50 protein-coding genes and 1 pseudogene (1 of these 51 running past the window's edge) are annotated in these 57,671 nt (G+C 37.6%); 12 read left to right on the top strand and 39 right to left on the bottom strand.

Translation table 11 applies throughout. The features are described 5' to 3' along the window. The 4 genes in view from yicI to IGJ95_RS00240 are tightly spaced (at most 47 nt apart) and all read right to left on the bottom strand, a layout consistent with a single transcriptional unit that may run on beyond the window. A protein-coding gene (yicI, locus tag IGJ95_RS00255; RefSeq protein ID WP_153829993.1) for an alpha-xylosidase crosses the window boundary here: on the bottom strand, nt 1-583 show its 5' end (the start). The gene continues 1,679 nt to the left of window position 1, outside the view; only the first 583 of its 2,262 coding nucleotides appear in the window; its start codon is at nt 581-583; its stop codon lies beyond the left edge, outside the window. Nucleotides 584-594: 11 nt separating this feature from the next. Then, complete coding sequence (locus tag IGJ95_RS00250) at nt 595-1,434, bottom strand: carbohydrate ABC transporter permease (RefSeq protein WP_019722785.1); 840 nt, start codon at nt 1,432-1,434, stop codon at nt 595-597. Further along, nucleotides 1,431-2,297, bottom strand: a complete 867-nt coding sequence (locus IGJ95_RS00245) for a carbohydrate ABC transporter permease (protein ID WP_153829995.1) — start codon at nt 2,295-2,297, stop codon at nt 1,431-1,433. The genes IGJ95_RS00250 and IGJ95_RS00245 overlap by 4 nt, the downstream gene beginning before the upstream one ends. A gap of 47 nt (nt 2,298-2,344) precedes the next feature. Further along, the gene (locus IGJ95_RS00240) at nt 2,345-3,625 is read right to left on the bottom strand and encodes an ABC transporter substrate-binding protein (RefSeq protein WP_096081296.1); all 1,281 of its coding nucleotides are present in this window, start codon (nt 3,623-3,625) and stop codon (nt 2,345-2,347) included. Between the two features lie 113 nt (nt 3,626-3,738). Between IGJ95_RS00240 and IGJ95_RS00235 the strand changes: the two genes are divergently transcribed. From IGJ95_RS00235 to IGJ95_RS00225, 3 genes are all read left to right on the top strand, one after another. After that, a complete protein-coding gene (locus IGJ95_RS00235; protein ID WP_023518881.1) occupies nt 3,739-4,677 on the top strand; it encodes an AraC family transcriptional regulator in 939 nt (312 codons plus the stop codon). 1,161 nt (nt 4,678-5,838) lie between these two features. After that, the gene (locus IGJ95_RS00230; protein WP_023518879.1) at nt 5,839-7,119 is read left to right on the top strand and encodes a GHKL domain-containing protein; all 1,281 of its coding nucleotides are present in this window, start codon (nt 5,839-5,841) and stop codon (nt 7,117-7,119) included. Between the two features lie 14 nt (nt 7,120-7,133). Next, nucleotides 7,134-7,862, top strand: coding sequence for a LytR/AlgR family response regulator transcription factor (locus IGJ95_RS00225; protein WP_023518878.1), 729 nt, complete (start codon nt 7,134-7,136; stop codon nt 7,860-7,862). Nucleotides 7,863-8,013: 151 nt separating this feature from the next. On the opposite strand, the gene IGJ95_RS00220 is transcribed toward IGJ95_RS00225, so the two are convergent. The 13 genes from IGJ95_RS00220 to IGJ95_RS00160 form a co-directional block, all read right to left on the bottom strand. Next, on the bottom strand, nt 8,014-8,484 hold the full coding sequence (locus IGJ95_RS00220) for a TspO/MBR family protein (RefSeq protein WP_010734518.1): 471 nt from the start codon (nt 8,482-8,484) through the stop codon (nt 8,014-8,016). Between the two features lie 402 nt (nt 8,485-8,886). After that, nucleotides 8,887-11,889: a WxL domain-containing protein gene (locus IGJ95_RS00215; RefSeq protein ID WP_438761212.1), complete on the bottom strand. Its 3,003-nt coding sequence runs from the start codon at nt 11,887-11,889 to the stop codon at nt 8,887-8,889. A gap of 1 nt (nt 11,890) precedes the next feature. Continuing rightward, nucleotides 11,891-12,946 carry a DUF916 and DUF3324 domain-containing protein gene (locus IGJ95_RS00210; protein WP_153829999.1) on the bottom strand — a complete coding sequence of 352 codons (1,056 nt, stop codon included), beginning with the start codon at nt 12,944-12,946 and terminating at the stop codon, nt 11,891-11,893. A gap of 101 nt (nt 12,947-13,047) precedes the next feature. Then, nucleotides 13,048-13,839, bottom strand: a complete 792-nt coding sequence (locus tag IGJ95_RS00205) for a WxL domain-containing protein (protein ID WP_153830000.1) — start codon at nt 13,837-13,839, stop codon at nt 13,048-13,050. Nucleotides 13,840-13,850: 11 nt separating this feature from the next. Beyond that, the gene (locus IGJ95_RS00200) at nt 13,851-14,213 is read right to left on the bottom strand and encodes an LPXTG cell wall anchor domain-containing protein (RefSeq protein ID WP_023518874.1); all 363 of its coding nucleotides are present in this window, start codon (nt 14,211-14,213) and stop codon (nt 13,851-13,853) included. Between the two features lie 290 nt (nt 14,214-14,503). Further along, complete coding sequence (locus IGJ95_RS00195; protein ID WP_010734523.1) at nt 14,504-15,082, bottom strand: recombinase family protein; 579 nt, start codon at nt 15,080-15,082, stop codon at nt 14,504-14,506. A 565-nt stretch (nt 15,083-15,647) separates the two neighbouring features. Further along, complete coding sequence (locus IGJ95_RS00190; protein ID WP_153830001.1) at nt 15,648-15,821, bottom strand: hypothetical protein; 174 nt, start codon at nt 15,819-15,821, stop codon at nt 15,648-15,650. Nucleotides 15,822-16,377: 556 nt separating this feature from the next. Then, a complete protein-coding gene (locus IGJ95_RS00185; RefSeq protein ID WP_153830002.1) occupies nt 16,378-17,544 on the bottom strand; it encodes a carbohydrate binding domain-containing protein in 1,167 nt (388 codons plus the stop codon). A 356-nt stretch (nt 17,545-17,900) separates the two neighbouring features. Beyond that, complete coding sequence (locus tag IGJ95_RS00180; RefSeq protein WP_010734525.1) at nt 17,901-18,716, bottom strand: MetQ/NlpA family ABC transporter substrate-binding protein; 816 nt, start codon at nt 18,714-18,716, stop codon at nt 17,901-17,903. A gap of 10 nt (nt 18,717-18,726) precedes the next feature. Continuing rightward, nucleotides 18,727-19,398: a methionine ABC transporter permease gene (locus tag IGJ95_RS00175; protein WP_023518871.1), complete on the bottom strand. Its 672-nt coding sequence runs from the start codon at nt 19,396-19,398 to the stop codon at nt 18,727-18,729. Then, a complete protein-coding gene (locus IGJ95_RS00170; RefSeq protein ID WP_010734527.1) occupies nt 19,373-20,116 on the bottom strand; it encodes an ATP-binding cassette domain-containing protein in 744 nt (247 codons plus the stop codon). The genes IGJ95_RS00175 and IGJ95_RS00170 overlap by 26 nt, the downstream gene beginning before the upstream one ends. 695 nt (nt 20,117-20,811) lie before the next feature. Continuing rightward, complete coding sequence (locus tag IGJ95_RS00165; RefSeq protein WP_010734528.1) at nt 20,812-21,075, bottom strand: hypothetical protein; 264 nt, start codon at nt 21,073-21,075, stop codon at nt 20,812-20,814. A 17-nt stretch (nt 21,076-21,092) separates the two neighbouring features. Further along, nucleotides 21,093-22,163 (bottom strand): radical SAM/SPASM domain-containing protein, encoded by a 1,071-nt coding sequence (locus IGJ95_RS00160; RefSeq protein WP_010734529.1) that lies wholly within the window; start codon nt 22,161-22,163, stop codon nt 21,093-21,095. A gap of 648 nt (nt 22,164-22,811) precedes the next feature. On the opposite strand from IGJ95_RS00160, the gene IGJ95_RS00155 reads away from it, so the two are divergent. Continuing rightward, on the top strand, nt 22,812-24,407 hold the full coding sequence (locus IGJ95_RS00155) for an ATP-binding cassette domain-containing protein (RefSeq protein WP_010734530.1): 1,596 nt from the start codon (nt 22,812-22,814) through the stop codon (nt 24,405-24,407). Nucleotides 24,408-24,528: 121 nt separating this feature from the next. Here the strand turns inward: IGJ95_RS00155 and IGJ95_RS00150 are convergent, their stop codons facing one another. Beyond that, a complete protein-coding gene (locus IGJ95_RS00150) occupies nt 24,529-25,356 on the bottom strand; it encodes a class I SAM-dependent methyltransferase (protein ID WP_096081292.1) in 828 nt (275 codons plus the stop codon). A 448-nt stretch (nt 25,357-25,804) separates the two neighbouring features. Then, nucleotides 25,805-26,367, bottom strand: a pseudogene (locus IGJ95_RS00145) (TIGR00730 family Rossman fold protein). Nucleotides 26,368-26,435: 68 nt separating this feature from the next. On the opposite strand from IGJ95_RS00145, the gene IGJ95_RS00140 reads away from it, so the two are divergent. From IGJ95_RS00140 to IGJ95_RS00125, 4 genes are all read left to right on the top strand, one after another. After that, nucleotides 26,436-26,753 carry a MazG nucleotide pyrophosphohydrolase domain-containing protein gene (locus tag IGJ95_RS00140; protein ID WP_153830003.1) on the top strand — a complete coding sequence of 106 codons (318 nt, stop codon included), beginning with the start codon at nt 26,436-26,438 and terminating at the stop codon, nt 26,751-26,753. An 87-nt stretch (nt 26,754-26,840) separates the two neighbouring features. Then, nucleotides 26,841-27,587 (top strand): MurR/RpiR family transcriptional regulator, encoded by a 747-nt coding sequence (locus tag IGJ95_RS00135; protein ID WP_438761209.1) that lies wholly within the window; start codon nt 26,841-26,843, stop codon nt 27,585-27,587. 145 nt (nt 27,588-27,732) lie between these two features. Next, nucleotides 27,733-29,043 carry a PTS sugar transporter subunit IIC gene (locus IGJ95_RS00130; RefSeq protein WP_019722676.1) on the top strand — a complete coding sequence of 437 codons (1,311 nt, stop codon included), beginning with the start codon at nt 27,733-27,735 and terminating at the stop codon, nt 29,041-29,043. A gap of 33 nt (nt 29,044-29,076) precedes the next feature. Next, nucleotides 29,077-30,516: a 6-phospho-beta-glucosidase gene (locus tag IGJ95_RS00125; RefSeq protein WP_010734539.1), complete on the top strand. Its 1,440-nt coding sequence runs from the start codon at nt 29,077-29,079 to the stop codon at nt 30,514-30,516. A gap of 52 nt (nt 30,517-30,568) precedes the next feature. Here the strand turns inward: IGJ95_RS00125 and IGJ95_RS00120 are convergent, their stop codons facing one another. Beyond that, nucleotides 30,569-31,597, bottom strand: coding sequence for an FUSC family protein (locus tag IGJ95_RS00120; RefSeq protein WP_153830004.1), 1,029 nt, complete (start codon nt 31,595-31,597; stop codon nt 30,569-30,571). 470 nt (nt 31,598-32,067) lie between these two features. On the opposite strand from IGJ95_RS00120, the gene IGJ95_RS00115 reads away from it, so the two are divergent. Further along, entirely contained in the window at nt 32,068-32,517 is a 450-nt protein-coding gene (locus IGJ95_RS00115) for a hypothetical protein (protein WP_153830005.1), read from the top strand. 311 nt (nt 32,518-32,828) lie between these two features. On the opposite strand, the gene IGJ95_RS00110 is transcribed toward IGJ95_RS00115, so the two are convergent. After that, nucleotides 32,829-32,969, bottom strand: coding sequence for a hypothetical protein (locus IGJ95_RS00110; protein WP_153830006.1), 141 nt, complete (start codon nt 32,967-32,969; stop codon nt 32,829-32,831). 187 nt (nt 32,970-33,156) lie between these two features. Continuing rightward, on the bottom strand, nt 33,157-33,735 hold the full coding sequence (locus IGJ95_RS00105; RefSeq protein WP_438761206.1) for a TMEM175 family protein: 579 nt from the start codon (nt 33,733-33,735) through the stop codon (nt 33,157-33,159). Nucleotides 33,736-33,929: 194 nt separating this feature from the next. Here IGJ95_RS00105 and IGJ95_RS00100 point away from each other — a divergent pair, with 194 nt between their 5' ends. Further along, the gene (locus IGJ95_RS00100) at nt 33,930-34,127 is read left to right on the top strand and encodes a hypothetical protein (RefSeq protein ID WP_010734544.1); all 198 of its coding nucleotides are present in this window, start codon (nt 33,930-33,932) and stop codon (nt 34,125-34,127) included. Nucleotides 34,128-34,206: 79 nt separating this feature from the next. On the opposite strand, the gene IGJ95_RS00095 is transcribed toward IGJ95_RS00100, so the two are convergent. After that, nucleotides 34,207-35,025 carry a ZIP family metal transporter gene (locus IGJ95_RS00095; RefSeq protein WP_019722681.1) on the bottom strand — a complete coding sequence of 273 codons (819 nt, stop codon included), beginning with the start codon at nt 35,023-35,025 and terminating at the stop codon, nt 34,207-34,209. Nucleotides 35,026-35,122: 97 nt separating this feature from the next. Further along, nucleotides 35,123-36,100 carry a Gfo/Idh/MocA family protein gene (locus tag IGJ95_RS00090; protein ID WP_062805926.1) on the bottom strand — a complete coding sequence of 326 codons (978 nt, stop codon included), beginning with the start codon at nt 36,098-36,100 and terminating at the stop codon, nt 35,123-35,125. Nucleotides 36,101-36,259: 159 nt separating this feature from the next. On the opposite strand from IGJ95_RS00090, the gene spxB reads away from it, so the two are divergent. After that, nucleotides 36,260-38,002: a pyruvate oxidase gene (spxB, locus tag IGJ95_RS00085; protein WP_010734547.1), complete on the top strand. Its 1,743-nt coding sequence runs from the start codon at nt 36,260-36,262 to the stop codon at nt 38,000-38,002. A gap of 100 nt (nt 38,003-38,102) precedes the next feature. Here spxB and IGJ95_RS00080 read toward each other — a convergent pair whose 3' ends face one another. Further along, entirely contained in the window at nt 38,103-38,624 is a 522-nt protein-coding gene (locus tag IGJ95_RS00080) for an HdeD family acid-resistance protein (protein ID WP_010734548.1), read from the bottom strand. A gap of 234 nt (nt 38,625-38,858) precedes the next feature. On the opposite strand from IGJ95_RS00080, the gene IGJ95_RS00075 reads away from it, so the two are divergent. Beyond that, nucleotides 38,859-40,481, top strand: coding sequence for an ABC-F family ATP-binding cassette domain-containing protein (locus IGJ95_RS00075; RefSeq protein WP_010734549.1), 1,623 nt, complete (start codon nt 38,859-38,861; stop codon nt 40,479-40,481). A 72-nt stretch (nt 40,482-40,553) separates the two neighbouring features. Here the strand turns inward: IGJ95_RS00075 and IGJ95_RS00070 are convergent, their stop codons facing one another. The 14 genes from IGJ95_RS00070 to dnaA form a co-directional block, all read right to left on the bottom strand. Next, complete coding sequence (locus IGJ95_RS00070) at nt 40,554-41,417, bottom strand: DegV family protein (protein WP_010734550.1); 864 nt, start codon at nt 41,415-41,417, stop codon at nt 40,554-40,556. 379 nt (nt 41,418-41,796) lie between these two features. Beyond that, nucleotides 41,797-43,089 carry an adenylosuccinate synthase gene (locus IGJ95_RS00065; RefSeq protein ID WP_010734551.1) on the bottom strand — a complete coding sequence of 431 codons (1,293 nt, stop codon included), beginning with the start codon at nt 43,087-43,089 and terminating at the stop codon, nt 41,797-41,799. 375 nt (nt 43,090-43,464) lie between these two features. Further along, on the bottom strand, nt 43,465-44,832 hold the full coding sequence (dnaB, locus tag IGJ95_RS00060; protein WP_010734552.1) for a replicative DNA helicase: 1,368 nt from the start codon (nt 44,830-44,832) through the stop codon (nt 43,465-43,467). 189 nt (nt 44,833-45,021) lie between these two features. Further along, on the bottom strand, nt 45,022-45,474 hold the full coding sequence (gene rplI, locus IGJ95_RS00055; protein ID WP_010734553.1) for a 50S ribosomal protein L9: 453 nt from the start codon (nt 45,472-45,474) through the stop codon (nt 45,022-45,024). Nucleotides 45,475-45,479: 5 nt separating this feature from the next. Beyond that, nucleotides 45,480-47,453, bottom strand: a complete 1,974-nt coding sequence (locus tag IGJ95_RS00050) for a DHH family phosphoesterase (RefSeq protein WP_010734554.1) — start codon at nt 47,451-47,453, stop codon at nt 45,480-45,482. 166 nt (nt 47,454-47,619) lie between these two features. Further along, the gene (gene rpsR, locus IGJ95_RS00045; RefSeq protein WP_010734555.1) at nt 47,620-47,856 is read right to left on the bottom strand and encodes a 30S ribosomal protein S18; all 237 of its coding nucleotides are present in this window, start codon (nt 47,854-47,856) and stop codon (nt 47,620-47,622) included. 25 nt (nt 47,857-47,881) lie between these two features. After that, nucleotides 47,882-48,403 (bottom strand): single-stranded DNA-binding protein, encoded by a 522-nt coding sequence (gene ssb / locus IGJ95_RS00040; RefSeq protein ID WP_010734556.1) that lies wholly within the window; start codon nt 48,401-48,403, stop codon nt 47,882-47,884. 47 nt (nt 48,404-48,450) lie between these two features. Further along, the gene (rpsF, locus tag IGJ95_RS00035) at nt 48,451-48,750 is read right to left on the bottom strand and encodes a 30S ribosomal protein S6 (protein WP_010734557.1); all 300 of its coding nucleotides are present in this window, start codon (nt 48,748-48,750) and stop codon (nt 48,451-48,453) included. Between the two features lie 238 nt (nt 48,751-48,988). Continuing rightward, a complete protein-coding gene (gene gyrA / locus IGJ95_RS00030) occupies nt 48,989-51,484 on the bottom strand; it encodes a DNA gyrase subunit A (protein ID WP_023518859.1) in 2,496 nt (831 codons plus the stop codon). 19 nt (nt 51,485-51,503) lie between these two features. Then, nucleotides 51,504-53,450: a DNA topoisomerase (ATP-hydrolyzing) subunit B gene (gene gyrB / locus IGJ95_RS00025; protein ID WP_010734559.1), complete on the bottom strand. Its 1,947-nt coding sequence runs from the start codon at nt 53,448-53,450 to the stop codon at nt 51,504-51,506. Nucleotides 53,451-53,456: 6 nt separating this feature from the next. Next, nucleotides 53,457-54,572, bottom strand: a complete 1,116-nt coding sequence (recF, locus tag IGJ95_RS00020) for a DNA replication/repair protein RecF (protein WP_438761204.1) — start codon at nt 54,570-54,572, stop codon at nt 53,457-53,459. Next, on the bottom strand, nt 54,559-54,801 hold the full coding sequence (gene yaaA / locus IGJ95_RS00015; RefSeq protein WP_019723041.1) for a S4 domain-containing protein YaaA: 243 nt from the start codon (nt 54,799-54,801) through the stop codon (nt 54,559-54,561). Before yaaA ends, recF begins: the two co-directional genes overlap by 14 nt. Nucleotides 54,802-55,008: 207 nt before the next feature. Then, a complete protein-coding gene (dnaN, locus tag IGJ95_RS00010) occupies nt 55,009-56,139 on the bottom strand; it encodes a DNA polymerase III subunit beta (RefSeq protein WP_153830008.1) in 1,131 nt (376 codons plus the stop codon). 197 nt (nt 56,140-56,336) lie between these two features. Beyond that, a partial coding sequence (gene dnaA, locus IGJ95_RS00005) for a chromosomal replication initiator protein DnaA (RefSeq protein ID WP_023518857.1) occupies nt 56,337-57,671 on the bottom strand: 1,335 nt, incomplete at its 5' end.

Raw genomic sequence — 57,671 nt, 5'->3', positions numbered from 1 at the left:
TATTTTTATACGCTTGTTCACTACCAGTACCGCCATCTTGATTCCAACAGTCAATGATTTGCCCATTTTTGATGAATGGGGTGAATCGTTCACCTAAGCCATAGACATATTCATACGGATCTAATGACAACTGTTCCCGCATATAATGGATACCGTCACTACTTTGAATCGTGGCTTGTGCTTTTGGCATAGAAGACGTCAAAAGCTTCCCTTCCGCGAGAAAATCAATTTGGAATGTGGCGTTTTTCGGCACTCGTGCGACTAATTTTCCTGATTGAAACGTATAAAATTCTTCATTTTCTATATCGATCATGACAGAAGATGACTGTCTGTTTAGTTGAAAATGAGGGCCGATTTGTGCTTTGTCATGATGCACCAGTTGTACTTTGATAATATCTTCTCTTGGTGATTCAAAAGACAAGGTCGTCATCCCTAGGTTCAAGGTATCTCCTCTTGTCTGGATCGGTTTATAAGGCAAGAAAAGAGTTAAGTTATCCTCCTTCACTTGAGCTTTATAGACATGATTCGGGTGTTCAAGATGAAATCCTTCTTTTGCCAACCAATAGCCGTTTGTAAACTTCATTTATTTTCCTCCTACTTCACTGCGCCATCTGAAATGCCTTTTACGACATGTTTTTGCAAGACAACAAATAAAATAATAATCGGTAAGACGACGATCACTAGCGCAGCCAGTGCTAAGTGCCACTGCTTATTGAATTCGCCGAAGAAATAAAACATCTGTAAAGGAATTGTATACATCCCTGCTTTGTTGATGCTTAATGAAGGTAACAGATAATCATTCCAAAACCATAAGGCGTTCAACACGATCACTGTCACTGTCGTAGGCTTCAGCAAAGGAAAAATGACTTGCCAATAGATTTGGAAGGTATTTGCCCCATCGATCAATGCCGCTTCATCTAATGATTTCGGAATCCCTCGTAAAGCACCGTAATATAAAAAGGTCGACATACTTGTTGCTAATCCTAGATACATCACCATCAAGCCTGGTTGATTCAGCATACTGACTTGCCCAAAAAGTGAAATCAAGGGAATCATGATTCCCTGAAAAGGAATCAATAAGCCAATTGCGACAATAAAATAAAGAAATGAACTTAAGCGACTCGTGTTTCTCGATAACGCATAGGCCGCCATTGAAGAAACGAACACGATCAACACTAGTGATCCGATCGTTATCAGTAACGAATTAGCTGCACTTTTGAAAAAATCCAATCGCTCGAACGACTCGATATAGTTATCAAGTGTTAGCCCAGTTGGTAAAGTGAGTGTGTTTTGGAATATCTCTGCTTTAGTTTTGAATGAATTGATCACCACTAAGAAAAATGGATAAAACCACAGACTAGCAAGTAACAATCCGCTAAAAATCAGTAGAGACTTCTTAACCTGTCGTGGATGTTTCACTTTTGATTGCTTCATGCGCTGACCTCCTTTTTCCGTGTCAGTGAGATTTGAACCACTGAGATAATCACGATAATGACCAGAAAAATCATCGCTTTCGCCTGTGCATACCCCATTTTTCGCATTCCAAATGCTTCATTGTAGATATTCATCGCCACCATTTGGGTGGAATTGAACGGACCACCTTGTGTCAGGGCTAAGTTTTGATCATAGATTTTAAATGCGTTGGACAACGTCAAGAACAAAGTGACGGTGAAAGCTGGCATCAACATGGGTAATTTGATACGGAAAAAGACTTGCAAAGGATTTGCCCCATCCATATCTGCCGCTTCCAGAATCTCTTCTGGAATATTGTTGAGAAATGAGATATAGATCAGCATCATATAGCCACTCATTTGCCAAACAAATAAAATAATGAGCCCCCAAAACCCCGTTTCTGGCGTGTTCAGCCAACCGGCGAAAAAATTGATACCCGTCATAGTTGCTAGACTTTCAAATGCTTTATTGAAAATAAACTGCCAAATAAATCCTAGGATGATCCCTCCAATCAGATTTGGCATGAAAAAGATCGTTCGGAAAAAAGTCGTCCATCTACCTAATTTTTGTGTCACGAACATCGCTAGACCTAAAGCCACGATGTTGATCAAAATCACACTGAAAAATGAGAATTTTGCGGTAAACAGTAAACTGTCGATAAATCCTTGATCATTAAATGCCCGAAGATAGTTTTCAAATCCAACGAATTCACCTACTGTATTGCCATTCCAGTTTGTGAGTGAGTAATACCCCCCTGTCATTAATGGAATGAACAAAACGATCGCTAACGCCAATAACGCTGGTGCAAGTAATAACCAAAAAGTTTTTGTGCGATTTGTTAACATGAGAACCCTCCTTGTATCTCGCTAGATAAAAATCAACCGATCACCGCTTACTTCCTTTCTTGTGTCCAACTGGTCTGCAAGGTATCAATAAATTCCTCCCAAGAGATTCGATCGGCTGCATACGCTTGGATCTGGACACCAAATATATTTTGTCCAAATCCATCTGGATAGGAATTATGGACCCATGGAACGGTTTTACCTTCGCTTAAATACGTATAGATTTCCTTGGATAACGGATCATTGATCGCTTCGCTCGAAAAGTTGGTATACGCCGGAATAAATTGAAACTCATCAACGATTGCTGTCATCGCCTGCTCATCCGTATACATCCACGTTAAAAATTCGATCGACGCATCAATGACTGCTTGATCTTTATCCTTATTGACCCCCCAATACCAAGCTGGCCCCGCCACGATGTTGCTTTCTCCCGATGCTTCGATTTGCATAGGAAGAATCCCTAGTTTTTCTTTCGTGAACGTCTCATCTAAGCTATCTAATGTTGGTACGATCCAATTTCCTTGATGGATGATAGCCACCTTTTCACTGGCAAATAATTCTTCAACAGATGTACTATAATCCATTGCCTCCATTGGTTGTGCATTGTACTTAATGACCAAGTCGGTGTAGTTTTTCATTTGCTCGGCATAATCTACGCTTAATTCAGACGCTTGATAAGTCTTTTCTAAGCTGTTCTCAAACTCCGGAGCAAGAAAATTCGAACTATATTGACTGGATACCCACGTTTCTGCCCCACTAAAACCAAATACGCCTTGTAGCCCAAGTTCGTCTTTTTTACTATCCAATAATTGAACGGCTTCTTCAAATGCCTCAAATGAGTTGATCGATCCACTATCGATGCCAGCTTGTTTAAAAATATCCTGGTTGATCAACCAGCCATATCCTTCGATATTCATTGGTACCCCATAGACCGTCTCGTCGAGTGTAGCCCCCTCTAATGTCCCCTCAATTGCTTGTTTTGCTAATGTCGTTTCCCCAAGATCATAGAGTTTATGTTGCCAAATCTGCGTATCTGCTAAGCCACCCAACATAAAGATATCCGGTTCATCTCCTGAGGAAAACTTTGATTGTAACGCTGCCGTCGCATCAGTTCCTCCGCCAACCGTCGTCAAGTTGATCTTGATTTGCGGATGGTCTTTCTCGAAATCCTCCACTAAGGCATCCATTTGCTCGGCTGTTTCTGTCTTGATATTGAAAATCTCTAATGTTACACTACCATCATCTGAAGACCCGCTTTGTGCCGTCCCGCAGCCAGTAATTCCAAACACCATGATAAAAGCAAGTATTAAAAATCCTCGTTGTTTCTTCATGATTATTCCTCCTCCTCTTATTAACAAATTGATTATATTGATATTTACAACGGCATGTAATCGCTATCTTAATCAAAATACCTTGTAATATTGATCAAAATGGAGGAAATGTGATGTTTAGACCAAACGATATTTTTACCCCCAATCCTAGTCAACAAGATATTGATACCACGCTAAAGGAAATGACCGAACATGGGGATAGTTTGTTTCCAATTGCCGTTCACTATACGAATCACCCAACCCATCAGGAAAATATGATCCACCCCCATTGGCATCGAGAACTAGAGATTCTTTATGTCTATCAAGGACTCATGGAAGTCAAAATAGAAGGAGTAACTTACGTTGTTCACGAAGGAGAGGTTATGTTTATTCCTGCGAATCAATTACATGAAGCACTCAATCATCAAATGAATGCCTGTGCATTTTTTGCCATCGTATTTGATGCTTCATTCATTGAAAGTCGCGTTTCTGATCATATTCAGCAAACTTATCTTGATCCATTGCTCCATTCACCAGAACAAGTAGCGATCCATTTTACAAATGATTGCTCAGATATTTTGGAGATCCAACAACTTGTTATCACGATCATTGATACATTTGCCTTGAAAGAATCTCGCTTTGAACTGACGATCAAAGCACAATTATTCTTACTGCTCAAACATTTTTCGCGCTGCAGTACTCAGGTAAATCCTACAAAATTAGTTGCTAGTAAAAACAAACTCAACACCTATCGCTGTAAAAAAATCATTCTATACCTTGAAGAAAATTACCAAAACACCATCACTCTTGAAGCAATCAGTCGTCATATTGGCTATAGCAAAGAGCATTTCTGTCGTTTCTTTAAAAAACATTTCCGTATGACTTTTTTTACGTATCTAAATCAAATGCGCATCAAAAAAGCCGAATACCTGTTACTGCATACTGAGTTGAAAATCATCGATATTGCCTTGGAAGCTGGTTTTGAAGACGCGAATTATTTCAGTAGCCTTTTTAAACGTGAAACCCAAATGACTCCGTCAAATTATCGAAAAAAAAACGCAAAAAATCATTGATTTTGCGCTTGATTCGTTAGTTGAACAATGGTTACGAGAAAAGATCTATTCTAAAACAGCAACATCTTGTATAGACGATATCTTTGATTTATTTGTCAACTCTTCTTACTTTCACTGTCAATAGAAACTAATTCATCTTGTTTCGCTAATTTGAAATATTTTCTTATCGTATCAGCTATATTCCACTCACGGAATAAGCGACTTTGTATTTCACTTACTTTGCGAACTGAGCTGAAAACAATAATGTAAAGGAAAATTTATCTTTCTATATAATTAGACATAAGAGACAATACAGTTGATTTAATATCAACAAGCGTATATACGGTATATACAAAGAGAAAAGGGGAGGGTGAAGAATATGGCAATTGAAGAAAGAAAATTTGGATAATTAAGTAGTATGAACAATTTCAAAGGCGTTTCTCAAAGAAAACGGGTTACATCCTGAAGATATAATTTTTTAGATTTTTAGATAAGGAAAAACTTCAAGCAGCAATTCAAAAAAACAAAGCTTAACTGATGAGATGGATGTATTAATATCTCAAGCATCAACAGAGTACGATCCTGCCTTTCAATATCTTGTTGGTAAATGATTATTCATTTTTTCATCAAAGTGGTAATGATAATTCGTCCATTATCTACTAATTGTATTTTTTAGTAGATATGGTATAGTTGTTTTAACGAAAAGGTAATTCATGATACACCAAAAACCACTAGCTGGCGGGCTAGTGGTTTTCTTTTACGTTCTATTCAGATTAAAGGTAGGCTTACTGTCTTTTTTGGCAATAATTTTGCAATCAAGCCATTTACAGATGTAATGCGCGGTTACTTCTGCTACGATTGCAAAAAACATATCGAAAAGGTAATTCATAATACAACCTCCTCCCCTTGCCAGAATAGGCCAGGATAGCAGACAGCATAAATATCATACCCTAACTGAAAATCTCATTTTAGTACATTTCTATATATATTGATAAACCATCACAATAAAACATACCCTGACTAAAAGAAAAACTCTTATTAAACTTAATATAACTTGTAAAATATCCAACTGTATAGAAAACGTAATTTTCTATACAATTAAAAAGGTTAAATTAATTACTAAAAAATTATATTATAAGCTTTATGTTATAATTTTAGAAAACACATTAGGAGATGTATTCTATGTTTTTATGGCCTATAGCCTTACAATATTTCATATATACAATTTGTATATTACTCATCGATTATCAAATAGTACATAAATCTCTTTTTCTAATTGTTACTTGTTTAAATGCTATCTTATTAAGTGTCTTGTACCCACTATTTGGGATTTTTTCTACACTAATAGCAATTTTTATGTTAGCTATGATATTCCATTGTTTATCTTCATCACATCGACCCTTAGTATATGCTTTAACTTTGGGATTATTATCTTCCCTACTAGGAGATCATCTAGCAAGTATAGGAGATTTTATAGTATTTGGTTCTCCAGTGATCGAACCCGGAGACAGCTCGCAATACTTTCATATTGCGCTTTCAGCTCTTTTGTCTTTTATCCTTGCTTATAGTTTTAGAAAATCTCTTGATAATTGGTCTTATGTAATTGATTACCAAATAATCGGTACAATCGGTGTATTTATTCTTTCAACTTATTATATTATTATCTTATATACTCGTTTTTCGGGAGGAAATCCGGAAGTTCTTGCATTAAATACTACTTTTTTTATTCTATATCTATGTATTGGTTTAATTATTTTTATTTATTATTGGAAAATTTCAAATGCAAAAATGGAAGAACAATTATTAGAACAACGAATCCAGCTACAACAAGATTATATAAGAGATATTGAGAAAAATTATCAAGAACTTAGGGAATTCAAGCATGACTATCAGAATCTATTATTTTCGATGAATAGTTATATTATTGAAGAGGATCTGGAAGGACTACAAAAATATTACGATCAAAATATACTTCCTACACGTGAGATAATGAATCTTACCCCAGTAAATCTTAGTTTATTAGATAAAATAAATGTACCGGAAATAAGAAGTTTATTGTCATTAAAATTGATGATGGCAATAGAGAAAAGTATCTCTCTACAGATAACCATACCTGAAGAAGTAAAAATTGATTCCAAGCATACGGTTAATTTAGTTCGTATACTTGGTATTGTCTTAGATAACGCAACAGAAGGAGCTGCTGTGACAAAAAAGAAAAAAATCGAATTGTTAATTTTAAAGAAGAAAAATTCGTTAGTTATTCGAGTAGTTAATACAACTATCAATACACTACCACTTAACCAATTAAAACAAAAGGGTTTTTCTACGAAGAGCAATCCTAAAAATGAAGGACTGGGTCTGCATATCCTGGATAATTTGGCAAAAACGAACCCTTATCTATTGATTGAAACTTCAATTGAAAATCAGCGTTTTTCTCAAACAATTTATATACAAACACATTAAAAGGAGCTTTTTTAATGATTCCAATATATATATGTGAAGATGATCCGAAACAACTGGAGATGATAACTACTGTCATAAAGAATCGAATCATGATTGAAAATTTAGGCTACTATATCCATTTCGTTACTTCAAATCCCCAAGATTTACTCACAAGTGTTCAAATAAATACATCTCCTTTTGGTATTTATTTTTTAGATATCGAATTGAAGGACAGTGAATTGAATGGGATTGAACTCGGTAAAAAAATTCGTGATCTTGATCCATCTGGTAAAATAATTTATGTCACTTCTTATACTGATCTTTCGTTGATTATTTTGAAAAATAATATTGAACCCACTGATTATATTATCAAGGAAGATATTTTACATTTGAAAGATAATATCGAACGTATTTTAAGTAAGCTATTTAAAGATCTTCAAATAGCTCCTTTAGAAAAAGAGATGTTTAAAATCGAATTCAACGATGAAATCAAATTTTTACCTGTTAAAGATATCCAATACTTTTCTACTTCTCCTGGTGTACCTCATAAATTAGAGGTACATCTCCCTTATAGTCAATTCCAGTTCTATGGCAACATAAAAGAGATTGAAGATAGAAACCATCACTTTATTCGTTGCCATAAATCATTTGTAGTAAATACCCAGAATATTCAAATGATTAATAAAAAAATACGGGAAGTTACTTTAGAAAACGGGGACATTATTCCAGTATCCATACGTGGTCTGAAAAAACTAATTACTTGAAAATTAAATTCAATTGACTATTTATATAAAATACCACACAAACTGAAGTGATCGTTCAGTCTGTGTGGTATTAGTAATTTCAACAAAAGATACTTTATTCAATAAAAAATTTTATTATTTAGAGACTAATATTGATATATTTCCACGTGAATTAATTCAAAAAATAAATTGAATAATTTAATATAGTAGCAAATATTACCCATAGATAATAGGGAATCATCAATAGCATAGCTTTCCGACTATTCATCCACAATTGATAGAGTAAAATCGTTAAGAAAACTAAAAGTAAGCTGATATCAATAGCTGCAATAAAGCTATTCTTCAAATTAAAGAATAATATCGTCCATAAAAAATTACAAATAAACTGAATCGCAAATAGGATTAATAATCTGCCCTTCATTTTTGTAGAAGGTAGATTGATTATTAAATACAACGCGCCTCCCATCATAATATATAGAAGGGTCCACATCGGTCCGAATATCCAGCTAGGCGGTGCAAATGGCGGTAACTGTAAAGAATAATAATAGTCTCCTGGGTTGCCACTAAAAATACTTGATAAAAATCCTAACCCAACGATTCCTACAAGACATAACCATAAACGATAATCTTTTAAATAATTCATGTTTGAGAAAATTCCTTTCTATTATTTAATCACTTTCTATCAACTTTTTTTCATCATCTTATCTTTATTGAGTAGAAACTTCAGCGGTTAAATGATATATATTTCTTTTAACTTATTCACAATATTTACTTTATTCTCTTCATATCCTTCATTCCTTTCTTTAAGAAAATTATAATATGAATATAAAAGGATAAGTTATTTTTTTCATAAAGTGTTCTTTTTAGAGCATAATCGTATTTTACTCAAAATTTTATTCATTAAATATGAATTATCCTACTAAGGATAAATTATATATATTGATGATTTATGTAAGTTCAAACTTGAACCTTCTAAACAAACTAAAACGAGTTTCCCTGAATTTACTCCTATACAAAGAAAGGAAAGAGAACGATTCTCTTTCCTTTAATTACCAGGAACTGCACTTAATTCCCATGTCAGCTTGGTCGAATAACTAGTTGCTTCTGGATTTGTCCCTCCAGGGACATAGAGACTGACACTTTTATCTGCCGTTTGTTGATCCCCAAAACGATAGATCCACGTTCCTGTACCAGATTCTCCGTTTGCTTGTATGAGTACTTTCCTTGTATTTGGTACGATTCTTTGTACAGGTTCTTCCTGTAGTTCAGGTTTAGTCCCGCCTTGTGCAGTCACTAGTTCTTGATTGAATAACTGGATTTCAGACCCAATCAATTCATGTCCGCTTTCATTACGGAATTGTCCGTTCTGAGTAACCGATATTTGCCATCCATTGCGCTCATTGGCGGCACGACGGTCACTGATCTGCACATAGTTTGGACGTTCTTCCGTCTCGTTAACCGTTCCATCTTCATTTAATAACCGTTGTGGTTGGGCGTAATACGTTTTATCACTAACAGATATTTTTTGTGTCTCAAAGTTAAATCGGGACACAAAATCTAGACTCAAACGTCCTTGATCTTCTGGAATTTCTGGTTTATTCTCCGGTTCAACTTCCGTTTCAGGATCTAATGGATCCACAGGTGCCACCACAATTTTTTCCTCTACCATTGTACTAGCGGTATCATTTTTCCCATTCAAAAAAGCATAGGCTGTCACGGTATTTCCAGCAGTGAATCGTCGATCTTCCGGTAATTCATAGCGATAATCCCCATTTTCATCCGCCGTTGTATGATACTTTTCACTTTCAGAAATATCAGGCGAAGGAATAGAGCCTGCAGGAATCGCCGGATCTCCTGAGAAGCGGATCACACTATTAGGATTCGCCTTTCCAGTAATCGTATGAGAATTCACTTCCTTCGGATCTTCTGTTAACGGATCAATCGTGACTTCGACATCTGGAATTTTTTCAAATAAAACCCGTTGGACATTTTGCGTAGTGAAATATTGTTTAAAACTATCCGCTGTTTCTTGTGGAATAGAAGAAATATCATCGTTAATCCTAGGTACAATTCCTGTATAGCGTAGATTCAAATTGAAGATAGGTGTCCATGAATGATCAGGTATCTCTTCAAAATTTCCTCTTGCCCATTGTTTCACTGATTGGACATCGATATCTAATAGACCGGTACTTCCTGCGATATTAATCAATCCGTTGGCGGTCGACGTTCCGGCAATCGTTCCAGTTCGTTCCAAATTGACTTCTTGAGCATCAGAAAATTCAAAAGTTGACCCAGCAGAAGCGAAGTACATCAAATTTTGATCATTTGAGGTGCTGTCACTTTTTATATTCAAGGTGGCATCTTTGCCGATGGATACCGTGGCATTCCCATTAACATGTAAAAGATTCGATGGTGAGGCAGCCATTTCAGTAGCAAAAATATTCAGTGTACTCCCGCTTTCTACTAGTAGATTACTTCCTGCCGCCATCCAAATAATATTATATAGGGCACCATTAGCATTCGCCTTTGTTCCTTGAGAATCGATGGTAAGGACGCCTTTTTCTTTTATTCTGAGCGATGAGTTCGCAGTACGTAAAGAAATTGCTGATCTTAGATTTTGTGGTACTAAGTTCAGCTTTGCACCCTCATCTATTTCAACACTGCCTCTTCGAACGAGTAAACTTGTTCCATCAGCTTCGCCAGCATTTCCTTTTGATACAGCATTTAAAGATGAATTTTTTTCCATTCTAAAGTTGTTATTGGGGTGTACTACTCCTCCTAAATCTAAATTACCTGCGCTAATTGTTTCTAATTCAACCTCAGCACCTTCAACTATCGTTAAATTTGAAGCATAGATATTCGTTTGATCTAGTGCATTGATGCGCCACGTACCAAAAGAGGAAGTATACTCTGATACTTGTTTACTACTTGATTTACCTGAGATTTTAATACTACTGTAAGGTGAATGAATCAGTTGATTTCCGTAGTTCGTAATATTATGGTAAGTGATCTGACTAGCAGTTTGATTCGTCACGTTCAAATCATTGAAAGTCAACGGTCCATAATAGTTTCCGTGGTATATCTCTAAATCTTTTAACGCGATATTCCAAGGAGTTGAAGAATTAGCCGTAATATTGTTAAAACATAAAGTGATTGCGCGAAAATCAATTTGATGGCCATTTCCTTCGACCGTTAGATTTCTAGAGATATTAGCTACATTAAGATAAACAAATGCTGTCCCACCATTAGGATTATTCGTTCCACCTGTTGTAATATCCGTTAGATTGAGTCGAGGATTATCTGGTGTTTGAAAATCAGAAACAACATTAATCGTTGTTATTGACGGATCTACAAATGCACGGATAAACTCTTCCCAATTCGCCACATCTTGAACACTCGCTTCTTTTGTTGACCGAGCGCTTTCTGTTACTTGTTCTGGATCATTTTGCGAAGTATCTGTGGTTGATGATTTTTCATCACTTGATACACTCGCTTCTTCTTCGACTGTTGATTCTTCGGTCTTCGCTGTTTCTTTTTCTTCCGAGGAAGTGACTTCTTGTTCACTGGGTTGTTGACTCTCCTCTGATTGAATGTTAAGCGTCATTTTTGATTCTCCGACAGCTATCTCATAGGCTCCTGCTTTTTCTACAACTAGTGGAATGGAAAAGATCATTTGTGGAGAATTCGTCCGTACTTGCCACTGGCCTCCTTCTATATTAGTGAACTTACTATCAGCAGATTTGTCTTCTACGATACTGACTCCCTCTGGGAGATTCAACACAAACTCGGAAACATCTTGACTGGAACGTACGACTAATTGAAACTGTTTATTTGCTATAGATGGCTCTTGATTTTCTTCGAATGAAAAAATGGGCGCTTTTGTTTCTGTTGTATTGGTCAGTGGATCCATCAATTCTGATTCTCTCGATAGTTCCACAGAATTCTCAATGGCAAACACAGGCATACTCGTTGAAATCACTGAGAAAAAGAGCAAAGGGAAACAAAGAAGACTAACACTTGCCACGACCAAGACTTTTTTAATTTTCATCTCACTGGTCCTCCTTATTTTTAGCTCTTTGCTTCTTAATAAGTAACCAAACAATAATCAACAATAAGAAAAGAATCAGGATGACCGCGGCAACGAGCCACCAATTAATACTCGTATCAATTGTGACATCTTGCTGATTCAATGCTCGGGCTGTATCTGCTTCAATGGTAAATTTCCGTTCCCATTGCCATTCCTCTTCTCCTGAACGTGCCGTCATTTTCAACACGTAGTCGCCACTTCGAAAGCGATCCCCTTCTAAAGAGATGGGGAAGTTGAAATTAGAATTAGGTGCCATTTGCATCTGTTCTTGCTTAGCTCGATAGAGAATATCGTTCTCCCCTTCTTTTTGTACCGTTGCTTCTACTTCTAAATGATTGACAAAGGTAGGTGTAAAGTTCTGTAAGTTCGCACTGATAACATTGCGATAGTTGAGTTGATCGGCAAAGACATCCAATAAATCTAAATCAGGTTTTACGGCAGAGCGATCATTACTCACCACTACACCTATGACATAGGCAAATTCATTTTTGATCGCCACTCCTTCTCCACTTGTTTCTGTTTCCTGTGGCTTTTCTTTCACCTCTGCAATTCTTAAGCCTCCCGCTAAAAACCCTGAAAAAGCTTCTTTAGGCATGTTTAGCATTACTTTGACAGTCTTTGTTTCGTTTCCTGCAAGCTCAATAGGGACTGGGGGTTCAATTAAGTCTGCCAAAGAATAGGGTAAGGTTGGGTCTGCTTTTTCGGCATCTTTACCATATTCCACCACTCCTTGGACATTAGTAAATGCCGTATGAGCCGTGATTTCAATCGTCTTTGCTTGATCATTAGCATTTTGAATTTTCAGTGTCAATTCCTCTGTACTTCCAGGTTCACTGTTAAGGTCGAAGTAACGGCCACTTCCTTCTACTTGACTCTCTGGAAACTCTGGTGTGACATAAAAACTTAAATTTTCTTCTGCAGAAACAAGAATTGGAGAGAACAAAAACGCTAACATAATAAGTAATCGTCCACTCCATTGAATCCTCCTCTTTATTTGATATATCGTACTTTTTATCATCAAACACACTCCTTCGATGTTTCATTCAAAAAAGCAGCGCTACATATTATGTAACGCTACTTTAGTCATGACCCTAATCCATCATTAGATACACCAATCTATTAGGCTCCTACATCGCTACCTGGTGTAGTCGTTAATTCCCATGTCAATGTTGAGGTATAGGTGGTCGCGTCTTTGGCTGACGCGCCAGGTACAAATAATTGAATGGCATTGTTTGTCACAGTTGCACTTGGATCTGCCTCAAATTGGGCATCTAAGTCTGGTTGATTTCCCCAAACAACAGATGAACGCCCTGCTCCTTTACTTGACTCAGCGGTCATAACTGAAACTGCGCCACTATTAGGCTCCAATTCCAAAGTATTTGCATGTGCAGCTGGAGCTAACTCTTGATTGTTCCCCATGTATCGAATTTGTGGATCCTTTAAAGTGACTTTGGCTCCTCTCAAGATAGCGTTTTGCGTATTTCCCGCTTGAAAGTCACTTAGACTGACTTTCAAATCCCAGCCTGCATTGCTTCCTCTAGTATCAGAAACTTGTGCAAAACTGGCAAAAGGAACTTTATTTTCCTCACCAGTCGTCCCGGTCTTCTGTTGTCTTTCTGCAATCATATTGTACGTTTGATCTTGATTTGAAATCACTTGTGAACCAAAATTCATTGTCGCAGCCTTTACAATTGACAAAGGACCCGTGGTTCCGGGTACTTCTGGTTCAATCTCTACATCTGGTTCTTCTAATGGTGGAACAACGATTTCTGGTTCGTCTGTACTAGGTGTAAATTCGATATTTCCGTTGGTCGTCACTTGACGAGTCTCGTCGGCAAACGCAGAAATCGCTCCTCCGGCGAAAATAGTAGTTGATAATGTTGCAATGGTTGCTAATCTAACGAATTTCATATATTTAAATCCTACTTTCTTTGATTGTTTTTTTCTTTTTGTTTTTTCCAAAACCAAAAGCCAAGTATGACTACGATGATCAGAATGCCCAATATTTTCCAAGCACTCATCTGACTCTCGTTCGTTTGAGGTAATTTTTTATGTTCACTCTTTCGCACTTCTGATGGTGATTGAACAATTTCTTTGGGAAAGCTTGGTTTTACCTCAACTTCTGGTGCTGGCTCTGGTATTCCTGGTGTTTCATATACCCCAGTAAAACCAATTGTTCCTTCAGTTTCCACCGAGTGTACTTCTGTCCCATGAACAACTAGTGGTGCATAAACTTGAATCAATACTACACCTATACTTAATATGCATCTTTTTAAGTGTTTCATACCCCTCCTCCTATATTCTTAGATGTCTCAAAAATCTTCGTTTTAAGGACAGCACAAAAAAAAGACATCTGATACCATCAGATGTCTTGAAAAAGTGATTAGATTAGGTTCCCTATTTATAATGATAAATAACGAATTTAAATTACTAAAAACGAAGGTTTTTGAGAATTAAAAGTTAAGCCAATAACTATTATACATGACTTATACTTACATCATACTATACCAGAAATATTTTTCCAAATAAAGTGATATATTTCTTTGGTCACTTAAAAAATACTGGGCCATAAGAACTAACTCAATTCAGAAAGATTCCTCTCTAGTTTTAAATAGCGATAAAAAGTTGATTGTTTAATCCCAGTTTTTTTACAAACTTCTGAGACAGATAATCCTTTTGTAAGGTGTAATGAGAGTGATTCTTGAAGAACGTCTTGATCTACCTTTGGCCGGCCACCAACCTTACCTCTTGCACGTGCAGAGTTTAATCCTTCAAGGGTCCTTTCAACAATAATATCTCGTTCAAATTGACTAAAAGCTTGGAAAACAGTGATCATTAATTTTCCCTGAGGAGTTTGAGTATCAAAATTTTCTTTTATACTGATTATTTTAACTCCTTTTTTTTCAAAAAAATAAACAAGGTTAATTAAATCTTTTGTGCTACGTCCAAATCGTGAGAAGCTTTCAATGACTATTTGATCACCGGTCTTTACACGTTTTTTTAGTTTATTTAGTTCTGGACGACTTGCACGGACACCACTGATTTTTTCAGTATATATTTTTTCGCAATGATAAGTTTCTAATAAATCTAACTGTCGCGAAAGATCTTGTTGTTTAGTTGAAACTCGAGCATAGCCGTAAATTTTTCTAGTCATATAATTCCTCCAATAAGTTATCTAATAAAAAACTCATAATTATCAATAATATATTTATAGAATAGATATGAGTAGAGCCAATTATACAATGACTTAACTGTAAAAATGACTACTGTAATAAAAAAAGCATGCAACGAGTCGCTTATGGTTATCATAACTTTCTAAATTACCATGAATATTTTCCTTGATCTAGGGCTTAGTTTGCCAAAATCAATTCAGAACAAAAAATAATCAATCGAAGTTTACTTCTACTTCGATTGATTAACTTTAAATTAGCATCGATTCCTCGAATTCGACTTTAGCTTTTTTGAAATCAAAGTACTTTTCAGATATCAAATCTTCGTAATCGTTTTTTTCTACCTGTTAAAGCTTCCAAGCATCTCTAGCTCCTGAGGAAACTGGAATATCATTTGATAAGTCGTATAGTTGAAAAAAGACCTCATTTTGTACAATCGTCATAATCAGAAAAGATACAAAGGCCCAAAGGATTTAGTTTATTCAATAATAAAGTATTGGTATGAAGCATTAGTAAATTCTTGAGTAACTCAATATTTCTACCTCCAAATTAAAGTCCTCTGTGGCTTAATACTCGCTGTTCATGATTATTGATCAATCGATAGGCATCCCCTTTTTGTGGATCTGTCATCATATGACGAATTTTCCATTGTCGTCCTTCAATTGGATTAGCTAATGGTCTCGCTCCTACCAGTCTATCACTATTTTGATCACAACCGGACAAAGAATGTAAATTTCCATATTGAATCCCATTAACATTTACATAAGGTAGTTTACTTTGAACTATGTGGGTACCTGACGCATCATCATACTTCAAGATTCATTTTCGTCTATCATGTTCAGTATCCTTAGTCATTTTAACTTCATCCCAATTTGTCTCCCATATCCACGTGAGAGCATAAGAAGGATCATCTACACTTTTAATTTTTATTTCTCTGTTATCAAATAGTTCTCTATAGTCAATTCCACCATTAGCTGATACAGTACCTGCATCTACATCATTACCTCCGGAGAATAAGCCGAAACTTGCACATGCCGCTGCACCTAATAAAAATTTTACACTAATTTCATTTTTTCTTTCCCATCTCGTTTGTATTGATAAATACTATTTGTATACTATTGCAACATGTTTTTTCTTAAAAGAAAAAACATCAAAACCAAGATATTCTAGGGGATTTATCAGGCAATGGATTAGCTCCTTGAGACATAATACCGTTTATCGTATCAAAAAAAAAGATCAAAAACTTTTTAAGTTTTTGATCTTTTTTCTTATGATCGATTTATTCTACTTCATACGTTGCTAATACTTGCAACGAATTCGATGAACCACCAGGTGTTCCACTGCTTAATTCAACTGAGATTACATCGCCAGCTTTATAATCAATTGTTTTACTAACTTTTACTCTGTCCTCTGCTCTTTCACGTACCGATGCATAATAAACTTTGCCTTTATGGATTTCTGCGACATAGGCACCATTTTTACGAATGATCATTCGGTTGTTCCCTTCGAAACTTGCACGATCAAAATCAACGTCTAATCTGTTTCCTGATAATTGAATATTCTTCACCGCATGTTCTAATAAAGAAGTGTCCACTGCTAAATCTTCTTCTAATGTGATCGATTCTAACAAGCGCTTGCCTGTTGAGCTGTGACCAGGTGAATTTGGTGCGGTATAGACTTCGATTACTTGTCCTTTGACACCGGAAATGCTACGACGTACTTGAGTACCTTCATCGGTTTTGCTTGTAAATGAATAGTAAGCTTTACCTTTATAGGTTTCAAAATGATAACGACCATCCACATAGACCATCAATCGTTCTGAACTGTTGAAACGTTCTGCATCTAGATTTAAATACGCATAAGCTTCACGATCTTGTGTTCCTACAGTCAATAAACTCGTTTCTGTTTTTTCTGGTTCTACTTGAATATTGTCAAATTTCGCCCAGCCATTTCCTGTTGAAGAGAAACGAATAATGTATGTATTGTCTGTTTCAGGTGTAGTAAATGTAAATTCTCTACGTGTCCAGTTTTCATTGTTGTGTGATGTTTCTTCTAACGAAATAAAACCTTCATCATGATTCATCGTACCAAATTCAACTTTTGCTGGAAAATCAGCACTACCTGCTACATCATAGCCAAATGTATAGGTCGTGTTTGGTTTCAGTGCCAAATATTGATGAATGTTTTCTCCATAAGTAGCAACTGCATATTTATTCCCGCTTAACTCTTCGATTGTTGGATTCTGTGTACCTGGACTAGAAACGATCCAATGGTTCAAACCCTCATTGAAATCACCGTTTTTGATCGTCAACTGTTCTTCTACCTGATTACTGATATTCGCCGAATCACCTGTTGATTGACTTGCCGCAGATGTCACGACTGGTCCTCCTAACGAAAGAAGTAACATGCTTGTTGCTGCAATTTTTTTCAAGTTGTTTTTTTTCATCTCAAGCTCCTTATTGATAGCGGATAGTTCGTTATACAGTAAATCATAAAACATAATCTATCTCGCTCTTTAAAAAGAATAACTGATAAATATCTCAATAAGAAAACACTTTTTTCTGGAAAAATATTTTTATGGAAACATAACGATGAACAAAAAAAAAGTAATGGATAATAACCGCAAAAAATCAACAGTCCACTAAGTTTATCGAATGATTTCAATTATTCCTTTTCTTGGATAAAATAAAAAAATACAGCACATGGCTGTATTTTTTTATTTTATCCAAGAAAATCAATCTATCAAAACATAACACCTAAAGATATCACTCACAACATTTTTCGTTATGGTGAGCACGTTGTTTAAAAAGCTGGGATATTTGAGCCTTTTGAATTATTTTTGATGTAGTCAGCGACTTCTGGTGTAGTCATCGCTTCTTTCAACACCTTGATTTTCTCGCTATCTTTTTCTTCCTCTCGAGTAACTAATTGCAACGCATAATGTTTACTTGCTGCTTCGTCTTCAAGTAACAAGGCATCTTCTGTCGTCAAGTTTGCTGGTTCCAAATATGCTGGATAACAAAAGACCATCGCAATATCACTTTCATCATAAGCTTTTACTAGATTCAAAAGATCAATACTTTCAAAGGTAAGATTTTTAGGATTCTCTATAATATCTGCGACTGTACCATCAAAACCAACTCCATCTTTCAATTGAATGATCTCATTCTCATTCAAAATCGCTAGCGCACGACCTTCATTTGTTGGATCACTCGGAATACCGACTTTTGCATTTTCTGGCAAATCATTAACATCATCATATTCTTTTGAATAAAATCCGCCGGCAAAATAATAGATTGGTTGGACAGCTACTAAATCAGCGTCTTTTTCTTGATTGAATCGTTCCATAAAGGGTTCGTGTTGCGCAAAGTTTGCATCTGCTTCCTTATGTTGGACGGCATCATTATAAGCAACATTATCACTGACTTCCATGATATTGATCGTGTAGCCTGATTTTTCTACTTCTTTTTTGGCAATTTCTAGAATATCTTTTGAGGATTCCAATTGAACCGCTACAGTGATTTCTTTTTTACTTTCTGCGGTTTCATTGCTTCCACCACAAGCCGCTAAAACTAGAACTCCAACTAAAGCAAACGCAAATAAATAAAACTTTTTCATAACTTTTTTCCTACTTTCGTTTATCTAATGATTGTGCAACAAAATTTCCAAACATTTGTAAAAAGAAGACCAAAGCGATCATGATCACAATAGCAACATACATGACACCATACTCATACCGTTGATAGCCGACACGGACAGCAAAATCACCGATTCCGCCACCACCTACGACACCCATGACGGTGGAATAAGAGATCATACTAACTGTTGTCGTAGTATAAGCCAACACTAAGCCGCTTCGCGCTTCAACAAATAAGAAGTGCCAGATGTATTGAAATCTGGAAGCGCCTAAAGAATTCGATAAGGCATAGATCTCTTCAGGGACATCTAACAACACTTGCTCCACTAAACGAGCAAAAATCGCGACTGCTACAATACTAAGTGGTATAGATGAAGGAACAGGTCCAAAGGCCTTTCCTAAAATTGATCGCGTCACTGGGATCAACGCAATCACTAATAAAAGATAAGGAAACGAGCGAACGACTGTCACAATGAAGTTGAGTAACCAGTATAACCAAGGGTGTGTCCCTCTGACCTTGGGATTTGTCAAATATAGACCTAATCCTACTGGCAAACCTCCCAACACACAAACGAACATGGAAATCGCCATCATGATGCCCGTTTCTTTCAAACTATTGATTAGAGACGGCCAATATTCAATCAATGCTGTGGGCAAGTTCATCAGTCAAACTCCTTTTTATTTTTTCAAAATAAGTTAGTTCCTCTTCCTCGTACTGTTTTGGGTCATTCATCAATTCACCGATCAGATGCCCATTTTCCATGACTAAGATCCGTTTACATAAGCGTTTGACCGTTTCCAGTTCATGACTAACAAAAAAAATAGTCGGTTGAAACTCGGCATGTGTTTTATGTAATAAGCGAACCACACTTTCTGTATTTTCTTCATCTAAAGAACTCGTTGCTTCATCACAAAGTAACAAATGCGGATCTCTACTTAACGCTCTTGCAATAGAAACCCGTTGTCTTTCTCCGCCAGAAAGTTTGACTGGATAGCTTTCTGCTTTATGACTCATGCCAACAAAATCGAGTAGATCATTGATTTTTTTAGGCTCTTTTTTCCTTTGTAACTTCAATGGTAATGCAACATTTTCATAAACACGTAAATTTTCAAGTAGGTTATGATGTTGAAAAATCATGCCTATTTTTTGTTGTTGCTGCCGGCGCTCTTTTTTTGATAATGACTGAACATCTACACCATTTAGTTTGATTGTGCCTTCAGTAGGCGTTTCCATCAAATTCAATAAACGTAACAAGGTCGATTTCCCAGAACCACTTTTCCCAACGATCCCGATCACTTCCCCTTGTTTTACAGTAAAACTAATCTTATGCAACGACTTGGTCTTTTCATACTGCTTCGACACATTTACTAGCTCGATCACATTTTTCCTCCAGTCTATACATGCAATTAAAAGAATAACACAAAGAAAAAAACTGTATTAATTTTATTGCTAATAAAAGATTTATCTGAATTTTTAAAAGAGTAAATAAAGTACAAAAACATCTATTTTTATAATCCATTAAAAGAACGGAAAAAGCAACTTTTTTACTCACAGATAAATATACACTGTTTTGATTTCTGTACTAGTAGTTTTAGAAAAGATAGCTTGGTTATTCATTTTCGACCAGTCTATCTTGAGATTGAAATATATTTTTTTATGAGTGAACTCAATAATTTATCAAATCTAAAAACAAATTGATTTAGTATACTATTTTTTTAATATGAGAAAAAATAATAAATAGAGCGGAAGGAAAAAGATGTTATACTTTGGATAATGGATAGCTCAGTAATACAATATAGATTGGTTCGTTATCTTATATTGTATCAAAAATTAGATTATTGATAAACGAACGAAGGACTGCTATCCTGAATACAATTATTGTGGATGAAACAATCGGGACTAAAAATTGTTTGGGGAAGTAGTTTTTAGTACTTTTCGTCCATACGTGTCAATGGCGTGCTACTTTCAGCATCACTAAAAACGAGAGTAGAACAAATCGGTCTCCTCTCGAAAAAATAAGCAGCAACCCATCAAATTTGATCGGTTGCTGCTTATTTTGCTAGATTCAACGATCTTCAAGATCCAATCATAATTCCATTAATTTTAAGTACGGTCAAAAATTCCTCTACATAACTATCTTTTTCATCATCTGTAAATTCTTGATCTAAACGATACTTGTCTCGCACAAAGGCTTTTATGTTTTCTTTCGTCGATTCAGCCTTTAACAAATTAAATATATCAATTGCTACGTCATTGTCTAAAACATAACGTTCATCCTCGACCATGATGTATAAGTCATTACCCATTTTTTCATAAGTGATGTGCTCATTGAGTTTCATGTCTTCCACTCTTTTCGTTATTCATTTGTACAGCTACGAACCATTTGATGCTTTAGGATTTCCTTGATCAAATTACACTCTGCTTCGTCTACACCTTGGGTATCATTGGTTGCATAATAATGATGTGCACGACATCCTCCACCGCATAAGTAACGGAATGAACAATCATTACATTTTGTTAAATGATTGATGCTTTGAGAGCGAATAAAAGCAATATTCTCTTCGCCAAAAACCTCGCTAAGTTGCTTTTCTCTAATATTTCCCAGTTTGTAGTCAGCAGTTTCTAACAGTTTACAGGCAAATATATCACCAACAGGATTGATTGCAAATTCTCCAACGCCAAGTCCACAGGATTCTTTGATGGTGAAAGGTTTTAAAAATGGTGAACGATTTTTGTTCTTTTGTTTTAACTCGATTTCCGTTCTCTCACTATCAGTTAAAGAAATCTCTGCCATTTTTGCACGTCCTAGTTCACTGAATCCGCCTAATTTATAATTGATGTTATTCTTCTTTAAAAATTCCACCGTTTCGTCAATATTATTGAAATTATTATTGGTAATGATCGTATTGACTGCAATATTTGGATAATTCGAGTCTAATAGATTTTGAATCCCTCTCATTGCTATGCGATAGCAGCCTTTCCCTCTATTTTTATCATTTGCAACTTGATCGATCGAATCTAAGCTGATGGTGATCGAAGCACATCTTTCAGCTAGAAACGCTGCATCTTTTGCATTCCGCACTAAAGTCCCATTCGTGATCAAACCAATAGTTAGACCAATTTTTTTGGCATAATCGATATATTTTAGCGCATCCTTACTTAACCCAACCTCACCGCCAGTAAAGATAATTTTCTTTACACCGCAATCCTTCAATTGATTGAGAACGTCGATCCATTCGACAAAATTTAAACTATCCTCATATTCCTTTTCAGGACTGGCTTCTGCATAGCAGTAAACACACTTCAAATTACATTGATGGGTCATAACCAAATAAGCTGTCTCTGGTATTCCATGCTCCGTTTTTTCTACTTCAATCGGGTCTTCTAAAAGGATTTGAAACAGATCCATCTTTTTCTGGGTTGCCATTGGTAGATGTTTGTAATCTTGCTTTTTTATTTTGTTTAATTCTTCTTGATCAACTAATATCCATGTACTACGTAGGACATTATGTACAATAAATTGTTCATTGAATCGATAGGCATGAAGATTCTCTTTGATTCGGATAAAATCACCTCATTTTTTAAACCACAAGTTCATTTTCGCAGGGTAAACCGAAGGGAGCGCCTACTTTCTGCACCAAAAATAAGTAGCAAACATTTGAAACCCCTTTCAAAAAACAAGCTGAAAGTCACAAAAATCGCATGAACAATTTCCGTAATCTTCAGCTTATTTCTTGAGGTAAGACATGTTGTCATCGTCTCATCTCTATTTACGATCCTTGACCAGCAATAATCCCACAGTTGCATGGAACTGCGTATGTACCTGTAATTCTTTTCAAGTCAGGTTTTTTGAACATTACTATTCCTCCTTTACGTTTTCAAACCATATCAAAAAATCAGCATGAGCATACGAAACAACATAAATTCTGTTAAGTAACTACCTAATTTTTCTGTCTTTACACACTCACAAATTTATGAAAAAAAGAGAAAAATAACCTTTCCATTTTTTCCTAATAAAAGTATAATATTCTTTATAATGATTTGTCAACCACGTACTTAAGGAGTGTAATGGAAAATGAATTTTTTTTCAAAGAAAGGCTACATATATCTATTTATATCTATGTTATTAGTTTTAGTAACCGTACTAACCACCTTGATTGCTCCCTTCATCCTTAATAGTATCAATAGTTATCAGTCAACCACTATTTTTCCTATTATCTTCCTAATAATTGGTGCCATGACACTCTCTTATCTTTTTCAGGTTTGTTTGATCATTTACCGAGAAAATTTTGCAAAAAAATTCAATTTGAACTCAATTTCCGATTTGTTAGCCAAAATATATACTTTGAAATTTGAGAAATATATCAATTTAGAATCTGGTAATCTAGTCACTCGAATTTTCAGAATTGTAGATACCTCCTATATGTTTATGACGACCAGCTTCTTTTTAGTACTGAAATCAGCCATCTCTATTCTTATCGTGTTAGGTATATTTTTAACCCTCGATGCAACTATTTTCCTGATTACGCTTCTTTTGATCCCTATTAACATCTTCTCTTATCTTTTTATCAATAAAACACTCAATCAAAGAATCAAAACGATGCAAGACGAAAATGCCAATGCTCAAAAAGATTTGATTTTGCTCTTGGGTAATCCAGAACAATTTAAAATGTTACCTAGCTTTGATACTGTCAAACAACTAACTTCAAAAACACTCAAAAAAATGTACACAAGTTTGGCAGCAACAAATAAATTTGCTCAAATCACTAGTTATACTGTCTCATTCATCAACCAACTTTCTCAAAATATTATTTTTATAACGATCAGCTACTTGGTGTATAACCAACAGCTCCAGTTAAATAATATGATGGTAGTTAGTATATTAATGCCCGTTTTCTTCACTTCCCTTTCTGACTTATCCAAAATCAATGTCGATTATCGAACAGTCGTGGCAAACCAACAATTTGTTCAAGAAAACTTAGAACTACATCAAGAAGATTTATCCGGCACACCAATTGATCCAATCACTAGCATCAAATTTACCGATCCGCAAATCACGATGGCATTAAATGCGAAAAGAATCCATTTGTCATTGACTGAAACACTGAATTTAGGAGATATTTGTTATATCGAAGGCCCTTCAGGTTCTGGAAAATCGACGCTGATAAAAGCCATCTTGAGCTTTTATGCAAGTAATGGTATCTATATCAACGACTTCCCTCTTGATCAGTTGAATGGGAAGCAAGTCAGAGAACAAATCACTTATCTTTCTCAAACAACTTTGCTCTTTTCAAATACACTTGAATACAATATCACTCTTGGTCAACCGATTTCAGAAGAAAAAAAAGAAGCGCTGAGAAATTCAACACTTCTTGCTCCGATTTTTAAAAACAAAGACTGGGATTCTTTAATCATTGATAATGGCGCAAACCTGTCGGGGGGCGAAAAACAACGCGTGTTCATTGCCCGTATGATACTCCAAGACAGTAGGATATGGATTCTAGATGAAAGTACGAGTAGTATCGACAAAGACTCTGCGGATGCCATCTTTGACACACTCATGAACGTAAGACAAAATAAAATCATTTTATTCACCTCTCATGACAAGGAAAATAAAAATTTTGCCAATAAGTTCATTCAAATCTCTTCTCGTGTAGAAACGATTGTATAGATCTATCCTCCGTCCTCTTCAAAAAACAAGTAAGAATCCACAAAAATCCGATGAACGACTTTTGTGGATTCCTGCTTTTATCTATGCTAGATATTTTCCTTTTGGACTAATAGTAAAATTGTTATTCTTTCTTTTCTAACACTACTGCTAGTGTCGGCGAGTTCTCATCATAAGGACTTCCTTTTACATCCCCGTAAAACCCACTAACAACAAAACCAGCAGCTTCCATTTCTTTTTGCAGAGTTTCTTTTGTGAAATACGTCATCCATAGATAATAATTTTTGTTTTCATGATCGGTAAGGATCGTCGTTTGTTCTAAAGTTACACGTTCGTTGTATTTTGTATTATATTGTAATGCTACATGAGGTTCATCTGTCCAGAATCCTCCGTCTGGACAAGTATCCCAAACTCGCTTTTCTTCAAATGACTGATAACTTGCCATCGAAAAAACATCCAATAAAACTTTCCCTGTCGGTTTTAGATGCTGATAAATCTTTTCTAATAATCTTTTTCTATCACTCGCTGATAACGCTCCAAAGTCACAATAGATCATTGTGATGCTATCGTATTGTTTATCTAGATCCATTGTCAGATAATCTGCATAATCGTACGTAATCGGTAACTGTTGGTCTTCCGCAGATTTTTTGGCATATGCTATCGAACGCTTAGAAAAATCAAGCCCCGTTACTTCATACCCTAATCGACTAAATTTTTCTGCATAGATTCCCGGACCACAGCCAATATCTAATAACGTTGGATAGGTTTTCGGCGGAATTACTGTATTGATCCAACGAATAGATTCATCAATAAACCCAGCTTTTCGACTTGCGCCTTCAAATTCAGGGTCAAGATGTGCTTGTAACATTTGTTTTGAGATGTGACGATCATCCCAAAATGCGCCTTTCGTTTGTTGATAAAGTGTTGGTTTGTTTAAAAGTGTTTCAATCATTGTTTTCCATCTCCTCATTTTTTTTTATAAATTTGAACAAAAGAAAAAAGCCGTAGATTTTACTCTACGGCTTCCCTGCATAAGGCGAAGATGCGAGTAAAATAAAATCAAATACATAGGTACGCTAAATAAAGCTGTGTCTCAGCTAAATTTTTTACCTATTGAATTGATTTTATTTACTCGCTTCCAGTCATACCCATGTTACTGATTATATAACATCTGATATGCCGGATTCATCACCTTTTTCTGTTAAATTTGTAGTTTCATTCTATAGGACATACCAGTAATTGTCAATTTTTCTCTGGTAAATATAAAACGATCGTAAAAGAAGCATACCTATAAAATAATGGGACATCAAAGTAATTTTTTCTAAACGGGAGAAATATTCCTTGATGGCGCAGCCAACTATTTTAGTCGTTGTGAAAGAGGAGCATTCATGTAATTGATTTTATTTATACTCCCTGATTTTAGGCGGGATATACTGATCTACAAAAGGTTGAATTTCTGTCAGCGCATCCGCAAACAAAATTTTATCGAAGTCTTCTCTTGTTAAAAAGCCTTGATTGACCATGGCTTGATACTGCTGCTTTAAAGGATCAAAAAATTCTTTGTAATTCATTAACACGCACGGATTGACATGTTGCCCGATCCTCCCCCAAGAGATTACTTCAGTAATTTCTTCGATGGTTCCTGGGCCACCTGGTAACGCAATATAGACATCTGATAATTCAATCATTTTTTGTTTCCGTTCGTGCATCTACGACACGATCATCAAAGAGGTGCCATCTTTTTTGCTAGTTCTCGTTTTGCCAAAAAGTCAGGCATGATACCTGTCACTTTCCCTCCAGATCCTAGTACTGAATCAGCAATAATCCCCTTCAAACCAGCGTTTCCACCACCATAAACCAACTGATACTCATTCTTCCCGATCCACTCACCTAAGCTTCTCGTTACTCGTTCAAATTCTGGAGAATTCCCTTTACTTGCTCCGCAATAGACTGCAATCTTCATTTCCGAAACCCCTTCCAATTTTTTTTCAGCTTATGCTATTATATAATTGAAAGGTGGTTAACCTCAACATGAACATAAAAGAATACAACGACTGGGTGGTTGATTTTTATAAAAAAAGAAAGTGGTACGACTACGATCCATTTATCCGTATCGGCTTTTTAACTGAAGAAGTTGGCGAAGTTTCAAGAGCGGTTCGAAGTCTCGAAATCGGTCGTGATCGTCCGGATGAATCTATACAAACAATTGATTTTTACAACGAAAATCTGATGGAGGAATTGGGTGATGTCTTAGATAATGTTCTGATTCTTGCTGATAAATATGACCTATCCTTCGAAGAAATCATTCATCACCACAAACAAAAACTAGAGAAGCGGTTCAATATGTAGTCTTCTCACGATGCCATTTCCAATTTTTTTAGAAAAACCCTTTCCATCGTGCTATACTCTAAAGAAAAAGAATCTTGAGGTAAACACATGGCTATCTTTGAAAGTCTTAACTTAAATAAATTGTCTGCCGTTGAACAAGAGATTTACCGCTTTATCGTTAATAACCTTGAGAAAATACCTTATATGCGGGTACGAGATATTGCGACGGATGCGCATGTTTCGTCAACTTCTGTCTTTCGTTTTATCCAAAAAGTCGGCTTTGATTCATTTCCGGAATTTCGTTTTTATATTAAAAATCATTTGGAAAAAGCCCATTATGAAACAGATGACAAGCAATTAATGTTAGAAGAACGAATCAATCAGTTGAACATGACGATTTTTCATCCCGATATTGAATATCAAATCAAAAAAATGGCAAAAACATTGCGTCAAGCTGATTTTATCCTATTTATGGGCATGGGGGCTTCGGGAGCATTAGCGCAATATGTGGCACGAAAATTAGCGAATATTGGTTACTTTTGTATTAGCTTAGATGAACTGACTTATCCGATTCGTAGCTTTTTGCGTCCAGATCAAAAAAATGCGTTAGTCTTTTTGAGTGTTTCAGGTGAAACAAAAGAACTGATCGAAGTAATTTCAGGTTTAGCTCATGCGGATAGCGTGCATAAGTATTGTATTACCGCTCATAAAGAAAGTTCATTGGCCCAATTGTGTGATTACTCAATTGGCTATGCCATTAAAGAAGAACGGAAAGACATCTTTCTTGATTTGACTAGTCAGCTACCTTCCATGGCGATCCTTGAAACACTGATCGGTTATTTAGAGGATGAATGATTCACCACTCAATTTGGAACACTATGTTCCTACCACGAAATAATTTTCATTGTTCCAAATTTTTATCCTAAATAAGAATGCGCTTACTTTTCTTTCACACCTTTCGCTATAATGAATCCATCATATAGCGAAAGGTGTTATTCTTATGCAAAAATTCAATGATTTATTAGATCGAAGTCTTGTTCCTATTGCAACACGGTTAAACAACCAACGACATATTGCAGCCGTTCGAGATGCATTCATGCTTATTTTTCCATTGACGATTTCTTCTTCATTAGTCATCCTAGTCAATAATATTTTATTTTCAAAAGACAGTTTTATCGTGCAATTATTTCAACTTTCACGTATTTTTCCAAATTTAGAAAGTGCACAACAAGTCCTTGCTTCTGTAGCAAATGGCACAATCAATATCATGAGTTTGTTTATTGCTTTTTTAGTCGCTCAGCTGTTGGCAAAACATTTCGAAGCTGATGCAACCTTAGTTGGGCTAACTAGTGTCGCTTGCTTTATGATTTTTTACCCTACTTCTTTCGCAGTCGATGAAATGAATGTCATCTCGACGCAATATTTGGGTGCTCAAGGTTTATTCGTTGCGATGATTGTCGCTTGCTTGGTTGGCGAATTCTTACCGAAATTATTCAAAGTCAAGAAATTACAAATCAAGATGCCTGAACTCGTTCCACCAGCTGTTTCTCGCTCTTTTTCTGGAATGATCCCAATCATTATCGTTGTTTCTATGTCAGCTTTGATCAACTTCTTCGTCTTGATGATCGCGCCTGAAGGAATCAACGAGTTGATTTATGCCGGTATCCAAGCACCTTTACGTGACTTAGGTGGGAATGTGTTTGGCGTCCTACTCTTAGCTTTTATTCAGACACTGCTATTTTCTATTGGTATTCATGGTCCAAACACATTGAATGCTGTTCGTTCAGCGATTTTTACCGAGCAAGACTTAGCCAATCTCCAATTCATCAATGATGGTGGTTCGCTGTGGGATGTCCCTTACAAGGAAACTTGGGGCATCTTGAACGATATGTTTGCAAACATGGGTGGAACGGGTATGACCTTAGGCTTGATCATTGCGATTTTTATTGCTTCACGACGACCTGAATATCGCGAAATCGCCAAACTATCTTTTGTACCAGGTATTTTTCAAATCAATGAACCGATGATTTTTGGACTACCGATCGTCTTAAATCCAATTATGATCATTCCTTTTGTTTTAACACCGATGGTCAATATTCTGGTCGGTTACTTCGTCACAGTCGTCTGGCCAATCATGCCATCACCAGCGATTGGTTTACCTTGGACCACCCCAGGAATCATCAATTTGTTTTTAGGAACTGGTGGGAATATCATGGGAATTGTAATAGGCGTACTTTGTTTAGCGATTTCCGTTTTGATTTACCTACCTTTTGTCATGGCTTCCAACCGCGCACAACGCACAGAGATATAACTTGAGAATCACTGAAACTTAGGAGGAATTTGTATGAATAGAGAGTTACCCAAAGATTTTTTATGGGGAGGCGCAATTGCTGCTCATCAAGCAGAAGGTGCTTGGAATATTGATGGACGAGGTCCAAGTATCGCTGATGTTATGACTGCTGGCGGAAATGGGATTCCGCGGAAGATCACTAAAGGCATCATCGAAGGGGAATATTACCCAAATCACGAGGCCATTGATTTTTACCATCGTTACAAAGAAGACATCCAATTATTTAAAGAACTAGGCTTAAAATGTCTACGCACTTCCATTTCATGGAGTCGGATCTTTCCTACTGGTCAAGAAGAAACACCGAATGAACAAGGATTAAAATTTTACGATGATCTTTTTGATGAATGCTTAAAAAACGGGATCGAACCGGTAGTTACGTTGTCTCATTTTGAGATTCCTTATGCCATTTATGAAGATTTTGGTGGCTTTGCCAATAAAGCGGTCATTCCTTTATTTGTTAAATTTGCTCAGTGCGTATTTGACCGTTACAAAGACAAAGTAACTTACTGGATGACCTTCAATGAAATCAATAATCAGGCGGACGGACAAGAGCCCGTTCATGTTTGGACCAATTCAGCCATGATCATTGAAGATGACCAAGATAAAGAGGCCTTAGTATTCCAAGCAGGAGTCAACGAACTGATTGCCAGTGCTTGGGCTGTCAATGAAGGGAAAAAGATCAATCCCAATTTTCAGATTGGTTGTATGATGGCTTACGTTCCAATCTATCCCTACTCCTGTGCGCCAGAAGATATGATTGCTTCAGTCAAAGCAAATGAACGTCGTTTCTTCTACAGTGATGTCCATGTACGCGGAGAAATCCCTACCTACACAGAAAAGTATTGGGAACAAAAAGGGCTCACAATCGATATTAGCGAGAAAGAACGACAAATTTTACGTCAAGGAACTGTTGACTATATCGGTTTTAGCTATTATATGTCGGGAACGATCACAACTCTTCCCGATGTTGAGGGCAGACAAACAGAAGATATTCCTTCAGCAAAACTAGTTAAAAATCCTTATATTACTGCTTCTGACTGGGGCTGGCCGATTGATCCTGTTGGGTTACGTTATGTATTGAATACGGTGTACCAGCGTTATGATCTCCCCCTGTTTATCGTTGAAAATGGTTTTGGTGCCTACGATCAGTTAACTGATTCAAATGAGATCCATGATGACTACCGGATCAATTATTTAAGAGAACACATCGAACAAATGAAAAAAGCAGTAGTTGAAGATGGCGTACCATTAATTGGTTACACACCTTGGGGAATCATCGATATCGTCAGCTTTGGCAGTGGTGAAATGGAAAAACGCTATGGCATGATCTATGTCGATAAGGATAATACCGGTAAAGGAACCTTACAACGTTTGAAAAAAGATTCCTTTGCTTGGTACCAACAAGTGATTGAAACCAATGGGGAACAGCTTTAGTAACGAACAAGGAAAGGCGATCCGACTTCATTGTCGTGACCGCCTTTCTTTGTCATGTTTCATATTTTTCTTTCACAACTGCTAAGTAATGTTGCAGACCGATATTCATTATCCAGGCTACACCTAGACCAATGAAACTACCGATGACGATACCAATAAAACGATACTCGATCAATGAGATCAAGTACGTGTTCCTGACCAATGTCGAAAGCATCAATGCCATGGGGTTCAAGAAAATATTCGCCACTGCATAATTTCGGGCAACTAAAAACTGAGAAATACCATAAAGAAACGTAATTAAAAAAATCGTTTCAAGTTGGGAAAAAGGAATCAGTGATAAGACAGCCGATAAACACAACCCTAACATCGAACCAATCAAATATTGCACTTGCCGATGTTTCATCGCATCTAAATTCTCAGCTAATAAAATCGAGGCACAAGACAGTGTCAGCCAATAAGGATTTTTCATGTTCAAGCCATGGCTCACATAAACGGAAAGGAATAATGCAGCGCTGTAAAAAATCGAATCAATGATCACTAAAGGTTCTTGGTGAAAACGCTCCTTCAAAGATACCTTTATCACTTCCTGTTCCGGGCGCGAATCCATTTTTTTCGTTAGAAATGCAGCAATCAAAGCAAACACAACACCCATAAAGAAAAAAGAAGCTACTGTCGGCAAATGAGAAAATGGAACGGACATACTCGTTCCCATAGCCGCTAACATCGCAAAGAATAAGCCCCCTGGTTTAGAAATATGGAACAAACGCAAAATAAACCGACTGAAAAAAGCAACTGCTCCAACAGCAAATGGTTCAAGCCAGATGACATACGTCGACAATAGCCCTAATGTAAAAGCCAGTAATAGACCGCAACCAATCAAAAATAGGCGCTTTAGTAATTGCTTCATCGGAATGTTCTGGTAGTAAAAGAAGGTAAAGATACCTAGAGAAGAGAAACTTGAAATCAAAAAATTATGATTGATGTAACCGATCCATAAAACGAGAAAGATCAGCACCATCAGATTCATGATACGAAATGGATTTTCTTGAATTTTGTTAAATGTAAAATAAGATTTAACCATAAAAAACCTCCTTATTTTGAAATGTATATAAAAATCGTTTTCGCCTTAAGGATGTCTTGTCTATTATAAGAAGTATCAAAGAAATCAACTATTAGAAGTAAAAGGAGAGTTTTCCAGAGAAAAATTTAAACGAATTTACTTTATCTAGTATAACACCAATTTTCATCGCTTAAACAGACAGAAATTCCCATCAATCATTAAATAACTAATTAAATATTATAATTAATTAATAATAACCACCATTATTTGTAATAATATAGATAGTTTTAGCTATCTAAAATTAAAAGCTTTTCATCTAGTCAAAGAATTTGTGAAATCTGCTTTATTTTTTTGTATTTTAAATTTATACTATGAAAGAAATCATTTTTAATAACAAAAAAAAAATAAAATTTATTGTTACATAAAGTTTTTTTGATTTTAACATCAGACATATACGTTGGAGAACACAGAAAGGACAAAAAGTAAGGAAAATGAAGAAAATTATTTTAATTATCAGTAGCTTGTTTGCATGTGTCGGTTTATTTTCTTTTATTCATTTTTTGAATTCTCCTGTTCGAGATGTTACCTCCAAAGCTGAAATGATCCAAACAGAAGAAATTAAAATGGAATATGTTCCTACAAAAAATCAGTTATTGAAAAGCATTGGTGACTCGGTCGATTTTTTAGGCATCTACGAAGTAACAGAAATCAATTTTAATGATACACCTCATATCGTACTAACAAAAGAAGATGAAAATGAACTATCGTTTGAAATCAGAGTAACTGATCCAAAAGAGCAATCATTCTCGATTCCAGCAATAAAATTTTCTCCACAAAACATTCATGTTTCTGATACATTTGGCATTGCGAAAAAAAATGATCGCTACTTTGCCTATAAAAACAATGTATCCATTGAAGGAGAACCTTACAACACACGCTGACATACCCTGTGGGGGTAAATATAGATTTATATTTATACTACAAAAAAGCAAACTGAAACGAAGAAATTCCTCTTCCTTTCAGTTTGCTTTTTTTTGAGATCCAACGAATATCTGTCCATCCTTTAGTATCGTTTTATCTATGTTATTTAAAATAACAACAAAAAATAAATGTGCTTGTTATCTAAATTTTTGATTTAATAATGAGTTATCCACAGTGGATAACTCATTAGCTCTTTCTATTTGTCCACAAAATCCGTCATCTTTGACCTTGTGACCGATCGAGCTCAAGTTTGTTTACTTCTTTGTATCGTCTATCCTTTAAGCGTGACGATGACAGTAAGTAAAACTGACAACAGGAGAACGAGCAAATTACACCTCGATTGCTCTACATAAATAAGTACGGTAATAAAACTTGTAATGATTGCTGGATAAAATTTTTTTCGTTTTCTCATATGCATCCCTCTTTAACTATCATTGTGCCTAAAAAATTCGATTGTTTTTTTATTTTTTACTTATGTTTCTGTTAAATTTTTTTATAATCGTTAAACGAGTCAAAAGCATACAAAAAAAAACAGAGAACAGGAAAGGAGTATTTCCTAACTATTCTGTGTCTTTTGATTGACTATGTTATTCAAGTATCTAGCGATAGTATGCTTCAATTTTACGACTTGGGATCAACCAAGTAACCAAAATCAAGACATTGACTATTAATACTGCGATGGGCGCGATCAAATATCCGAGAATCAATCCCACGACATTCAAACCAATAGATACGTAGGATTTACGATAATTGCCAAACAACTCTTTGATAGATGCATTCTCGTCTTCCTCTGAGGCAACTAATGTCCTTGCTAACAAATAATACGTGAGATTAGCTCCTAATATCACTATACCATAGGTCATTTCAGGAACAAGACTGTTACTGTATTCGCTGATCCATGAAGTAACGAATGGAAACAGCGACAGGAAAAAAATAAAAAAGCTATTCACCCAGAGCACTCGCCCATTCACTTTGTGGACGGCTTGAAACAAATGATGGTGGTTATTCCAATAAATGCCCAGGGTAAAGAAACTAATGATATAAATAAAAAAACGTGGCACAAGTGCAACTAGCGCTTCCAAGGTATCTGAGTGTGGTTCATGTAGCTCCAACACTAAAATCGTCATAATAATAGCGATCACGGCGTCTGTAAAGGCCTCTAGTCGATTTTTCGGCATGACTTTCCTCTCCTTTCGCTTCATTTTATTCGTAATAAGGGCAAAAAAGCAACCTTTTCACACCAAAGTAGCAAGTAGAAATCGGGCTCTGGGTGGAGGTTAAGTCAATCAATCCTTGCTATACTTACTATATAGAAAACAGCAAGCGTAACTTCTATTGAGAAGTTTATCAAACGAGAAAAGAGGCGATCATCATGCAAAAAAGAAATACGTTTCAAACAATCATTCTATTAGTGGTAGGTTTCGTCGTAGCTAGCTTTGTCCTCAATCTATTCGTTGGCGTGATCAGTGGTTTATTATGGTTAGGTATTAAATTGTTGATTCCAGTAGCCATTGCGATTTGGTTAGTCCGTTGGATCACTCGCACCACGCAACAAAGAAAATACTACTAATACTATTTTCCTAAATGAAAAACAAAAAGAGGCAGAAAATTTCTGCCTCTTTTTTTACTTCTTTTAAATGATATATCATTTAACCTAATGCTACATCTAAGATCATCATGATAATAAAACCAGTCATAACACCAAAAACTGCATAGTGTCGTTTACTTGAAAGTGTTTGTTGCGCTTCAGGAATCAGTTCTTCCACGACGACGTAAATCATTGCACCCGCAGCAAAAGCTAAGGCATAAGGCAGTAAGACTGCAACTTTTGTCACTAAGATTGCCCCGATGACTCCAGCAATCGGTTCAACCACTCCTGAAGCTTGCCCATAGACAAAGGCTTTTGTTCGACTTAATCCTTCTTGTCGGAGAGGAATCGAAACAGCCGCACCTTCTGGAAAGTTTTGAATACCAATCCCTAACGCAACAGAGATCGCTGCTAGCACCGCAGTCGTTGGATTATCTGCAGTTGCCGCTGCACCAAATGCAACACCTACTGCTAAACCTTCTGGAATATTATGCAAGGTAATGGAAAAGACAAGCAAAATCGTGCGTTTTAAATGTGTTGGTAAGCCTTCTTTTTCGTGTGCTGGACCAAAATGCATGTGTGGTAAGGTTTTGTCGGCAATGTATAAAAATAATCCCCCTAGCCCAAAACCAATACTCACCACAAGCCAAGCAATATCACCATTTTCTTCTGCTTTTGTGATTGCCGGATCTAATAAAGACCAAAAACTGGCGGCGATCATCACACCCGAAGCGAAACCTAACATCAAATTGAGTACATCTTTTTTGATTTCTTTAAAGAAAAAAACTAAGCCAGCCCCAAGCGCAGTCATAAAATAAGTAAACGCCGTACCCGTCAACGCTTGCTGCCAAGGTTCTAGCTTCAGTAACCAATCAACCATACAATTCCCCTTTCACCTTTTTATTCTTACTCTAGCATATTGCCAAAAATGTGACTACTATTCTACTATTAATCTGATGATCCTTTATTCTAAGCGGTTATCCCCTCACGTTTTTCCAATCATTCCCAAACCACTTATGGTAAAGATCATCAACGACTTGAACATTTGTAATCGTCATGTTTGGATCGACCACCGTATCTTGCTTCTTACCTGAGGAAAGTAAATCGGCGACATGACGGATCTCAAAGACAAATTCACTATCCATTGGAAAATCTTTTGTTAACACTTCTCCGTTGTTCATCTGGATCGTATAATGGTCTGTTTTCCAATAGTTAGGGATGATGATCGTGCCTTTTTCTCCAACGATGGTATACGTACTAGTAAAATCCATTTTTGTCGTAAGGAATAAACTGATGAAAAGGTCTTTCTTCTTCAGGTTGACCATACACTCTTCATCCGTCAGACCTTCTCCATGTTCTACACATAAGCCGTTATATTCATCAAATCCTGTACCAAATAAATATTGACTGACACTTAATGGGTAAGAGGCGTTGGAAATCAATACGCCACCTCCTTGTTCCATCTTCCAAAACCAAGGGATTTTTTCAGAACCCGGTCGAGCATCACGAATATCGACTAATTTCACTTGACCGATTTTTCCTGATCCAATGGTTTTTTTTACGTCTTCGATCGCAGGTAGAAATAGGGCTTTTTGTGCTTCCATGAGAAAAACCTTGTGCTCCTTAGCCAAGGCATAGAGTTCTTGTGCTTGCTCCGAATGTAGCGTAAAAGGCTTCTCTAAAAGCACATGTTTCTTTGCTTGGATCGCGGCTTTCGCGGCTGAAAAATGCAAGTGATTGATCAATGGAATATAAATCAGTTCTATCTCGTTGTCAGAAAGTAACGCTTCGTAACTGCCATACGCTTTTGGAATGCCTAACTCTGTGGCTAACTGTTGCGCCTTTTCTAAGCGACGTGTCGCAATCGCTACAGCTTGTGCCACGCCACTTTCTTTGATCCCCTCCACAACACGTGGCACGATCGAAGCACCGCTCATAATACCGATTTTCAGCATACTCTTCCTCCTAACATTTTGAATCCACTATAACATAGTTTCACACATTACTGGCACTTCACTCTACTTGGTTGAAAGTCGCTTTAGTTGGGCTTTTGATAAGGAAGATTTATACTTTAGACAATAAATATAATTTGTTTTTTTAGGGAGTGGATCAAAATGTCAACGATAAATGCCGGTATTGCCATGGTAAAAGTGCTTGAAAGCTGGGGAGTTGATCATATTTATGGGATTCCGGGTGGTTCGTTCAATTCCATTATGGATGCGTTGTACCATGAAAAAGACCAAATCGATTATATCCAAGTACGTCATGAAGAAGTAGGCGCGTTAGCTGCCGCAGCGGATGCCAAATTAACAGGAAAAGTCGGAGCTGTCTTTGGCTCAGCTGGTCCTGGAGCCACTCATTTGATCAACGGACTTTACGATGCTCAAATGGATCACGTCCCAGTTGTCGCCCTTTTAGGGCAAGTGGCTTCGACTTCTATGAATTATACTGCCTTTCAAGAATTAAATGAAAATCCAATTTTCGCTGATGTTAGTGTTTATAATCGGACAGTCATGACACCTGAAAGTTTACCTTATGTCGTTGATGAAGCGATCAAGGCAGCTTATGCACATCAAGGAGTCGCTGTTGTGACGATCCCAGTTGATTTTGGTTTTGAAGAAATCGAGTGGCAGGATGTTTCTAATGCTTCTACGTACAAAACAGGGGTGATCCTCCCTGAGATTGAAGACGTGAAAGCAGCCCTTCCTTATCTCGAACAAGCTCAAAAACCTGTCTTGTTCATCGGTCAAGGTGTTCGTCATGGCTATGATCAGATCAAGAAATTTACCGAATATTTCAAAATGCCCGTGGTTGCCTCTGTTTTAGCAAAAGGAATCGTGCCAGATGAAGACAAAAATTTTCTTGGATTTGCAGGTCGGGTAGCGACAAAACCTGCGAATGAAGCATTAGCAGAAGCCGATTTGATTTTATTTGTAGGAAGTGACTTTCCTTTTGGGCGAACCTTTTTCAATCCAGAAGCTGCTTTTATCCAAGTCGATATTGATGCCGCCAAATTCGGCCGCCGTCATCATACCGATTTAGCTATTTTAGGGGATGGTAAAACAACGTTAGAAAAACTGATTGAATTGGGGAACGAACGCACAGAAGATGCTTGGTATCTAGCCAATCAAGAAAATCTTCGCAATTGGCGGCGTTGGTTAACGTCCTTTGAAGAACCCACGGAGAAATCGATTCGACCAGAAGCGGTCTATAAAGAAATCAACCGAATTGCCGAACGTGATGCTATTTTTGTGACAGATGTTGGAAATACGACCATTCATTCGATTCGTTTACTGAACATGACTGGTGAGCAGTTACACACTACTTCGGGTTGGTTTGCGACGATGGGAAATGGTATACCCGGCGGAATCGCCGCTAAATTAAGCTTTCCGGAGAGACAAGTCTTTACTTTGAGCGGAGACGGCGGTTTTGCCATGGTGATGCAAGATATCTTGACTCAAGTCAGCTATCAGTTGCCAATCATCAATGTCGTTTTCTCAAATGATTCATTCGGATTTATCGAAGCAGAACAAGAAGATACTGAACAACAAAAATTTGGTGTTTCCCTTGAACAAGCTGATTTTGGGAAAGCCTGCGAAGCCTTAGGTGCCGATGGCTTCACGATCACACACTACGAACAATTACGCCCTGCCTTAGATGCTGCGGCGAAATCTGATCGACCAGTCGTGATCGACGTCAAGATCCCCAACAAACGGCCCTTACCTGTCGAAGACTTACACTTAGACCCAAGAAAGTATAGCGAAGAAGAAATTGAGCGCTTCAAAGAAAAATACGAAGTACATGATATGCCGGTGCTTCATGAAATATATACGCATCATCTTTCTAAACAGTTGTAAAAGTCCAGTAAACCACAACTTAGTGAGAAAAGATCCACCTCAAATTGATAGGATTTGAGGTGGATCTTTTTCAAATTTCATACACTTATTTTATTACTAATCATCTAAACGCATAAACGATCTGATTGATCCCAACGACCATAAAATAAAATCCAACTAAAAAACTTAGCGTCAACGCAGAGGATAAAGGATTGAATAATAAAATAATACCTAGTAAGATACCCAATACATTGATGACCACTGTAAACCAATAATGTCCTTCGCTTATTCCTCTGAATAAATCAGCAGTAAATAAAGCCAAAACAGAATCAATAATAAACCAAACAGCGAAGACAAATGGTAGTGCAACTACCCCCGCACCAATATTGAAAATGAAAAAGATCCCAATCAATAAATCAATGATCCCAATCACTATCGGCATCTTCCCTTTATATCCTGTCAGTTCTTTTACTCGACTACGTAGAAATAACTCAAATAATCCTTTTAGGATCGCAAAAATAGCAAATACAATAACGATAGCAACTAAGTTACCTACTGGATCGCGAAAAGAAATCAAGGAAACTAAAACAAATAGTATCCCCAAAATAAGTGAACCCCAATCAATTTTTCTACTTTCTTTCATTTTAATCCCTACTTTCTTCTAATCTATTTCTATCTTACGCCCCCATTTAAATAACTTCAAAAATTTAGCATTTATGAAAATGCTTTAGTTGTAAAAAACGGTTTATCTCTTTTCTTCTTTTGATTGTTTCACGTGAAACGTAAAGAATTACTGATTTCCTTGAAACTTTCAACATTCCCCTATATAATTCTAGAAGACTTGGCAAATATTATAAACATAAAGTGAGGAAAAAAATTGATTACTGTAAATGATGTAAGTTTGCACTTTTCAGATCGCAAACTATTTGATGATGTTAATATAAAATTCACTCCCGGCAATTGTTATGGCTTAATTGGAGCAAATGGCGCAGGTAAATCAACATTCCTTAAAGTATTATCAGGTGACTTGCAACCTTCAACAGGCTCTGTCACATTAGGTCCAGATGAACGTATGGCTGTTTTGAAACAAAACCACTATGACTATGAAGAATATACTGTGATGGAAACAGTAATCATGGGTCATAAACGTTTATATGAAGTAATGAAAGAAAAAGATGCCATCTATATGAAAGAAGATTTCACAGATGAAGATGGGATTCGTGCGGCAGAATTAGAAGGCGAATTTGCAGAATTAAACGGATGGGAAGCAGAACCAGAAGCAGCCGTTTTACTCCAAGGATTAAATATTCCTGAAGAGTTGCATCATCAATTGATGAGCGAACTAACTGGTGGCCAAAAAGTGAAAGTGTTGCTTGCACAAACGCTATTCGGTAAACCAGATGTTTTACTTTTAGATGAGCCGACAAACGGACTAGATATCCAATCGATCAACTGGTTAGAAGAATTTTTGATCGAATTTGAGAATACAGTGATCGTTGTTTCCCATGACCGTCATTTCTTGAATAAAGTATGTACCCACATGGCAGATTTAGACTTTGGAAAAATCAAGCTTTATGTAGGAAACTACGATTTCTGGTTAGAATCAAGCCAATTAGCAACTAAGTTACAAGCAAACGCCAATGCGAAAAAAGAAGAACAAATCAAAGAATTACAAGACTTTATCGCACGTTTCAGTGCAAATGCGTCAAAATCAAAACAAGCGACATCCCGTAAAAAAATGTTAGAAAAAATCACATTGGATGATATCCAACCTTCTTCACGTCGCTATCCTTTCGTTGGATTCAAACCAGAGCGTGAAATTGGAAATGACTTACTACAGGTAGAAAACGTTAGTGTGACAATAGATGGTAAAAAGATTTTAGATGATATATCATTTACATTAAACAAAGAAGACAAGGTAGCATTCGTTGCCGAAAACGATATAACAACTACAACACTATTTAAAGTTATCATGGGCGATCTAACACCTGATACCGGTACTGTCCGTTGGGGTGTAACAACTAGCAATGCTTATCTACCAAAGGATACAACGAAGGAATTCGATACGGACTTAACGATTCTTGATTGGTTACGTCAATATGCAAGTAAAGAAGAAGACGACAATACGTTCTTACGTAGCTTCTTAGGTCGTATGTTGTTTTCTGGAGAGGAAGTACTAAAACCCGTGAATGTTCTTTCTGGGGGCGAAAAAGTGCGTTGCATGCTTTCTAAATTGATGCTTTCAAAAGCAAACGTCCTTGTCTTAGACGACCCAACGAATCATTTAGATTTAGAATCAATTACTGCGTTGAATGATGGTTTGATGGCATTTTCAGGTTCGATCCTATTTGCTTCTCATGACCACCAATTCATCCAAACGTTAGCAAATCGTATCATTGCTGTTTCTGATAAAGGCGTGATCGATCGTGCAGATACGACATATGATGAATTCTTAGAGAACAAAGACATCCAAAAACAATTAGAACAATTGTGGAACTAAATATTCCAAAAATAACTATAAAAACAGCTGTACAACGTGAGTAGTCTTACGTTGTACAGCTGTTTTTCTTTTTTATCGACTCACACCCATTGAAAAGATGGCGATACACCCATAGCCTGTATGACTGGCGATCGTTGGTCCTAAGGGATAGAGTTTGATTTCTTTTGTTTTGATATTTTCTTCTAATAATTTTTTGGCTTTCTCAGCACTTTCTAAGTCTCCGGCATAAGCGATATACACCGTTTGTTCCAATGGAGCTACGATCGTTTTGACCGTTTCCTCCACGATTTTCTGAATGGATTTGTTTCTACCACGCACTTTATCGACATTCTTCAAATGACCACTTGGTTCAACGGTAATGATCGGCTTCACGCTTAACAGACTACCAATAGCAGCACTTGCTTTAGAGATGCGTCCTCCACGTTCTAAATGTTTTAAATCATCAACGGTTACCCAAGAATGAACTTTGAGGTAATTATTTTGTAACCAAGCCAATGTTTCTTCCAAAGAATAACCCGATTCTTTCAAACGAACAGCTTCTAATACAAGTAGTCCTTCCCCGATACTTGCGGCTTTCGTATCAAACACATGAACTTGCGGGTCCTCATAGGTTTCTTTCAATAATTCGACTGCTTGTAAGGCACTGCTGTAAGAACCACTCATGCCACTCGAAAAAGCAACGTACAAGACTGGGATACCTTTCTCCACATAGCTACGGAAGAACTCCAAATAGCGACCCACATTGATTTGTGAGGTCGTAGGCATTGCTCCTTCACGTAACTGTTGGATGTACCCTTCATAATCAAATGTTTTTCCCAGATCATCGATTCGTATTTCCTCACCAATCTGGATCTCCATGGATAAAAAATCAACATTTGCATTTGCCAACACTTGATAGGGCAGATCGCAACATGAATCTGTGACTATTTGATACATTCGTTCCAACTCCTTTTTTTCTCCACTTTTCATCGCATTCTATTATAGCAAACTCCTTTAATTTTAAATAACTTCAGCTCTTATATTCGTTGTACTTGGTACAAGCCAATCAAGCGAACGCTTAAATGAATACGATCAGTCTAAAACAAAAGTCACATTCATTTTTGTGTGTCGCTCTAAAACCGATAAATAATGGCAACAGGAGTAATCTCTTGGGAAATAAAGCGACAACCACAAAAATTAGAAAAACAATTTTCGTGGTTGTCGCCGTATTTCTCGAGGCTAAACACTTCTGTCCCGATTTCCTTTATTTCTCGTGATTTCAGTGGTCCACTCATTCTTAAAGAATGTTCCTGTTAGCGAATCATCACTGAAAGGCTTAGATTTGCGCCCACACGCTTTCTAAGATATTTGTTTGGTTTCGGTCAGGACCTACTGAAAATGTTGAAATACGCACGCCTACAAGCTCTGAGATACGTCTTACATAGTTACGAGCATTTTCTGGTAATTCAGCTAGTGTGCGACAAGCAGTAATGTCTTCTGACCAACCTGGCAATTCTTCGTAGATTGGTTTGCAACGGTTCAATTCTTTCAAACTCGCTGGATAATGATAGATTCGTTCACCGTCTAATTCGTATGCTGTACAGATTTTCACTGTTTCCAAACCGCTCAAGACATCGATCGAATTCAATGATAGATTCGTGATACCTGACACACGTTTTGAGTGACGCATCACGACTGTATCAAACCAGCCGACACGACGTGGACGTCCAGTCGTTGTACCATATTCGCGACCGACTTCACGAATTTGTTGACCTGTTTCATCAAACAATTCAGTAGGGAATGGGCCATCTCCCACACGTGAAGTGTAAGCTTTACATACACCGACCACTTTATTGATTTTTGAAGGTCCGACACCACTACCGATCGTCACACCACCAGCCACTGGATTTGATGAGGTAACAAACGGATACGTTCCTTGATCGATATCCAACATCACACCTTGTGCGCCTTCAAATAAAACACGTTTTCCTGCATCTAACGCATCATTTAAGATAACTGATGTATCCGTCACGTATTGTTTGATTTGTTGTCCATATTCGTAGTATTCTTCAAAGATTTCTTCAAATTCAATTGGCTCTGAATCGAACATTTTCACAAATTGACGGTTTTTATCGTCTAGATTCACTCGTAAACGCTCTTCAAAAATTTCTTTATCTAATAAATCGGCTACACGGATACCGACACGAGCGGCTTTGTCCATATAAGCAGGGCCAATCCCTTTGATGGTCGTACCGATTTTATTTTCTCCTTTTGCATCTTCTTGCAATTGGTCTAATTTGATATGATACGGTAAAATCACATGCGCACGATCAGAAATACGTAAATTATCTGTCGTCACATTTTTTTCATGTAAATAAGCCAATTCTTTGACTAAAGATTTCGGATTGACTACTACACCATTCCCGATCACGCTGATTTTATCTTTGTAAAAAATCCCCGAAGGAATCAAGTGCAGTTTATACGTAACACCATCGAATTTAATTGTGTGTCCCGCATTGTCGCCACCTTGGTACCGTGCGATCACTTCAGCATTTTCACTAAGAAAGTCAGTAATTTTTCCTTTCCCTTCGTCGCCCCATTGTGTACCCACTACTACTACAGATGACATTTGAACACCTCATTTAATATTATTTAATCCTGAATTATTGTAACAATACTTCAAACTTTATTCAACTAAAATCGAATGATATTTAATATATTTTAGAGAAAACGTTTAAAAAGCGAACGTTATAATTTTCTATGTTCCATTGGTTACTAACAAGTAGGCGCCTGACCTGACTGAGTTTGAAAAACCATCTTCGGACATTCGTCCTCTCGCACCACCAAAAATCGAATAAACGGTGGGAATAGAAATAACCTCTTTGAAAAATAAAGCGCCAGCCACAAAAATTTGAAGAACAATTTTCGTGGCTGGCACCTTATTTCTCGAGGCTAAACACTTCTGTCCCGACCTCGATGTTTGATTTATTCAGATTTATTCGTCCTAATATTCTTCTCGCGGAGAAAGCGAGGAAAATTTATTGTATTCTTTGATAAAGAGCAATTCGACCGTTCCCCTTGCTCCACTCCGGTTTTTTTCAATGATGACTTCGATCACATTATCGTTTTGTGGTTCTGGCGCATCACCATCTTCGCCACCTTCACGTTCGTAGTAATCATCACGATATAAGAATGCCACGATATCCGCATCCTGCTCAATCGAACCAGACTCACGGATATCACTTAAGACAGGTCGTTTATCTTGGCGTTGTTCCACTCCACGAGAAAGCTGGGAAAGAGCAATGACGGGAACTTTTAATTCTTTCGCTAGTTTTTTCAATTGACGTGAGATATCGGATACTTCTTGTTGACGGTTTTCTTTCCCATTTCCTTCGATCAACTGCAAGTAATCGATGAGTATCAAGCCTAGATTTCCTTTTTCTTGTGCAAGTTTCCGACATTTTGCTCGTATCTCAGAGATTTTGATCCCTGGTGTATCATCAATAAAGATATTTGCTTTCGATAAACTACCCATCGCAACAATCAAATTGGACCATTCTTCTTCGGACAGCTGTCCCGTACGTAAGTGACTCGCTTCAATCGAACCTTCCGCACAAAGCATCCGGTTGACCAGTGATTCTGCCCCCATCTCTAGACTGAAGATCGCTACAGAACGATCCGTTTTTGTACCAACATTTTGGGCAATATTCAAGGCAAAGGCTGTTTTCCCTACTGCCGGACGTGCAGCCAAAATAATCAGCTCTTCTGCTTGGAAGCCAGCAGTCATTTTATCTAATCCTTGGTAACCAGTTGGCAAACCTGTGATCTCTTCATTGTTTTGCGCGAGTTGGTCAATATTTTCAATCGTAGAATTCAAGACTTCCGCAATAGATAAGAACCCGCTACGGTTACGTTTTTCTGATACTTCAAGGATGCTACGTTCCGCATCATCTAAGATGGATTGGACTTCTTCTCCTTGTTCAAATCCTCTAGTCACGATCCCTGTTGCTGTTTGGATCAAATTACGGAGCAATGATTTTTCTTCCACGATTTTTGCGTAGTAGACAATGTTCGCTGCCGTTGGTACAGCTAAAGCTAAATCAGATAAGTAACTGACTCCACCAGCATCTTCCAAGAGATTTCGTTGCTCCAAACGATCTTTGACGGTCACGACATCAATCGCTTCACTACGGTCATTCAATTCGATCATGATTTCAAAAATGATTTGATGTCCCCGACGATAAAAATCTTTCGGTTCTATGTACTCCATGGCATCGATGATCGTTTCAGCGTCTAGAAAAACAGAACCTAGAACCGCTTGTTCAGCTTCAATATTTTGCGGTGGAATTCGATCCTGCCACACTTCACTCATATTCTATCGCTCCTTGCTTTCAATTGCTTCATTTTACAAGAAAATGGCAGAAAAGTCATCCCTAAAATGAACATCTGTTCCAAAAGCTCTTCCTTCGAAAATAGGCCGCAAAAGTCAAAAATAATCGAAAGCGATTTTTGTCCTCTGCGGCTGATTTATCGAAGTGATTTCGTCACATGTTCTTTTCGTTTATTCAGAGACAACGTGTACCTTGATCGTTGCAGTTACTTCATGGTGTAGTTTCACAGGTACGTTGGTATAGCCTAACGTACGAATTGGGTTGTTCAACTCAATTTTACGTTTGTCTAATTTTACTTTGTATTGCTTATTCAAGCCTTCAGCGATTTGTTTCGATGGGATCGAGCCAAATAAACGGCTATCTTCTCCTGCTTTGGCTTTTAATTCCACGACTGTTTCTTCTTTTTCAAGAAATTCTTTTAATTTTTTGGCTTCTTCAAGAATTTCTGCTTCTTGTTTTTCTTGGGCTTTTTTCTGTCCTTCTAACTGACTGATGCTGCTTTTATTTGCTTCTTTTGCCAGATTGTTTTTGATCAAATAATTTTGCGCATAGCCTGTAGGAACTTCCTTGACATCGCCTTTTTTGCCTTTGCCTTTAACATCTTGTAAGAAAATGACTTTCATCTCATCTACTCCTTTTTATATAATTGATTCATATTTTCTTGGATAGCAGCGAGCAGTTGTTGTTTTGCTTCTTCTACAGTCACATTTTCCAGTTGTGTTGCCGCATTGGTGAAATGTCCGCCACCGCCTAAGGATTCCATGATCAATTGGACATTGATCGTTCCTGTGCTGCGGGCACTGATACCAACTAAGCCATCCGTCCGTTTCGTAATGACGAAAGCGCCATTGATATTGACCATTGAGAGCAACGTATCTGCTGTTTTTGCTGCGATAACACTATTATACTCTTTTTCATCCGTCCCTGCTGCCACCACAATATCCTCCGTCACTTGTTCATTGTGGGCGATCAAGTGGCTGATTTCTAAATAAGTGGCTAAATCAGAGCTCAATAAATATTGTACTAAGGATGCGTCCGCACTACAAGTCTTTAAATAGCTTGCAACATCAAACGTACGTGCTGTCGTTCGCACATTGAAGTTATTCGTATCAACGGTCATGCCAGCTAACAACAACGTCGCCTCTAAACGGCTGATCCGATTGGTTCGGCTACTTTGGTATTGGATTAATTCTGTGACTAATTCAGAGGCAGAAGACGCAGAAGATTCAATATACGTTAAGAGCGGTTTGCTTGGAAACTCTTCGCCTCGACGATGATGGTCAATGATCACGATCTTATCAAATTGCTCGTAAAGGCTCTGAGAGATCGATAGCGATGGTTTATGGTAATCGACCATTACGAGTAGATCCTTGTCTTTCTTAAGCTCCATTGCGCGTTCTGGCGTAATCAATTGCATCTCCAACTCTGGTTCTTTATGGATTTCTGTTAAACAGCGTTCCACATCTGGAATGATTTCTTTTTCATCGATGACGATATAGGCTTTTTTCTGATTGAAGCGCGCCAGACAACTGACTCCAACGGCTGAACCGATAGCGTCCATATCAGGGAAGCGATGCCCCATAATAAATACATCGCCTGTTTCATCAAAAATTTTGCGTAAAGCAGTACTCATCGCCCGTGAACGAACGCGCGTACGTTTGATGGTCGTTGCTGATTTCCCACCATAGTAAGTAGGTTTCGCTCCTTCACGAACTTCTTTCACCACGACCTGATCCCCACCACGAACCAAAGCGATATCTAAGTTATTTTGAGCTTCGCTACCGATTTCTTCTAGTGTTTGTTGTCCATAGGCAATTCCCATACTAAGGGTCAACGGATGGTTTTGTCTTTCAGCTTCTGCTCGTAAGCGATCTAAGAGATCAAATTTCTTATCCATCATTTTCTTTAAGTCACTCATCTGTCCAAAAAAGAAAAAGCGCTCTGAATTGATTCGTTTAAAAAACACATGATATTCATTCATCCAGTCAGAAATCAGTGTCGTAATGAAGGAGTTCAAATAAGAAACTTCTTTTTCATCCAATTTATCGACCGTATCTGCATAGTTATCGATTGAAAGAATCCCGATGATTGGCTGGCTATTCACTTGATGGATCTTCAGTAGTTGGTTCTGGGTCACGTCAATAAAATAAACGACCCCTTTCACCGTATCCAATTCAAATTGAAACGTTTTGTCAGCTAAATAGACTTGATTTTTCTTTTTTTCTTTTGCTGAAAAAAAAGTTTCTAACAAGTCTGCTTCCAATAAAGAGCTTTGGTCTTTCACATTCAATGCGAAAGGATTCAGCCAATCAATGGTTTGTGTCGCTGGTTGGTAAGAGATGATTCCGACTGGCATGATCTCAGAAACATAATTCAAATTGGATTCCGCAACTGTGGAAGCTTGTTGGATCTTGTCACGATTCCTTAGAGTCAACCACCGTTTCATCTTTAAACCATAACGAATACAAAATAGATTCACGATCAGGATGAACAACGCACTGATCAAGCGAAATGGCATCAATAATACAACCAAAACTTCTGCAAGGATCAATAAAAGAATGAGCAGAGGGCTCGGGCTTACTTTTATTTTTTCTTTATCCATGTCTTTCCTCCCGTAACTGATTAGCCTAATTTTACCATAACTCATGTCATGTAAGCGACTAAACACCTAAATGGAACAAAAAGAGGAAGTCACGACAGTAGTCATAACTTCCTCTGTAATGGTTTGAAACGATTGGGTATTCCTACAGAATCATTCCTAAAGCGAATTATTCTTCGCCAACGAATGGTAGTAATCCCATGATACGTGCGCGTTTGATTGCAATCGTAATTTTACGTTGGTTTTTAGCGCCTGTACCTGTTACACGACGTGGCAAAATTTTACCACGTTCTGAGATAAATCTTTTTAGTAATTCGATATCTTTATAATCGATATATTCAATATGGTTAGCAGCGATGTAGTCTACTTTACGACGTTTACGTCCGCCTCTTCTTTGTTGTGCCATTCTATTTCCCTCCTATCAAATTCGTTTAGAATGGTAAATCATCGTCTGAAATGTCGATCGTTGAGCTTGATCCGAATGGATCAGAAGAATCACGATCAAAATCAGGCATACCGTTGGATGATTGAGATGTTTGATTATAGTTATTGTTTCCGCCGTTTCCGCCAAAATTATTTGTCGATTGACCAGTGTCTTGGTAGCCACCGCTTTGTTGACGGTTTTCAGATGCTGCACGACTTTCCAATAATTGGAAGTTTTCAGCAACTACTTCTGTTACGTACACACGTTGTCCTTGTTGATTATCATAAGAACGCGTTTGAATACGACCAGTTACACCTAAAAGTGTTCCTTTATGTGCATAGTTTGCTAGTGTTTCTGCTGATTTTCGCCAAATCACACAATTAATAAAATCCGCCTCACGGTTGCCGTTTTGGCTCGTGAAGTTACGATTGACAGCTAAAGTGAACGTTGCTACAGCAGTGCCACTTGATGTATATCGTAAATCTGGATCTTTTGTCAGACGTCCAACTAGTACAACGTTATTAATCAAAATGGTCATCTCCTCTCATCGTTTGATTGTTCCATGTGAAACAATAATTAAGCTTCTTCTTTTACGATCATGTGACGAACGATATCGTCATTGATTTTAGCAAGACGATCAAACTCGTTGATTGCATCTGCTGATGATGGAGAAGTTACTTTAACGATGTGATAGATACCTTCACGGTAACCGTTCATTTCGTATGCTAAACGGCGTTTTTCCCAATCTTTTGATTCGATAACTTCAGCTCCGTTATCTTTCAAGATTGAATCGAAACGTTCGATTAAAGCAGTTTTTGCTTCTTCATCAATGTTTGGACGAATAATATACATGATTTCATATTTCGTGTTTTCCATTGATTTTTCACCTCCCTATGGACTTTCGGCTCTCAGCTTTCCCAAGAGCAAGGAGAGTTTTCTAATAAATTAGACTACTCACAATCCTCAATTATACACGCAATGCACTAAAAAAGCAAGCTGCTGTTCTTTGTTTTCCAAATTTTTTCTTTTGAGACGACCAAAAACTCCCAAAGATAGTTTTACCTATTCTTGGGAGTTTTGATTTTAGACATTCACTTTTGCTTTACGCCTATTTCTATTCTTCTGTATGATCTGTTTCCACATCAACTGTCTCTGCTTCGACAGTCGTTTCTTCCGCAGGTTCTGGTTCTACTGCTGCCATGGTCACCACTTTCGTTTCTGCTTCCATCTTGATCAAGCGCACGCCTAGCGTTGCCCGACCTGTCTGAGAAACCGTTGAAACGTTGAAGCGGATGATGACACCTTTGTCTGTGATCAACATAATATCTTCTTCGCCTGTCACCGTCGTCAATCCAGCTAATGGACCATTTTTCTCAGTGATATTCGCAGTTTTGATCCCTTTACCCCCACGTCCTTTGACAGGGTACTCAGAAACCTTGGTACGTTTTCCATAACCTTTTTCTGTGATGATCAAGACTTCATGATCCTCATTCATCAAGGCTGCTCCAACGACGTAATCGTCTTCTCTCAAACGAACCCCACGAACCCCAGAGGCTGTACGTCCCATATCACGAACGGCATCTTCTGCAAAAGTCACAGAATAGCCATCGTGTGTACCAATGATGATGTTTGATTGGCCATCAGTCAATAAGACGTTGACCAATTCATCATTTTCTTTCAAACCAATCGCAATCAACCCATTGCTACGGATATTGGCAAAAGCAGTGACAGTCGTACGTTTGACTGTTCCTTGGCGTGTAGTAAAGAACAAGTAATGCCCTTCCTCTGCTTCACCAGTTACTGCGATGATGGCTTGGATCTTCTCACTTGAATCAATGCCCAGTAAGTTGATGATCGGAATCCCTTTTGCTGTACGTCCGTACTCTGGGATCTCGTATCCTTTCGCACGATACACTTTTCCGTTATTAGTAAAGAACAGCAATGTATCATGTGTGGAGCAAGAAACAAGATTTTTCACGAAATCATCGTTATGAACACCCATTCCTTGGATGCCTCGACCTCCACGACGTTGTGCGCGGAATTCGTTGTTGGCTAAACGTTTGATATAGCCATTATTCGTCAATGTGATCACGATTTCTTCTTCTTCGATTAAATCTTCGTCTTCTAAACTCAAGACTTCACCGACCAGTAATTCTGTACGACGTTTGTCGCCAAATCGTTGACTCAATTCAGCAAGTTCGGTTTGAATGATTTCTGTTACCCGTTCAGGGCGAGCAAGAATATCAGCTAAATCTTCAATGAGTTTCAATAATTCTTGGTATTCATTTTCGATTTTTTCTCTTTCCAAACCAGTCAAACGGCGTAAACGCATATCTAAGATTGCTTGCGATTGACGGTCAGAAAGATCGAAGCGTTCGATCATCGCGTTTTTCGCTTCTTCATCTGATTTGGACCCACGAATGATCGCGATGATTTCATCAATATGATCTAAGGCGATTCGTAGTCCTTCTAAGATATGTGCTCTTGCTTCCGCTTTATCTTTTTCAAAGACCGTACGACGTGTAATAACTTCGCGTTGGTGTTCGATATAATTTTCAAGGATCTGCTTCAAGCTTAGAACTTTCGGTACGCCTTTTTCGATTGCTAACATATTGAAACCAAATGAGTTTTGTAAGGATGTCAATTTGTAGAGATTGTTCAAAATGACAGAGGCACTCGCGTCACGACGCACATCGATCACGATACGCATTCCTTCACGAGAAGATTCATCTCTTAGATCTGTGATCCCTTCAATTCGTTTGTCACGGTGCAATTCTGAAATTCGCTCAATCAATTTTGCTTTATTGACCATATATGGCAATTCAGTGACTAAGATCCGCTCTTTTCCATTTGGCATTTCCGTGATTTCTACTTTTGCTCGAACAGTGATTGAACCTTTTCCTGTTTCATACGCTCGACGAATGCCGGATTTCCCCATGACTAATCCGCCGGTAGGAAAATCAGGCCCAGGTAAGACTTCCATCAATTCATTGGTTGTCACATCTGGATTTTCCATCAATAGATCAATCGCTGCTACAACTTCTGTCAGATTATGTGGGGGAATATTCGTCGCCATTCCGACTGCGATCCCTGTCGTACCATTGACTAGCAAGTTAGGAAAACGTGCCGGTAAGACAACTGGTTCTTTTTCCGTATCATCGTAGTTGCTTTGGAAATCGACCGTATTTTTATTGATATCACGTAACATTTCTGTCGCAATCTTACTCATTCTGGCTTCAGTATAACGCATCGCAGCTGCGCCATCTCCATCAACTGACCCAAAGTTTCCATGACCATCTACTAACATGTAGCGATAGCTAAAAGGCTGCGCCATCCGAACCATTGACTCATAGATCGCACTGTCACCATGGGGATGGTATTTACCCATGACGTCCCCCACGATTCTGGCTGATTTCTTGTGTGCTTTGTCTGGTGTGACACCTAGTTCATTCATCCCATATAAAATACGGCGGTGAACTGGTTTTAATCCATCTCTAACATCTGGTAGAGCCCGAGCGACAATGACACTCATGGCGTAATCTATGAAGGAGTCTTTCATTTCGCTAGTTAGATTGACATCATGGATGTTTTCTCTGATTTCTTCACTCATTTTTCTTCCTCCTTCATGATTAAATATCTAGATTTTTAACATAGTGAGCATTTTCTTCAATGAATGCACGACGAGGTTCCACTCGATCGCCCATCAACATTTCAAATACTTCATCGGCAGCAATCGCATCATCTACACTGACACGAGCCATCATACGTTTGCTTGGGTCCATCGTCGTTTCCCATAGTTGATGATCATCCATCTCACCAAGCCCTTTGTATCGTTGAACACTTGGTTTTGGTGTTGCTGGTAGTGATTCGATGACTTTTCTCAACTCTTCTTCGGCATTTTTCCCTGGTTGGACATATGTGATTTTCTTTCCTTGTTTAACGCCATATAGCGGTGGTTGCGCGATATAAACATAGCCGGCTTCCACGATTGGGCGCATATAACGATAAAAGAGCGTCAATAGCAACGTACGAATGTGGGCACCATCGACATCGGCATCGGTCATGATGACTAATTTATGGTAACGTGCTTTGGACACGTCGAAATCTTCACCAAATCCTGTACCCATCGCTGTAAACAGTGAGCGAATTTCTTCGTTGGCTAAAATTTTATCCATACTTGCTTTTTCAACGTTCAAGATTTTCCCGCGGATCGGTAAAATCGCTTGAAATTCACGGCTTCGTCCTTGCTTTGCTGAACCACCGGCTGAATCTCCTTCGACGATGAACAATTCACTTTTTTCAGGATCATTGCTGGAACAATCGGCTAATTTACCAGGTAGATTACTGATTTCCAATGCTCCTTTTCTCCGCGTCACTTCACGCGCGCGTTTAGCCGCTAAGCGGGCTCTAGAGGCAAGTAGTCCTTTTTCGACGATCTGACGGCCCACACTTGGGTTTTCCAATAAGAATTTCATGAAATGCTCACTGAACAAACGATCAGTGACCGTACGTACTTCTGAGTTTCCTAATTTTGTTTTCGTTTGTCCTTCAAACTGAGGATCTGGATGCTTGATCGAAATGACTGCTGTCAATCCTTCACGCACATCTTCACCTGTTAAATTATCATCATTTTCTTTCATCAATTTTTGCTTACGTGCATAATCATTGATGACCCGTGTCAAAGCTGTCTTAAATCCTGATTCATGTGTTCCGCCTTCGTACGTATGGATATTGTTGGCAAAGCTCATGATATTGGAATGATAACCGTCTGTATATTGCATCGAAACTTCGACAGTGATTTCTTGTTGCTCCCCTTCTAAATAAACAGGTTCTGGGAAAATCACTGTTTTGCTCGCATTTAAATATTCGACGTAGCTTTTGATTCCACCGTCGTAATGGTATTCTTTCACGACAGGCTTTTCTTCGCGACGATCTTCAATTGAGATTTTCATCCCACGATTCAAGAAAGCCAGCTCACGAATACGAGTCGCCAATTTATTAAAGTCGAAAGTTGTCGTTTCTGTAAAAATTTCTGGGTCTGGGATGAAGTGAACGGTCGTTCCACTTAAATCAGTGTCACCGATGACTTTCAAATCATCGACTACCGCCCCACGACGATATTCTTGGTAATAGATCTTGCCATCTTTGTACACTTTGACATCTAATAGTGTCGATAGTGCATTCACAACGGACGAACCAACCCCATGAAGACCACCGGATACTTTGTAGCCGCCTCCGCCAAATTTACCACCCGCATGCAAGACAGTAAACACTGTTTCTACAGCTGGACGACCAGTCTTTGCTTGGATATCGACCGGAATCCCACGACCATCATCGATGACAGTGATACTGTTGTCTTCCTCAATGATGACTTGGATCTTTGTCGCAAATCCTGCCAAGACTTCATCGATCGAATTATCGACAATTTCCCATACTAAGTGGTGAAGTCCTTCTGAACTTGTTGAACCAATGTACATCCCCGGACGTTTCCGAACGGCTTCAAGACCCTCAAGCACTTGAATCTGACTGGCATCATATTCTTTTGCGCGCTCGACTAAACTTCTTTCTTCTGTCATGTATGTTTATTCTCCTTTTATTTCTCCCTGCTGAACATAAAAAATCTCAGGTTCAACAGTCATTTTATTTTTAACGTGATCCAGGGAGGTAGTAGTTAAGAATGTCTGTACTTTCCCTTCAATCGTTTCAAGTAAATGGAGTTGACGTTGGTCGTCTAACTCACTCATTACATCATCCAGTAATAGGATCGGATACTCGCCTGTTTCTTCTTTGATCAAATCGATTTCTGCTAATTTGACACTTAATGCCGTTGTTCGCTGTTGACCTTGAGAACCAAAATTTTGCACGTTTTTTTCATTGACAAAAAAAGAAAGGTCATCTCGATGGGGACCCACAGTCGTTGTCCCTCGAAAGAGATCTTTCTTTTTGTTTTGTTCGAGCAACGTTAAAAATTGTGACTGGATCTCTTGAACTGTCATAGTGTCTAAAGAAGAGAGGGCGGTCACATATTCGATTGCCAACTGTTCTCTTTGATGCGTGATTTGTTGATGTAAAGAATTTGCCCAATATTCTAAATGCTTGATAAACTGCGCTCTTGCCTTTAGTACTTTGCTACCAAATTCTGCTAGTTGTTCAGATAAAATATCAAGATAAAGTAAATCCGTTTGTTTTTTCTCATTCAATTGCTTCAAATACTGATTTCTCTGCTTTAGGATTGCTTGATATTGGACAAGATCGTAAAGATAGATTGGATTGATCTGACCTAATTCCATATCTAAAAATTTGCGTCGGATCTGTGGGCTTCCTTTCACTAAAGAAAGATCTTCAGGAGCAAATAAAATGACATTCAATTGTCCAACATAACTACTCAACTTCTTTTGTTCGATATGATTGATCTTTGTTTTTCGTCCTTTTTTAGACAGTTGGATCTCTAACGGGATCTTAGAGGTTCCTCTTGTGATCTCCCCTTGGATCATCGACTGCTCATCGTTCCATCCAATCAACTCTTGTTCACTATTTGTACGATGACTTCTTGTCATTGCAAGCACATAAATACTTTCCAAAAGATTCGTTTTTCCTTGGGCATTTTCTCCTAAAAAAATCACGAGGTTTTTGGAAAAATCAATTTGCAATTCTTGATAGTTTCGATAATTTTTGAGGTGCAGCTTATTCAGCCTCATTATCGTTATTCCCTTTTTTTACCATAAAAAAAGTTCCTGCTTCTGGAACTTCGATCATCATACCGGGATAAAGCTTTCGTCCACGACGATTTTCTGGCTCGCCATCAACCAAAACCGTGTTTTCTGCTAAATACCATTTTGCTTGTCCACCACTGCCGATGACGGTGACTTCTTTCAGCATTTGACCCAACGTCATAAACTCAGTTTTTAGAATGACTTGTTGTTTCACTCTTCATCCCTCATTTTCATTATTAAAAGTATACTTTATTATACCCTTTTTTTCGCAAGAAAACAAATTTATCCATATATTTTTCCATATGAGCGGATTTAAATGAAAAAAGGTGATTTGAACAAAAAGAAACAGAAAGCCTTAAAATTGATTTTAGGGCCTTCTGTTTAAAATGGTTTATTTTTCAGTTTATTTTCAATTAGTATTTTAGTTTGTGCGTACTGGAGTGATCAATTGGATGAATTGTACCCCATCTTCCGTTGGTTCTAACGTAAATGGACGAATGGCAGAAATGAATTTTACTTTGATACTCATATCGCCAAATGCACGCAAAGCAGCTTTCATATAGTCCGGATTAAAGGAAATATCCAGCGGATCACCGGTGCTAGTCGTATAGTTCAAGCTTTCTTCTACTTTTCCGATTTCAGGAGAATTACCGTATAGAACAACAGAATCAGGCTGGATCGACAAACGAACGATATTGTTGCGTCCTTCATGTGAGAGCAAAGAGGCACGCTCAATCGCTGCTAAAAAGCTTGGGACAGAAAATTCAACTTCGGTATTGAAACTTGAAGGAATCAAACGATTCGTATCGGGATAATTCCCTTCTAGCAAGCGTGAATAAAAATACATATTTTCAGTTTTGAACAATACTTGGTTTTCCATAATACTGATTTCTACGATTTCTTCTTCATTTGTCAATGAACGTGATAATTCAGTCAAACTTTTTCCAGGAATCACGATATCGAATTGATCAGCTGATTGTTCGATCGGGATCACTCGTTGACTCAAACGATGTGAGTCAGTTGCTACTGCTAATAACGAGTTGTCTTTCAAAATGAAATGAACACCTGTAAGAATTGGGCGACTTTCATGTTGAGAAACAGCAAACACTGTTTCATTGATCAATTTGGTCAATACATGTACAGGCAATTTCATCTGGTTGTGACTTTCTACAACAGGAAGATGAGGGTAATTATCCGCATCTAACCCATTCACTAAGAAATTCGCTTTCCCTGAAGTAATGGCCACTTGTTTGTTTTCTAGCACTTCTAGCGTAAAGGTTTCTTCGGGCAATCGACGAATGATTTCACTGAAGAAGCGAGCTTGTAGAACAATGGCTCCTGTTGTTTCAATTTGCATTTGCGCTTTTTCATTTTCAACAGATAGAAATGTCTCAGTTGAAATATCTGCATTACTACCTGTTAAAGTCAGGCCTTCTTGATTGAGGGTGATTTTAACCCCAGTCAAAATAGGAATTGTCGTTTTACTTGAAATCGCACGCTGAACAGTTTGCAATTCTTGCATAAATGTTGCGCGGTTTAAGGTTACTTTCATTGTAGATCTCCTTTGCCATATATTTATTTTATTATTAGTAAATAAAGTAATAAAAGTATTAGGTACTGTTGATACTGTGGAAAACTATAAAAATGCTAGAAGAGAAAAGAAAAAACAGCTGTGGAAAATATGTGCATAACTTTTGAATGATTTCTAATTTTATCCACAAGGTGTTTTTCTTTCTATCAAGCATCTTTTTAGTTTAATAGGAAATTTTTGATTTCTGATACTTCATTTTGCATGCTGACACTTGAATCGATCAGTTGCTGGATTTTTTCGTGCGCATGGATGACAGTTGTATGATCTTTTCCACCAAATTCGGCGCCGATTTTAGGAAGCGAGCTATCGGTTAATTCCCGAGCCAAGTACATAGCGATTTGACGAGGAACAACGATCGATTTGACGCGTTTCTTTCCTTTTAGATCCTTTAATTGAATATGGTAATACTTTGCAACTTCTTCTTGGATCTGCAAAATCGAGAGTTGCGGGTGACCTTTGCCAGATTTCAATGTCTTTAAAGCGTCCGCAGCTAAACTAGTTGATATATCTTCACTGTTCATCGTAGCAAATGCTTGAACACGTACAAGAGCGCCTTCTAGTTCACGAATGTTGGAATCGATTTGTCCTGCAATATAACTTAAGGTATCATCAGGGATTTCTAGGCGTTCTGCTGCGGCTTTTTTTCTCAAAATAGCTGTTCTTGTTTCAAGGTCAGGTGGCGTGATATCTACTGAAAGTCCCCAAGCAAAGCGAGAAACGAGACGTTCCTGCAATTTTGGGATTTCGTTTGGTAAACGATCACTCGTCAGGACGATTTGTTTTCCTTCATTGTAGAGCGCATTGAAGGTATGGAAAAATTCTTCTTGAGTTGCTTCTTTTTCAGCAAAAAATTGAATATCATCGACTAATAGTAAGTCGACATTTCGATATTCTTGGCGAAATTCTTCGGCCGTTTTATTTTGGATCGAATTGATAAAATCATTGGCAAACGTCTCACTGCTTACATATTTGACCTTCGCATTTGGCTGACTTAACAACATTTGATGACCAATTGCGTGCATCAAGTGAGTCTTACCAAGTCCGACACCACCATAGAAGAACAATGGATTATAAATCGAACCAGGATCTTCAGCAACTACCAAGGCAGCGGCATGAGCCATCTGGTTACCTTTTCCGATTACAAATGTATCGAAGGTATACTTAGGATTCAACATCGCTTTTTTGATTGGTGTGATTGGGGGAACTTTCATTGTTTTGATTTCTTCTACTTCTTCTTGTTCCGCTTCTTCACCGGTTACAAAACGTGGAATGATTTCTTTTCCCGTTAACATGTAGCCGACCTCAACAATCTTTGTTGCGAGATTTTTTTCCCAATATTCCTTATGGATCTTGCTTGGAACAGTCACCACTAATTGGCTTTGTTCTAAGGATTTAGGTTGTGCTGTCTCAATCCAAGTATTGTAACTTGCTGGAGACAGTTCTTTTTGATAAGTCGTTTTTAATTCAGTCCATAAAGCATCGAGGGATACCAT

The sequence above is a fragment of the Enterococcus sp. AZ156 genome, from assembly GCF_051714165.1.
Lineage (GTDB): Bacteria > Bacillota > Bacilli > Lactobacillales > Enterococcaceae > Enterococcus_B > Enterococcus_B pernyi.
This window is presented reverse-complemented; position numbering and strand designations above follow the sequence as displayed.

What these genes read in the sequence shown, in the direction of transcription:
- IGJ95_RS00245 (WP_153829995.1), bottom strand. Translation starts at nt 2,297, where the DNA reads ATGTTAACAAATCGCACAAAAACTTTTTGGTTATTACTTGCACCAGCG.
- IGJ95_RS00200 (WP_023518874.1), bottom strand. Translation starts at nt 14,213, where the DNA reads ATGAAACACTTAAAAAGATGCATATTAAGTATAGGTGTAGTATTGATT.
- IGJ95_RS00210 (WP_153829999.1), bottom strand. Translation starts at nt 12,946, where the DNA reads ATGATAAAAAGTACGATATATCAAATAAAGAGGAGGATTCAATGGAGT.
- IGJ95_RS00155 (WP_010734530.1), top strand. Translation starts at nt 22,812, where the DNA reads ATGAATTTTTTTTCAAAGAAAGGCTACATATATCTATTTATATCTATG.
- IGJ95_RS00240 (WP_096081296.1), bottom strand. Translation starts at nt 3,625, where the DNA reads ATGAAGAAACAACGAGGATTTTTAATACTTGCTTTTATCATGGTGTTT.
- IGJ95_RS00140 (WP_153830003.1), top strand. Translation starts at nt 26,436, where the DNA reads ATGAACATAAAAGAATACAACGACTGGGTGGTTGATTTTTATAAAAAA.
- IGJ95_RS00065 (WP_010734551.1), bottom strand. Translation starts at nt 43,089, where the DNA reads ATGTCATCTGTAGTAGTAGTGGGTACACAATGGGGCGACGAAGGGAAA.
- IGJ95_RS00235 (WP_023518881.1), top strand. Translation starts at nt 3,739, where the DNA reads ATGTTTAGACCAAACGATATTTTTACCCCCAATCCTAGTCAACAAGAT.
- IGJ95_RS00100 (WP_010734544.1), top strand. Translation starts at nt 33,930, where the DNA reads ATGCAAAAAAGAAATACGTTTCAAACAATCATTCTATTAGTGGTAGGT.
- IGJ95_RS00215 (WP_438761212.1), bottom strand. Translation starts at nt 11,889, where the DNA reads ATGAAAATTAAAAAAGTCTTGGTCGTGGCAAGTGTTAGTCTTCTTTGT.
- IGJ95_RS00160 (WP_010734529.1), bottom strand. Translation starts at nt 22,163, where the DNA reads ATGGCAACCCAGAAAAAGATGGATCTGTTTCAAATCCTTTTAGAAGAC.
- dnaB (WP_010734552.1), bottom strand. Translation starts at nt 44,832, where the DNA reads ATGAGTGAAGTGTGGCAGGATCGAATTCCACCGCAAAATATTGAAGCT.
- IGJ95_RS00125 (WP_010734539.1), top strand. Translation starts at nt 29,077, where the DNA reads ATGAATAGAGAGTTACCCAAAGATTTTTTATGGGGAGGCGCAATTGCT.
- dnaN (WP_153830008.1), bottom strand. Translation starts at nt 56,139, where the DNA reads ATGAAAGTAACCTTAAACCGCGCAACATTTATGCAAGAATTGCAAACT.
- IGJ95_RS00095 (WP_019722681.1), bottom strand. Translation starts at nt 35,025, where the DNA reads ATGGTTGATTGGTTACTGAAGCTAGAACCTTGGCAGCAAGCGTTGACG.
- IGJ95_RS00165 (WP_010734528.1), bottom strand. Translation starts at nt 21,075, where the DNA reads ATGAAACTCAATGAGCACATCACTTATGAAAAAATGGGTAATGACTTA.
- IGJ95_RS00225 (WP_023518878.1), top strand. Translation starts at nt 7,134, where the DNA reads ATGATTCCAATATATATATGTGAAGATGATCCGAAACAACTGGAGATG.
- IGJ95_RS00250 (WP_019722785.1), bottom strand. Translation starts at nt 1,434, where the DNA reads ATGAAGCAATCAAAAGTGAAACATCCACGACAGGTTAAGAAGTCTCTA.
- IGJ95_RS00090 (WP_062805926.1), bottom strand. Translation starts at nt 36,100, where the DNA reads ATGCTGAAAATCGGTATTATGAGCGGTGCTTCGATCGTGCCACGTGTT.
- IGJ95_RS00080 (WP_010734548.1), bottom strand. Translation starts at nt 38,624, where the DNA reads ATGAAAGAAAGTAGAAAAATTGATTGGGGTTCACTTATTTTGGGGATA.
- IGJ95_RS00135 (WP_438761209.1), top strand. Translation starts at nt 26,841, where the DNA reads ATGGCTATCTTTGAAAGTCTTAACTTAAATAAATTGTCTGCCGTTGAA.
- IGJ95_RS00050 (WP_010734554.1), bottom strand. Translation starts at nt 47,453, where the DNA reads ATGGATAAAGAAAAAATAAAAGTAAGCCCGAGCCCTCTGCTCATTCTT.
- IGJ95_RS00105 (WP_438761206.1), bottom strand. Translation starts at nt 33,735, where the DNA reads ATGCCGAAAAATCGACTAGAGGCCTTTACAGACGCCGTGATCGCTATT.
- IGJ95_RS00195 (WP_010734523.1), bottom strand. Translation starts at nt 15,082, where the DNA reads ATGACTAGAAAAATTTACGGCTATGCTCGAGTTTCAACTAAACAACAA.
- rplI (WP_010734553.1), bottom strand. Translation starts at nt 45,474, where the DNA reads ATGAAAGTCATTTTCTTACAAGATGTTAAAGGCAAAGGCAAAAAAGGC.
- gyrA (WP_023518859.1), bottom strand. Translation starts at nt 51,484, where the DNA reads ATGAGTGAAGAAATCAGAGAAAACATCCATGATGTCAATCTAACTAGC.
- rpsF (WP_010734557.1), bottom strand. Translation starts at nt 48,750, where the DNA reads ATGGAAAACACGAAATATGAAATCATGTATATTATTCGTCCAAACATT.
- IGJ95_RS00120 (WP_153830004.1), bottom strand. Translation starts at nt 31,597, where the DNA reads ATGGTTAAATCTTATTTTACATTTAACAAAATTCAAGAAAATCCATTT.
- IGJ95_RS00110 (WP_153830006.1), bottom strand. Translation starts at nt 32,969, where the DNA reads ATGAGAAAACGAAAAAAATTTTATCCAGCAATCATTACAAGTTTTATT.
- IGJ95_RS00115 (WP_153830005.1), top strand. Translation starts at nt 32,068, where the DNA reads ATGAAGAAAATTATTTTAATTATCAGTAGCTTGTTTGCATGTGTCGGT.
- IGJ95_RS00175 (WP_023518871.1), bottom strand. Translation starts at nt 19,398, where the DNA reads ATGAACTTGCCCACAGCATTGATTGAATATTGGCCGTCTCTAATCAAT.
- recF (WP_438761204.1), bottom strand. Translation starts at nt 54,572, where the DNA reads ATGAGGCTGAATAAGCTGCACCTCAAAAATTATCGAAACTATCAAGAA.
- IGJ95_RS00150 (WP_096081292.1), bottom strand. Translation starts at nt 25,356, where the DNA reads ATGATTGAAACACTTTTAAACAAACCAACACTTTATCAACAAACGAAA.
- IGJ95_RS00230 (WP_023518879.1), top strand. Translation starts at nt 5,839, where the DNA reads ATGTTTTTATGGCCTATAGCCTTACAATATTTCATATATACAATTTGT.
- IGJ95_RS00220 (WP_010734518.1), bottom strand. Translation starts at nt 8,484, where the DNA reads ATGAATTATTTAAAAGATTATCGTTTATGGTTATGTCTTGTAGGAATC.
- IGJ95_RS00070 (WP_010734550.1), bottom strand. Translation starts at nt 41,417, where the DNA reads ATGTATCAAATAGTCACAGATTCATGTTGCGATCTGCCCTATCAAGTG.
- spxB (WP_010734547.1), top strand. Translation starts at nt 36,260, where the DNA reads ATGTCAACGATAAATGCCGGTATTGCCATGGTAAAAGTGCTTGAAAGC.
- rpsR (WP_010734555.1), bottom strand. Translation starts at nt 47,856, where the DNA reads ATGGCACAACAAAGAAGAGGCGGACGTAAACGTCGTAAAGTAGACTAC.
- IGJ95_RS00205 (WP_153830000.1), bottom strand. Translation starts at nt 13,839, where the DNA reads ATGAAATTCGTTAGATTAGCAACCATTGCAACATTATCAACTACTATT.
- IGJ95_RS00180 (WP_010734525.1), bottom strand. Translation starts at nt 18,716, where the DNA reads ATGAAAAAGTTTTATTTATTTGCGTTTGCTTTAGTTGGAGTTCTAGTT.
- IGJ95_RS00185 (WP_153830002.1), bottom strand. Translation starts at nt 17,544, where the DNA reads ATGAAAAAAAACAACTTGAAAAAAATTGCAGCAACAAGCATGTTACTT.
- IGJ95_RS00130 (WP_019722676.1), top strand. Translation starts at nt 27,733, where the DNA reads ATGCAAAAATTCAATGATTTATTAGATCGAAGTCTTGTTCCTATTGCA.
- gyrB (WP_010734559.1), bottom strand. Translation starts at nt 53,450, where the DNA reads ATGACAGAAGAAAGAAGTTTAGTCGAGCGCGCAAAAGAATATGATGCC.